Annotated in this window: 18 protein-coding genes and 2 pseudogenes (2 of these 20 running past the window's edge); 7 read left to right on the top strand and 13 right to left on the bottom strand. The window is 72.1% G+C overall.

Going from position 1 to position 57,671, the window contains the following annotated elements:
* The 3 genes in view from ACFYW8_RS35665 to ACFYW8_RS35675 are tightly spaced (at most 44 nt apart) and all read left to right on the top strand, a layout consistent with a single transcriptional unit that may run on beyond the window.
* Positions 1-5,844: the 3' portion of an amino acid adenylation domain-containing protein gene (locus ACFYW8_RS35665; protein ID WP_389088190.1), read on the top strand. It extends 1,374 nt beyond the left edge of the window; 5,844 of the gene's 7,218 nt are visible here — the last part of the coding sequence; the start codon falls outside the window, past its left edge; its stop codon occupies positions 5,842-5,844.
* 4 nt (positions 5,845-5,848) lie between these two features.
* On the top strand, positions 5,849-8,377 hold the full coding sequence (locus ACFYW8_RS35670) for an FAD-dependent monooxygenase (RefSeq protein ID WP_389088195.1): 2,529 nt from the start codon (positions 5,849-5,851) through the stop codon (positions 8,375-8,377).
* A gap of 44 nt (positions 8,378-8,421) precedes the next feature.
* Complete coding sequence (locus ACFYW8_RS35675; protein WP_389088200.1) at positions 8,422-9,255, top strand: methyltransferase; 834 nt, start codon at positions 8,422-8,424, stop codon at positions 9,253-9,255.
* A 76-nt stretch (positions 9,256-9,331) separates the two neighbouring features.
* On the opposite strand, the gene ACFYW8_RS35680 is transcribed toward ACFYW8_RS35675, so the two are convergent.
* The 3 genes from ACFYW8_RS35680 to ACFYW8_RS35690 all read right to left on the bottom strand — a co-directional run bounded on the left by ACFYW8_RS35680 (position 9,332) and on the right by ACFYW8_RS35690 (position 12,039).
* Complete coding sequence (locus tag ACFYW8_RS35680; protein WP_389088204.1) at positions 9,332-9,550, bottom strand: acyl carrier protein; 219 nt, start codon at positions 9,548-9,550, stop codon at positions 9,332-9,334.
* Complete coding sequence (locus tag ACFYW8_RS35685; protein ID WP_389088209.1) at positions 9,534-10,607, bottom strand: beta-ketoacyl-ACP synthase III; 1,074 nt, start codon at positions 10,605-10,607, stop codon at positions 9,534-9,536. Before ACFYW8_RS35685 ends, ACFYW8_RS35680 begins: the two co-directional genes overlap by 17 nt.
* 319 nt (positions 10,608-10,926) lie before the next feature.
* On the bottom strand, positions 10,927-12,039 hold the full coding sequence (locus ACFYW8_RS35690) for a catalase family protein (RefSeq protein WP_389088213.1): 1,113 nt from the start codon (positions 12,037-12,039) through the stop codon (positions 10,927-10,929).
* Positions 12,040-12,228: 189 nt separating this feature from the next.
* On the opposite strand from ACFYW8_RS35690, the pseudogene ACFYW8_RS35695 reads away from it, so the two are divergent.
* From ACFYW8_RS35695 to ACFYW8_RS35705, 3 genes and pseudogenes are all read left to right on the top strand, one after another.
* Positions 12,229-12,460, top strand: a pseudogene (locus tag ACFYW8_RS35695) (IS701 family transposase); the annotation flags it as partial.
* Between the two features lie 1,966 nt (positions 12,461-14,426).
* Positions 14,427-14,570, top strand: a complete 144-nt coding sequence (locus tag ACFYW8_RS35700) for a hypothetical protein (RefSeq protein WP_365881138.1) — start codon at positions 14,427-14,429, stop codon at positions 14,568-14,570.
* Between the two features lie 46 nt (positions 14,571-14,616).
* Entirely contained in the window at positions 14,617-14,748 is a 132-nt protein-coding gene (locus ACFYW8_RS35705) for a hypothetical protein (protein WP_365881140.1), read from the top strand.
* Positions 14,749-14,975: 227 nt separating this feature from the next.
* Here ACFYW8_RS35705 and ACFYW8_RS35710 read toward each other — a convergent pair whose 3' ends face one another.
* The 4 genes from ACFYW8_RS35710 to ACFYW8_RS35725 all read right to left on the bottom strand — a co-directional run bounded on the left by ACFYW8_RS35710 (position 14,976) and on the right by ACFYW8_RS35725 (position 21,691).
* Complete coding sequence (locus ACFYW8_RS35710; protein ID WP_389088224.1) at positions 14,976-16,586, bottom strand: peptidoglycan-binding protein; 1,611 nt, start codon at positions 16,584-16,586, stop codon at positions 14,976-14,978.
* A gap of 1,563 nt (positions 16,587-18,149) precedes the next feature.
* Positions 18,150-18,917, bottom strand: coding sequence for a thioesterase II family protein (locus tag ACFYW8_RS35715; protein WP_389088231.1), 768 nt, complete (start codon positions 18,915-18,917; stop codon positions 18,150-18,152).
* A 100-nt stretch (positions 18,918-19,017) separates the two neighbouring features.
* Positions 19,018-20,628, bottom strand: coding sequence for a GMC oxidoreductase (locus ACFYW8_RS35720; RefSeq protein WP_389088314.1), 1,611 nt, complete (start codon positions 20,626-20,628; stop codon positions 19,018-19,020).
* A gap of 505 nt (positions 20,629-21,133) precedes the next feature.
* On the bottom strand, positions 21,134-21,691 hold the full coding sequence (locus tag ACFYW8_RS35725; protein WP_389088236.1) for a LuxR C-terminal-related transcriptional regulator: 558 nt from the start codon (positions 21,689-21,691) through the stop codon (positions 21,134-21,136).
* 496 nt (positions 21,692-22,187) lie between these two features.
* Here ACFYW8_RS35725 and ACFYW8_RS35730 point away from each other — a divergent pair, with 496 nt between their 5' ends.
* Positions 22,188-25,712 (top strand): BTAD domain-containing putative transcriptional regulator, encoded by a 3,525-nt coding sequence (locus tag ACFYW8_RS35730; protein WP_389088241.1) that lies wholly within the window; start codon positions 22,188-22,190, stop codon positions 25,710-25,712.
* 155 nt (positions 25,713-25,867) lie between these two features.
* Here the strand turns inward: ACFYW8_RS35730 and ACFYW8_RS35735 are convergent, their stop codons facing one another.
* From ACFYW8_RS35735 to ACFYW8_RS35760, 6 genes and pseudogenes are all read right to left on the bottom strand, one after another.
* Complete coding sequence (locus tag ACFYW8_RS35735; protein ID WP_389088245.1) at positions 25,868-26,110, bottom strand: ferredoxin; 243 nt, start codon at positions 26,108-26,110, stop codon at positions 25,868-25,870.
* Positions 26,107-27,321, bottom strand: a complete 1,215-nt coding sequence (locus ACFYW8_RS35740; RefSeq protein WP_389088250.1) for a cytochrome P450 — start codon at positions 27,319-27,321, stop codon at positions 26,107-26,109. The genes ACFYW8_RS35735 and ACFYW8_RS35740 overlap by 4 nt, the downstream gene beginning before the upstream one ends.
* A 478-nt stretch (positions 27,322-27,799) precedes the next feature.
* Positions 27,800-28,999: a cytochrome P450 gene (locus ACFYW8_RS35745; RefSeq protein WP_389088255.1), complete on the bottom strand. Its 1,200-nt coding sequence runs from the start codon at positions 28,997-28,999 to the stop codon at positions 27,800-27,802.
* Between the two features lie 45 nt (positions 29,000-29,044).
* A complete protein-coding gene (ccrA, locus tag ACFYW8_RS35750; RefSeq protein ID WP_389088260.1) occupies positions 29,045-30,301 on the bottom strand; it encodes a crotonyl-CoA carboxylase/reductase in 1,257 nt (418 codons plus the stop codon).
* A 60-nt stretch (positions 30,302-30,361) separates the two neighbouring features.
* Positions 30,362-40,405, bottom strand: a pseudogene (locus ACFYW8_RS35755) (type I polyketide synthase); the annotation flags it as partial.
* A gap of 67 nt (positions 40,406-40,472) precedes the next feature.
* On the bottom strand, positions 40,473-57,671 hold the 3' portion of the coding sequence (locus ACFYW8_RS35760) for a type I polyketide synthase (RefSeq protein ID WP_389088265.1). It continues 1,287 nt past the right edge of the window; the window shows 17,199 of its 18,486 coding nt (coding positions 1,288-18,486); the start codon falls outside the window, past its right edge; it ends in the stop codon at positions 40,473-40,475.

Here is a 57,671-nt window from a genome sequence, read left to right on the forward strand (position 1 = left end):
CCCTTCGCGGACCGGGCCACCCTGCACGGGCTGTTCGAGGCGCAGGCCGCCCGCCGGCCCGAGGGGACGGCGGTGGTCGCGGCGTCCGGGGAGACACTGACCTACGCCGAACTCGACGAACAGGCCAACCGTGTCGCGCGCGCCCTGCGCGCGGACGGCATCGGCCCGGACGATCGTGTCGCGGTGATGATGGAGCGGGGGCCGCGGTTGCCGGTCGCGCTGCTCGGCATCTTGAAGTCCGGCGGCGCCTACGTGCCGGTGGACCCGGGATACCCGGCCGAGCGGGTGGACTTCCTGCTGCGCGACAGCCGGGCCAAGGTGGTGATCGTCGACGACGACGCTCCCGCCGGTCCGCACGCGGACGCGACGGCGCGACGCGTCGGTGACCTGCTGACCGGCAGCGGCGCCCCGGTCGAACCGCTCGTCGGCTCCCGCGACCTCGCCTACGTCATCTACACCTCCGGTTCGACCGGGCGGCCCAAGGGCGTCATGGTGGAGCACCGCAGCGTGGTCAACCGCCTCGCGTGGATGCAGCGCCGCTACCCGCTCGGCGAAGGGGACGTCCTCCTTCAGAAGACGCCGGTCTCCTTCGACGTCTCGGTGTGGGAGCTGTTCTGGTGGGCGGCCGAGGGGGCGGCCCTGGCCCTGCTGCCGCCCGGCGGCCAGCGGGACCCGCGCGAGGTCCTGCGGGCGATCCGCGAGCACCAGGTCACCGCGGTGCACTTCGTTCCCTCGATGCTCGGCCCGTTCCTCGACCTGCTGGAGGAGTCGGCGACGGCACGCGAGGTCCTCGGCACCCTGCGCCACGTCTTCTGCAGCGGTGAGGCCCTGCCGGCCCCGCGGGTCGAGCAGTTCAACCGCCTGGCCCGACGGTGTCGTCGGGAGAGCGGCGCCGAGCGGTCGGCACTGCTCGTGAACCTGTACGGCCCGACGGAGGCGACGGTGGACGTCTCCTTCCACGACTGTCCTGCCGATCCCGCCCACGGCATCACACGGGTGCCCATCGGCCGGCCGATCGACAACACCAGGCTGTACGTGCTGGGCGCCGACGACCTGCCGCAACCCGCCGGGGTCGCCGGCGAACTGTGCATCGGCGGAGTCGGCGTCGCCCGTGGGTATCTCGACCGTCCGGAGCTGACCGCCGAGAGGTTCGGCGGCGACCCGTTCGTGCCGGGCGGCCGCCTCTACCGCAGCGGAGACCTGGCCCGGTGGCTCGCGGACGGCACCCTGGAGTACCTGGGAAGGATCGACGACCAGGTCAAGATCCGGGGCAACCGCGTCGAGCCCGACGAGGTGGCCGCCGTGCTGCGCGCGGTACCCGGGGTGAGGGACGCCATCGTGGTGGGCCGTACCGCCCCCGACACGGGAACCGTCCTGGCCGGCTACTACGTCGCCGACGCCCGGATCGACACCGCGCTGCTGCGCGAGCGGCTCGGGCGGACACTGCCGGCGTTCATGGTCCCGGCCTCCTTCACCCGGATCGACGGCATTCCGCTGTCTCCCAACGGAAAGGCCGACCGCGACGCGCTGCCCGCACCGCACGACACTCTCGACGCAACCGGGGACGGGCAACCGCGCAGCCGTACCGAGACGGTCCTCGCCGAGGTCTGGGCCGACGTCCTCGGCCATGACGCCGTGGGGGTGCACGACGACTACTTCGCCCTCGGCGGAGACTCGATCACCATGCTCAGGGTGCGCGCCGGGGCGGAGGCCCGCGGCCTGCGGTTCTCGCTCACCGACCTTCTGCGGAACCCGACGGTGGCCGGCCTCGCCCGATGCGCCGAGGAGTGCGACACGGCCGGGACCGAGAGCGTCCCGGCGCCGTTCGCCCTCGTGGCCGACCTGGACCGGGCCCGGCTGCGGGACGCCGAGGACGCCTACCCGCTGACCCGGCTCCAGCTCGGTCTGCTCTACCACAGCCGCAGGCACGAGAGCTCGGCCAGGTACCGGGACGTCTTCCGCTACACCCTGGAAATGCCCTGGAACGAGGCGGAGTTCCGGCACGCCTTCGACCGGCTGACGGCACGGCACCCGGTGCTGCGGTCGGCCTTCGACCTGGCCGGCGCCGAACCACTGCAGGCCGTCCGTCCCCGGGTACGGGGCGGCCTGGAGATCGCCGACCTGCGTCCGCTCGACAGCGCGGCGGCCGAGGCCGAGGTGGGCGCGCACATCGAGGCCCGCCGCCGTCACCCCTACGTGTTCGACCGGCCGCCGTTGTACCTGTTGCGCGCCCATGTGCGGCCCGCCGCCGTCGACCTGGTCCTCAGTTTCCACCACGCGCTGCTCGACGGAGGCAGCGTCGCCACCCTGGTCCGGGAACTGATCCAGGACTACGCCCACGGCCTCGGCCTGGACATCGGCCCCGTCGAGGACACGGTGTCGCCCTCACCGGCGGCCCACGTACGGCTGGAACAGACCGCCCTGCGCTCGGAGGAGTCCCGGCGCTACTGGCGCGGGAAGCTGGCCGGCTGCGGACCCGTACCGATCGAGTCGTTCTCACCCCACCTGCCCGAGGCCGGCCACCAGCCGGCCTCCCGGCGGGTCGACCTGCCCGGCGACCTGGTGGAGCGGGTACGGCACTTCGCGGCCGAACACGCCCTGCCGGTGAAGTCCGTGCTCTTCGCGGCGCACACGCTGACCCTGGCCACGCTCGCCGGCACCCGTGACATCACCACCGGTCTGATCACCCACGGCCGGCCCGAACTGGCCGGGGCGGAGCGCACCGCCGGGCTCTTCCTGAACACCGTGCCCGTACGGCTGGACACCGCGCGGGACACCTGGCTGGAGGTGGCACGCGAAAGCCTCCGCCAGGAGCAGGAGGGCCATCCTCACCGCCGATACCCGTTGAGCGCCGTCCAGGAGGACCACGGCGGACCCGTCCTGGACACCGCCTTCAACTACGTGCACTTCCACCAGCTCTCCCCGGTCCTCGGCCTGCCCGGCCTGCGCCTCAGGGAGTTCCGCACCTGGGAGGAGAACGACTTCCGACTCCTGGTGAACGCGGTCACCGAACCGGACCGCACCGGCATGTGGCTGCGGGTCGACTGCGACGGCACGACGTTCTCCGCCGCCCAGGGCGACCTCTTCGCGACCGGCTACCTGCGCATCCTGCGCCGCCTGGTGGAACGACCGCACAGCAGGCCGGACCTCGCCTTCCTCGCCCCCCGGCCCGTCCTCGCCTCCCCCGACCGGCACCCGACGGTCGTGACACGCTTCGCCGAACAGGCCGCGCGCACTCCGGACGCGACCGCAGTGGTGATGGGCGAGGAGCGGTGGAGCTACGCCCGGCTGGCCGAGGCCGCCGAGAACGTGGCCGCGAGGCTCTACGCGCTCGGGGCCCCGGCGAACGCCCGGATCGGGATCGCCATGAACCGGTCCCCGCTGACCATGGCGGTGCTCCTGGGCGTCATGCGGGCGGGCTGCGCGGTCGTCCCGATGGACGTCGGCTACCCCGCCGCCCGGCTGGCCACGATGGTGGAGCAGGCCCGGCCCTTCCGCGTCGTGGCCGAGGCCCCGTACGCCCACCTCGCCGGTGATCCGACGCTGCTCCTGCCCGCCGAATCGGTGGCCGCGCCCACGCCCGCGCCGTCATGCCGGGCGCGGGGCGGCACGGACGCCGAGAGCACCGCGTACGTCCTGTTCACCTCGGGCTCCACCGGGACCCCCAAGGGCGTCGCCATGCCGCACCGCACCCTGGCCGCCCTGGTGGCCTGGCAGGCCGGGGCGCCCAGCGCGGCCGCGGGCGGTGTCACTCTGCAGTACGCGCCGCTGAGTTTCGACATCTCCTTCCAGGAGATCTTCTCCACGCTGAGCTTCGGCGGCACCCTGTGCCTGACCGGCGACGCGGAGCGGCGTGACATGCCGGCGCTGCTGCGCCTGCTCGACCGCGAGCGCGTCGAGCAGGTCTTCCTCCCCCCGGTGGCCCTGCAGCAACTGGCCGAAGCCGCCGGCACGCTGGGCATCACCCCGCGGACCCTGCGGGTGATGATCACCTGCGGCGAGCAGTTGCGCGTCACACCGGAGATCCGCAAGCTGTGCGCCGGGCTTCCGGGAGCCGTACTGGAGAACCAGTACGGTCCGACCGAGACCCACGTGGTCACCGCGTTCACCATGACCGGTGACCCCGCCGCCTTCCCCGCACTGCCGCCGATCGGCGTCGCCGTCGACGGGGCCGAGGTGCACGTCCTGGACAAACGGATGCGTCCGGTGCCGGCCGGGGTGCGGGGAGACGTCTACCTGGGCGGCGGCTGCCTGGCCGACGGCTACGAGGGCCGCCCGGACCTGACCGAGGAGCGCTTCCTGCCGCATCCCTTCGCGGGCGGGGACCACCGGCTCTACTACACCGGCGACGTCGGCATGGTGCTGCCCGGCGGAGACGTCGTCTTCCTCGGACGCGACGACGCGCAGGTCAAGGTGCGGGGCTTCCGTGTGGAGCCGGGCGAGGTGGAACTGGCCGTCACCGGCCTCGCGGCGCGGTACCCGGGACTGCGTGACGCCGCGGTGGTGGCCCGGCGGCGGACGGACGGCGAGACCTTCCTCGCCGCCTTCCTCCTCGGCGAAGGCACGGACGAGGAACTGGCCGACATCCGCGAGCGGCTGCGCGCCACGCTGCCCGACTACCTGGTCCCCGCGCACCTGCAATGGGTCTCCCGGTGGCCGCTCACCCCCAGCGGCAAGCGTGACGACGCCGCACTGCGCCGCGTCCCGCTGACCGTCCCCGGGCGCGCTCCCGCCACCGCGCCGCGCGACGCCTACGAACAAGCACTGACCGAGATGCTGGCGGACGTGCTGTGCCTGGACACGGTTGGAGTGCACGACAGTCTCTTCGACCTCGGAGGCACCTCCCTGGCCGCGATGCGGTTGGTGGTCCGCATCGAACAGCGCTACCGGGTGTACATCCCCCTCTCGGAGTTCATCGCCACACCCACCCCCGCCGGACTCGCGGCACGGCTGCGCGACGGCGGAGCGAGAGCCGTGTTCGACCCCTTGGTGCCGATCAGGCCGCAGGGCATCCGCCCACCGCTGTTCCTGGTCCACCCGATGGGCGGCAACGTGCTGTGCTACGTCGCCTTCGCCCGGCATCTCCCGGACGACCGGCCGCTGTACGCGCTCCAGGCCGCGGGAGCGGACCCCGGCACCACCCCCCTGCGCAGCGTGGAGGACCTGGCGGACAGCTACCTCGCCGCGTTGCGGACGGTCCAGCCGCACGGCCCCTACACCATCGGCGGATGGTCCTTCGGCGGCTTCGTGGCCTTCGAGATCGCCCGTCGGCTGCGGGCGGCGGGCGAGCGGGCCGCCCTGTTCGTACTGGACACCACCGCCCTGGAGCAGGGACCGCGAGCCGCGCACGACGACGACGGCCTGCTGGAGTGGTTCGCCCACGAACTGCTCTGGCCGCGGCTCGGCGGCACGTCACCGGCACGGATCATCCCTGACGGACTCGTTTCGCCGGAGGAGAGGTTCGCGTTCATCGCGCGCGTCGCGGGCGAGCGCGGCGTCCTGCCGGCCGGCAGCTCCGGGGCCGTCGTCCGCCGCATGTTCGGCGTCTACCGGGCCAACTGGCAGGCGACCCTGGACTACCGCCCCCCGCGCGAGCATCAGGACCTCACGCTGATCCGCGCCACGGAGCCGTTGCCCGCCGTCCTGTCCGGTCTGCACGACGCCGCCCGAACCCGGCACCAGGACCCCTGCAACGGCTGGAGCGCGATGACCGGCGGACGGATCCGGATCGTCGGCGTCCCCGGCGACCACCTGACGATCATGGAAGAGCCGCACGTGGCACACCTGGCCGCCACCGTCGCGGAGCTGATCGACGACCCGGCCCGAACCGGCCAGGAGAGCTGACGTCATGCCATCGGGACATCGCCCCAGAGCCCTTGTCATCGGCGCCGGTATCGGCGGTCTGACGTGTGCGGTCGCGCTGCGGCGCGTCGGCATCGACGTCGAGGTCTACGAACGTGCCACCGAACTGCGGGGCGCCGGCTCCGCTCTGTCGGTCATGAGCAACGCCGTCACCGCCCTGGCGGGCTTCGGCATCGATCTGGGCCTGGACAAGCGCGGTCAGGCCGTGGAGTCGTTCAGATACATGGACCGGCGCGGCCGACGGATCAGGGACCTGCCGTTCAAGGAGGCCTGCGACCGGGCGGGCGCGCCCAGCTTCTGCATCAGCCGCGCGGACCTCCAGGAGGCTCTGCTGGCGGAGGCCGGGGACTGCCCCATCCACCTGGGGGCGACCGCCACCGGCTTCGAGACCACCGGCGCGGCGGTCACCGTCCGCTTCACCGACGGCCGCTCGACGAGCGGGGACATCCTGATCGGCGCCGACGGCTTCAACTCGGCCGTACGGCGCCACCTCGTCGGCCCCGAGCAGGCACGGGACGCCGGCTACCTCTTCCGGCTCGGTGTCGTCCCCTTCCAGCACCCCTGCCTCACCACGGGCGCCGTCCGCCACTACTGGGGCAGCGGACAGCGTTTCGGCCTCATCGACATCGGCCACGGCCGCGCCTACTGGTGGGCCGCCATGAGCACGTCCGACGGCGCTCCCCGCCCGGACCGCGTCAAGGACACCGTCAGCCGGGCCTACGAGGGCTGGGCCGACGAGGTGCGGGCGGTCATCGAGGCCACTCCGCAGGCGGACATCCTCACCGCCCCGTCGCACGACCGGGCCTTCCTGGAACGATGGGGCGACGGCCCAGTCACCCTGCTCGGCGACGCCGCCCACCCCATGCTCACCACGCTCGCCCAGGGAGCCGGCACGGCCATGGAGGACGCCGTCGTACTGGCCCGGACGCTGGCCGGGGCGACGACCGGCGACGACCCGGTGCGGGCCCTGCGCGCCTACGAGGAGCGGCGCCGTGACCGCACCCGGGCGATGGTGGCCGGATCCCGCAGGATGAGCGAACTGACCCAGGGAGCCGACCTGCGCCACCGTCTGGTCCGCAACGCCTACTTCCGGTTCGTACCCCGTCACATCCTCGCCCGGCAGACCGCCGAGGCCCTCACCTATCCGGATGGCCCGGCGACTGAACCCACCGGTGTCCAGCGCGAGTTGAGCCCGCTGGAGCGCCTGTACTGGATCGCCGGCCGGACCTCACCGCTGAACGTCATCGCCCGCGTCCGCGTGCATGGACACCTGCCCCCGGCACTGCACCGCCGCGCCCTGGACACCCTCCAGCTCCGGCACCCCCTGCTGCGGGTGGCGATCACCGACGACGGCACCGGAGCACATCCCGCCTTCGTTCCGCTGGACGGGCAGCAGATCCCGCTGCGTTACGTCCATGTGGCACCGGACGACCCCACGGCCGACACCAGGTGGGAGCGCGAGGTCAACGAGCACGAGCTCGTGGCGGGCATGGACTGGCGAACCGGGCCTCTGCTGCGTGCGGTGGTGATCACCGGAAGCGACGAGGCGGGGAACGTCCACGACCTGCTGCTCACCGCCTCGCACATCATCGCCGACGGCAAGACGTGTCTGTCCCTCGTCCGGGAGTGGACCGAGCTCGCCGCGCAGTTGGACCGGGGCACATTGCCCCAGGCCGACACCAGACGGGTCCTGCCGGCGACGGACGACCTGCTGCCGCCCCGCCTCCGGGGCGCGGCCGGTGTCGCGGAGTTCAGGGCCATGATGCGACGGGAGCAGCGGGCGGCCCGGCGGCGCCCCGCACAGCGGGTCGTTCCCAGCCGTCGCGTCCCGTTCGGACAGCGGCGTACCCAGATGGTGCACCGATCCCTGCCGTCCACCCAGGTGGATCTCCTGGCGGAGACGGCCAGGCGACAGGGGACCACGGTCCACGGCGTACTGGCCGCCGCGCTGGTGACGGCGGTCGCCCGGGACGCGCAGGCCGCGGCGGGCGCTCATTTCTCGATCGGCTCTCCGGTCGACTTCCGTGGTGACCTCGCCCCGGCCGTCTCCCCCGACGAGGTCGGCACCTACGTGGCCACGGTCCCCTCCCGCGTCCGTTACACACCCGGTGGGCCGTTGTGGCCGATGGCCCGGGAGATCAGTCAGGACCTGGTGCGGCGCCGCAGGCGCCAGGAGCACCTCGCCACGGTCAGCCTGCCGCGCTGGGCGGGACCGAAGTCGCTGGCGGACGGCGAGTCGTTCATGCGGTTCATGGACGAGGAAGGACCGATCAACCTGTGCCTGTCCAACGTCGGCCGCTACGAGTTTCCCGACCGGGTGGGCTCGTGGCGGGTCGGCGACGCCCAGTTCCTCACGGGCGTCTCGGTGATGGGCGCCATCGTGGCGACGACGACCACCAGCCACGGCCAACTGGCCTGGAACTTCAGCTACATCGAGGACATGGTCCCGGCACTGCGCGCGGCACGCATCGCCGACGACGCCGTTCGCACCGTACTGTCCGCCCTCGCCGAGTGACCGGTCCGCCTGCCGTTCCCCTCCTGTCGAAAGGTTCCGTTCTGATGACCGATTCCCCGATCCGGACGCCGGCGCGGCGCCGTGTCCTGCCCGTCGGCGAGAACGGCTCGCTGTGGGAGACCCGGCCCTCGTGCGGGATCTTCGCGTTCCGCGGCACGCGTCTGCGGCTCGTCGTGGAGGACCCCGCCGAGATCCTGTTTCCCACCGACTGCGGGCTGAGCCTGATCAGCGCCCTCAACGGTGACAACGCCCCTGGACTGGAAGGCGTGAGGGCCCTGGACATCGGAGCCGGGTCCGGTCTCTACAGTGTCGCCCTGCTCGCGGCCGGAGCGGAGCTGGTGACCGCCCTGGACATCAACCCGGCGTCCGCCGGCCAGACCACGGCCAACGTCGTGGCCAACGGTCTCGACGGCACCCGGCTGACCTGTGTCACCTCACCGCTGGAGGAGTACACCCCCGATGAGCGGTTCGACCTGGTGATCACCAATCCGCCGCACCTGCCCTACGACCCGAGCTACGCGACGGGAAACGGGCTGGAGACCGCTCTCGTCGCCCGCAGGGGCGGCCGCGCGGTGTACGACTCCGTCGTGGAACGCATGGACACGCTCCTCGCGCCGGGCGGCACCCTGCTCATGGCGCACTCCTCGCTCGCCGACATTCCCCGCACCGTCACGGAACTCACCGCGCGCGGCTATGAGTCCGAGACGCTGGAGATCTTCGAGATGGACATCCCGCTCCTGGCGTACGCCGAGCACAAGGAGACCATGCTGACCCTGCTGAAGGAACGGCGGGCGGCGGGCCAAGCGGAGTTCGACGGGTCACGATTCACCGTGCACGCCCTGATGTTCCGGCGTCCCGCGGGCGCCACAGGCCGCTGACGTCGCTTCGGCACGCCCCGACGACACGTCGGAGCGAAGGGCCCGCCGCATGTCCCGGCGGGCCCGTCCGCGCTCCTCAGACCGACGCGTCCTGTTTGTTCTGCATCAACTGGGCGATCTCCGCCAAAGTGCCCGCACCAGCGAGTTCATCGAAGCTGATCTGCACGCCGGGGTCTCCTTCCAGCACGAAGGACAGTTCCACCACGAACAGTGAGTCCAGGCCCAGGGCCGTCGGCCTGGCCTCGGGGGAGACCAGTTCGGGCCGCACCTGGAACCTGTCAGTCAAGATCTTCACCAAAAGGTCGTACATACCGTCTCTCCGAGCTGAGTTGGTGAGGGCTTTGGTCCGGGCTCAGGAAGTCCGGCCACACGAGGGTGGTGGCTCCCCAGGTCAGGCCGCCGCCGAAGGCCGTGAGCAGGACGCGGTGTCCGGGCCTGAGGTCCCCCGCGCGGTCGGCGTGATCGAGCAGGATCGGAATCGAGGCGGCCGAGGTGTTGCCGACCTGCTCGACATTGGACAGCGCGCGCTCCGCGTCGACGCCCAACCGCTCGGCGAGCATGGCCAGGATCCGCGCGTTCGCCTGGTGGGCGACGATCCGGTCCACGTCCTGCGGCTTCCACCGCGCGGCGTCCAGCGCCTCGCGGGAGGCGGACGTCATGTGCTGCACGGCGCGCCAGAACACTTCCTGCCCCTCCAGGCGCAGATACCGGTCCGCCGGTGCGCCGCCGGGTCTTGAGCGTTCCTCGGAACCACCACCGCGTACGGTGATCAGGTCGCGGCCACCGCCGTCGCTGCCCAGCACGCAGGGCCCGAGGGCGCCGGGCTCCTCACGGTGGCCCGAACGCAGGACGACGGCGCCGGCTCCGTCGCCGAACAACATGCTCGTGGGGTCGTCCGGAGCGACGCTCAGCGACAGCGAATCAGTACCGACCACCAGGACACTGTCGGCCGTGCCCGCCGCGATCAGGCCCTGCGCGACCGCCAACCCGTAGACGAAGCCGGCGCACACGGCCTGGACGTCCAGCGCGATCGCTCCGGCCATCCCCAGTCGTGAGGCGACGCTCGGAGCGGTGCCGGGGCACGGCCTGTCCGGCGACGTGGTGGCGACGACCACGGCGGCGACCTGGCCGACCGCCGACCGGACCAGCGCCTCGCGGCCGGCCTCGACCGCCAGGTCCCCGCTGCTGGTACCCGGCTCCACGACGTGCCGGGACCGGATGCCGGAGCGCTGGTACATCCACTCGGGCGACCGGCCCAGGCGCTCGGCCAGTTCCTCGTTGGCCACGCGGCGCGGCGGCACCCAGGAACCGACCCCCACCAGGACGGACGCCGGGACCTCTTGGGCTCTCAATTCCCCCACCCTCCACCTCGGCGACGGACCGGGAGCCTCGTCGGGGCAACCGCACTCCATTCCCGAACGGACCCTCGGGCGAGACTCCACGTAGTCACACGCATACGCACTGCCTCATGAAGCACAGTCGTATCACGCCGAACACCCAGGCAGCCGAGCGACTCGCAGCCCCGGGTATCGAGGCATCACCCGGCCCCGGGTGAGGGCAGGAAGGCGACGCGGGAGCGGCCCACCGCAGAGAGAGCACGCGGCCCCCGAACCTCGAAGCGCGCTACGCCTACCACTTGACCTGCGCGACGGCGGGCGCGACCGAGGCAGCTCAGCCCAGCAGCTCAGCGCTGCCGGCCGGTTCGCGCCGCTCTTGCCCGTTGATGCGGTGCCGTTCGATGGACGAGCGCCGGTACACCTCCTGCCGCACCCGCTGAATCTCGCCGATGGGCCGGTGGTCCTCGCGTGAACGCCATGGCGTGATCGACGTGGCGTCGGCGGCCGCCAGGTTGTCGTACCCGCCGATAGCCTGGCGCGGGAGATCCACCCGGGCGACCGTCACCCAGGGGGACAGGTCCTCGGGCCACTTGACGGACGTGTTGTCCACCGGCATACGGGCCAGATCGGTGTTGAGCTGGACCTGGAGCTCGAAGGAGTGGTCTCGCTCCGCGGCCTCGGCCACCAAGGTGCGGCGGAATGCCTCATTGTCCGCGCGCACGTCCACGATCTGCTGCGTGATGGAGGCCAGGGACGCGGCGGTCGGCACGGTACGGATCTTGGCGATGTGTTCGCCGTACCGGAAGGCGCCCATGCTGTTGTAGCTGTACGACAGCAGGTTCCTGCGCGGGACACCGGTGAACGACAGCATGGCGAGCAGTTCGTCCCACAGCCAGCTGTCAGGATCGGTGAGCGTCAGCCGACGGGTCAGGAACTCCGCCATCCAGGTCTTGCGGCGGGCGGGGTCCACGAGGGCCTCGGGCAATTCGGCGAACAAATCCTCGATCACCATGTAGTCGTAGGCCGTGTTCGCGAAGAAGACATCGTTGTTGATCAGGTTGAGGTCGAAGGTACCGCTGTCTCGTTCGTCGTCCAGCAGCGAGGGGCCCGCAACTCCGAACAGCTTGATGCCCATTCCGCAAGCCGCGCCCAACTGGTGGTCGGGGCGGTCGTGGCCCAAGCCGTTCGAGTAGCGGACGACGGCGTCGTACGCGGTCGGCCGTGCGAAGATTCCCTGCCGGTAGAAGCCAGAATTGTCACCAACCGTGACCGTGGCCTTGAGGAGGCCGTAGGTCTTGCCGTGGGCCGTGCGGACAGCGCGGCCGACGGTCTCGCGCTCGACCGAGGCGCGAGTACGACGCGCCACCTGGGCGATGACTGCTTCCATCTCCTCCTGGTAGGAAGGGCGTTCGATGGGCCGGTAGTCCTCGTAGCGAACAGGATTCATTGTGCCGCCTCCCTCTCGTGGTGTACTGCGCACAGACGCTAGTACGCAATTTAATTGTGCACAACATAACTGTGGGCGATCGCACGTTCCCAGCACCGAATCGTCGGTGCCGGCTACTCGTCGGTGCCCAGTGCGTGGGATGCGGCGCAGAGGGACGACGGACAGAAAATGAACGGCTCCCGCAAGCAGTCCAGTAGCTACCTGGTCTGTCCAGCCAAGGTCCGCCGGCGCATCGAGCACGACCACCGCGAACTCAACACGGCCTGGGACCGGACCACTTCGAAAGCCGATCCTGGCCGGCCGGCACCACCACGTCACCCTCGTGACCGCCACCCACGTCTTCCTCACCGAACAGCGCCTCGCCCCAAAAGCACCCGGACCGGTCTCACCCCCTACCAAGTCCTCGACGCCCTCCGGTACGTTCCGAGGTGCTGAACCGGTGTCTGCACCACCTGCCACCAAGCCCTGCCACCAAGCCGCCCTGCCAACCTGGTGTGCCGCGCGCCGGGCGGCCGCCGCAACCCCATGACCACTGGAAGCGCGAGACCCACCTCTTCACGGCGCACTGGGGCAACCGATCACCGTTCAGAAATTGCCGATGTTCGCGTCCTCGTCGCCGGTGCCCGGGCCGGTGAGGGCTACGCCATCGCCAGCGTTGAACTCCTGGCCACAGTCAACGTGCCGCACCTCGTTGACGGCAGACGGGTGCGTGGTTGTGGCCTCTGTCGGCGCTGGCGAGCCCGCTGCCGATCAGGCGGATGCCGTGCGCGGACCAGGTGGAGGTTTCTGTGCTGGGGAGCCCTGCCAGTGTTTCAGCCACCGGCTTCCCCTTTGCTGCTCGGTGAGCCACTAACTGGTAGAAGAGGCGCTGATGCTGCCGGAAGGACTGACGGAAGGACTGGCGGAGGAACTGGCGGAGGGCCTCGCGGAAGGGGTTGCCGTCTGCGAGGGGGAGCTGGGGCGGCGGCCGCTGGAGGCTCGGGGGGTCGGCTTCGCCTTCACCGGTGGCGGCGCACTGGTGGTGGCGGGAGGCCGAGAGACCGGTGACGTGCTGCGAGTCGCCGTTGGCAGAGGACGCCGGATCCCGTCACCGTTTCGGTCCCGTACGCCCTTTCGGGCCGGGTGCGTGGTCACACGCTCCGGTGAAGCCTGTGAATCGGGAACGCGGACCCCGGGCTCTTCGGGGGACGGCTGTTCCGGGATCGAGGCTGCTCGTGGGGCCGTCGACGGGGGAAACACCGATGCGGTGGCCAGGCCTCCGAGGAGGGTGAAGGCGGCTGCGGCAAGAGACCGGACGGCATACTTCTTCAGCCGCGCCGGACGGTCGTACCGGTCAGCCGACAGGTCTTGCGAGGCAGTCGGTGACCCGGGAAGGGGCGACCCGGAGGAGCTCGGTCCCCGACTCGAGCGGACCTCCGGCATCGCGGCCTCGACGGCCGGAGCACCGCCTCTCCGATCGCTCGGCTGTGCCATGCCGGGGTCGTATGCCCCACACTCTGGGCAGGTAACGGCGCCGTTGAGCGTGCGGCTGCACGGGATGCAGTAGTCCATGAAGCGACCGTCCTCAGTCCTTGAGTTGACGGGAGCAAAGGTGCACCCAACCCGGGCAGCAGTCAGCGGCGGGGAGACGCCGCTTGGTTTGTTTCGGACCGATCTTTGACATGCACGAACCTCACTTACCGGTCTATAGGTGGGTCACCGGTTACTGGGTTCAACGGGGCGCATCGAATGAGTGCTCACCCGCAGGCTGAAAAGTGGGGTATGTAACTCTGCTGGAAAGGACGTTGATGACCGGGACGGCGCGGCAGCCTCGGCGTACGAGCCGAACGGTTGCGGCTCGATCCGGGCCGAGTGCTGCTCACTTCCCACGGCTCGACGTCCCCTGGGCGCAATTTCTTCGCTCCTGCGATGTCCTGGGGCAAGGCAGTCAGGCTGAGGAGAGTCCCACGGGCAGCAGCAACCGCACTGCGACCACAGCCGGTCGTCTCGGCGGCCGCCGCGAGTCTGCTCCCACCTTCGAGACCTGCCAGACCGTGGGAGGGCAACCAGAATTGAGCACTTACCGGCATGGAGGTGAGGCGCGCCGGACTGCCGGGGCCGACGCGGCGACAGCGGTCGCATCAGCGTCGACGCTGCGGAACACCACCCTGATCACGCAGAAGCGGCCAGGTTGTGAGCACCCGGGTCAGGGGGTCGGACCGCGCAGCCGCACGGCCCGGCACCTTCCGGCCATCCAGCGGTGCCGGTCGAGGGGCAATTATTCAGGGGCAGTTGACGGCCGGGTCCCCTGTGTCACGGTTGCAGGTGTCGAAGCCGAGGCCGCCGTCGAGGGTGTCGTTGCCGGGTCCCTTGGAGTGCAGTCGCCGGACGGTGCGACGGTGCCCCTGATGCTGTTGCCGGTCTGCCCAACGGTGATGCTGTTGCCCCGCCCCACCCCGGAAGTGACGGTGATGGTGGTGCCGGTCTTGTTCACCAGCGTGGCGAGAATCCCTGCCGCCGTGCTGCGGCAGCCGCGGTGGATGCGTCCGTGAGGTACAGAGTGAAACCGCACACCGTGGCCAGAAACGCGATGGTGCGATGGACCCTCCTTCTCAAGACCTGCCCCCTCACTGGGAAGCCGCGCTGAAGGTGGAGTCGACCATGCGCACCGGTTACGAGCACGGCTTCCGGGTGATCACTCTGACCGACTGCGTCGCCGTCACCTCGTAGGACAAGCAGGACAACGCCATCGCCTACAACTTCTCGATGTTCTCGCTGCCGATGGCCTCTGCCGACGTCATCGCCGCCCTGTAGCCCCGCCGTCGGCCGCCCTAGGCCGTGAGCCGTCCGGTCATGCCGGACGGCTCACGGGCCCGCGTCGTGTCGACGGGGCGACCGTCTGCCGGTGCCACGGGATCACGTGCCCGGAGGAAACGGCGCCTCGGTCCGGTACCCGGTCAGCGGACGCGGATGAAGACCACGTCGTAGAAGCTCGCTGTGGTGCGGTGCCTGATGTAGACGCCGTACGGCCCGTTGCCGTTGTCGTCCGTGGTGTTGCCCTCGACGGCGGTGAAGGAGGAACCGCCGCTCACCGTGCGGACGATGCCTATGTGCTCGTGCCCGCCGGTGAAGTCGCTGCCGCCGTTCCAGTCATAGGCCACGATGTCGCCGGGCTGCGGGTCGGTCGTCACCGAGAGGTGCCGCTGGCCGGCCCGCGCCTTGTTGACCCAGCCCGAGACGTAGGTGTCGTTGAAGGTGGTGGCCCCCGTCTGCTTGGCCACCCAGCTCACGAAGGTCGCACACCAGGCGTACTTGTTGGTCGACTTGGACATGCCCACGGCGGAGCCGTAGCTGTTCGCCCGGGCGCTGCCCTGGACCGTGCCGACCTCGGCCTCGGCCACCTCCAGCATCCTGGCGTACCCGCCGCCGGACGGGGTCGTGGCCGGCGGGGTGACCACGCCGTACAGGGCGGACTTGGTGCCGGGGCCGACCCTGCCGTCGGCCGTGAGGCCCGCCTCTGCCTGGAAGTCACGCACCGCGCTGTCGGTCAGCGCGCCGAAGTCGCCGTCGACGGCCAGGTCGGCGCCGTGGTGGTTGAGCAGGCTCTGCAGCTCGGTGACACAGCCGCTCTTCTGGCCCTTGATGATCTCGTTCGGGCAGGACGCCGAGGTCAGGTTGATCGGCGACGGGGCGCCGTTGCCGCCGCCAGCGCTGATGTTGGCGTACAGGGCGGCCTTGGTGGCCGGGCCGACGTCGCCGTCGGGCTCCAGGCCGTGCGCGGTCTGGAACGCCTGCACGGCCACGAAGGTCTCGGCGCCGAACTGGCCGTCGACGGCCACGTGTTGTCCCTGACCGTTGAGCAGGGCCTGCAGGGTCAGGACGCAACCGCCGCTCTGGTCCTCCGTGATGGTCGTCGGGCAGGCCGCCGAGCGCAGGTCCAGAGCCGTCGACCCGGACTCGTCGGTGTTGTAGAGCGCGGACTTGGTGCCCGGGCCGACCCGGCCGTCGGCGGTCAGGCCGTTCGCGGACTGGAAGGACTTCACCGCCGCCAGGGTGCCCGCCCCGAACTCGCCGTCCACGCCGACGTCGTAGCCGAAGTGACGGAGCAGCTGCTGCAGTTCGGTGACGCAGCCGCTCTTGTTGCCCTGGAGGATCTCGGTGGGACAGGCGGCGGACGTCAGGGTGATCGGGGAGGGTGCCGAGCCGCCGGTGGCGTAGAGCTTGACCTTGGTGCCGGGGCCCACCCGTCCGTCCACGGCGATGGCGACGGAGGCCTGGTACTCGCGGACCGCGTACAAGGTGGCGGCGCCGAAGCTGCCGTCCACCGTCAGCCCGGCGCCGTGGGCGTTGAGCAGGTTCTGCAGCTCGGTGACGCAGCCGCTCGACTGACCCTGCAGGATCTCGGTGGGACAGGAGGCGGAGGTCAGCTTGATCGCCGCCGGAGCCGCCATCGCCGGGGCGGCGGCGAGCAGGGAGGCCGCCGACAGGAGCACCGCGGCCACCGCCACCACGGCGGTCCGGGCCCGTCGGCCCGACTTCACGGAAGAATCCCTGGATATGGTCTTCATAAGGGGTAAATGTCTCCTTCGACGGATATGCGGATGACCGGTCGGTCGAACCGTGTCGCACACCGCCGGGTTTCGTCGTTCGCGGAGGATGCCGCAGGCCCGACGGCAGACGTCCGTCCTGGGCCCGGAACCGGCATGTCATGAGGGAACCGGCACTTCTGACCGTTCCGGCACGGGGGGAGCAAGGTTTGCCACCCTTGGAGCCGGAACCGTAAAGCCGGGGTTGCGGAATGTCATGATCCAATTTTCATTCCGCGCATGACGGTGACAGCTCGCGCCCCTTCGCGCAATGCCGGGCGGTACAACTGGCTTGATTTCATTGCCACTTCGGTGCGCGCAAGGGCGATCACCGGTCCGCGAGCGGGTGTTCCCGGGGGGCTGGGGCTGTTCTCACAACACCGGAGGGCAAGTGGTCCGGTTTGAGGGGCCATATTCCGCCACGAGGCCGGCGGGGACGTCATCGTCCCCGCCGGCCCTCCCGGTTTCCCACACCCTGAACCGGCGACGCCCTTCCCCACCCCGGACTCCGGCCGGCCGCTGAGCCAAGGGGGCGTGCGGGTGTCGAAAGAGGGCGCGCACAGGCCCTCCGAGGAACGAGGAGGGCCGAGCGCGGTCGGCCTCCCCCAGCCTTCGGCCGGGGGTGCCCCCGTACACCCGCCTGTAGCGCCCCAGCGGCGAAGCAGCGCTAGCTGGACAACCTCACGACGAACGTCACCGGCTCGCCTTCGCGGCAGCGGAGACGGCGATCTCGCCGATCCGACTCGGTCCTGGCCACCGCTCACGGGCATGGTGTCGCGTCGTCGCACCCCATGTGCCCGCGGACCTGTGCTCCTTGCACCGGCCGAGGGCCCACGGCGACTGAGCGCCAAGGCCGGGCTCGGCCTCTCAGCCCGATCACCTACCACGCAACGACTCTGAGCCGATCAGCGCCAGATACCCGACTTCAACGGAGCGTAGTCAGCACCAAGTCAGCACGGGACAGGTGAAGACGGGTGATGACATGGGCTTTCAGTCAGCACCGAACCAGCACGGGGGAGTCAGCACCGCACCGCCGAATCACCCCGAACCACGCGTCCCGGACAGCACTCGTTTCGACCACCTTCGAGTCCCCGAACCGCCCTTCCGTGAGCCGGCATGGTGGCCGCACGCATAGCCACCCCTCGAACTATGTTGCCCCGCCATATGTGCACCTGACCTGCATGTTTCTACGGTGTGCCGACACGTACCCGTCCCCACCGCACACGAGGAAGTGGCGCACATGGCCTCCGGAACCACCACTCCCCCACCAACCTCAAGCGCATCGTCGTCGCCAGTCTCATCGGCACCACCATCGAGTGGCATGACAACTCATCCGTTCAGAACCAGGGCCTGTGGTTTCGTCTCGTCTGCGGCCTCGAAACCGGCACCGAACCAGCATCTCGCGCCGCACGTGCGGGAAGCTGGTGACGGAGCGCTCCGTCGGGGGCTCTGCAGGACGACCTGCTGCCGCAGGCCATGGCAACGTGCTGCAGCAGGATCGCCGCGCTGTGAGGACGTCTCACGGCGCGACGGGCAGGCCGGTCCTCATGCCCGGTCGGACGTCTCCAGCTGGGTGGCCATGAGGCGGACGATCTCCGTCTGGTGCTGGGCCAGGAAGAAGTGGCCGCCGGGGAAGACCTTCAGCATGAAGGGGCCGTCGGTGTGCCCGGACCAGGCGGCGGCCTCCTCCACGGTGACCTTCGGGTCGTCGTCGCCGACGAGGCAGGTCACGGGGCAGCGCAGGGGCGGCCCGGGTTCCCAGACGTAGGTCTCGGCTGCGCGGTAGTCCGCCCGGATGGCCGGGAGGATCATGCGCAGGACTTCCTCGTCGCCCAGCAGCTGGGGGTTGGTGCCGCTGAGGCCGCGCATCTCGGCGACGAGGCCGTCGTCGTCGCGCAGGTGGAGGGTCTCGTCACGGTGCGTGGACGGGGCGCGGCGGCCGGAGGCGATGAGGGCGGCGGGCGTGACGCCCCGCTCCTGCTCCAGCCGTCGGGCGATCTCGTAGGCGAGGGAGGCGCCCATGCTGTGGCCGAACAGGGCGATGGGCCGGTCGGTCCAGGGCAGGAGGGCTTCGTAGACCTTGTCGGCGAGCGCCGGTACGGAGTCCAGGAGAGGTTCGGTGCGGCGGTCCTGGCGGCCGGGGTACTGCACGCACAGCACGTCGACGCTGTCGGGCATGGACCGGGACACGGGGAAGTAGAAGCTGGCGGAGCCGCCCGCGTGGGGCAGGCAGACCAGCCGGACGCGGCTGTCGGGGCGCGGGTGGAACCTGCGGATCCAGAGGCTGTTGTTCTCGGTGAGCGGGGAGTTCACGGAGTCGTTCCTTTTCGGTTTCGGTTCGACCGCCTGCCGTGGCGGGGCGTTCGCCGGGAGGAGAAGGGGTGGGGCGCGGTCGGGCCGCGCGTACCGCTGGTCAGGAATCCGTGACGTCCTGCTTGATGATGCGCTCGACGTTCCGCTCCGCCAGTGCCGTGATGGTCACGAACGGGTTGACGCCGATACTGCCGGGGACGAGTGAGCCGTCGGTCACGTAGAGGTTCTTGTATCCGGCGACGCGGCCGTAGTTGTCGGTGGCCTTGCCGAGGACGCAGCCGCCGAGCGGGTGGTAGCAGAAGTCGTCGGCGAAGGCTTTGATCTGCTTGCCGAAGAGGTCGTACCGGTAGACGGTGGCGTTGGCCTTGTTGATGCGGTCGAACAGCGATTTCGCGGCCGCGACCGCGGGTGCGTTCTGGTCCCGGGTCCAGCGCAGGTCCGCCCGGTCCTTGGCGGCGTCGTAGACGAAGGTGCCGCGCTCCGGGTTCTTGGTGATGGCCAGGTAGAGGCTGGCCCAGGTCTCGACTCCCGCCGGCAGGGGGGCGATCTCGGCGAAGACGGGGGTGTCCGGGTTGTCCCAGTCGTCGATGCCGAGGGCGGGGATCGACGACTGCTTGGTGCCCGTGGGGTTCCACATGTGGTTGGCGCGGGCGGTCATGATGTTGCCGTTGGGGCCCCAGCCTCCGCCGATCTCAGGGCTGAGGTTCGGGAGAGTGCCGGTCTCCCGGGCACGCAGCAGCAACTCGGTCGAGCCGAGGCTGCCTGCGCCGAGGAAGAGGTGGCGGCAGGAGACCTCCTTGGTCGCGAGCAGCTTGCCGTCGGCGTCCCTCTGCTCGACGGTCAGCGCATAGGTGCCGTCGTTCTGCTGACGGATCGTCCTGACCTCGTGCGAGGTCTCGATGGTGACTTTGCCGGTGCCCAGGGCGGCCGCCAGGTAGCTCTTGTCGAGTGAGACCTTGCCGTGGTTGTTGCCGTAGATCACCTCGGCGGCCAGCGCGGACTTGGGCACCGCACCGTCCGCCTCACGGCGCATGTAGTCCCAGTCGTAGACGTTGGGCACGAAGGTGGTGCTCAGGCCCGCGTTCGAGGCCTGCCGGCGCGAGACACGCGCGAACGAGTACCAGTCGGTCTGCTCGAACCAGCTCCTGTCGATGTTGTTGACCCGGAGGGTGGAGTTCGCGCGGGGGAAGTACTTGGTGTACATCTCCTCGGCGTCGACCTGGGGCAGCACCTCCTCGAAGTACGAGCGCCGGGGCGTGACCGCCATGCCGCCGTTGACGAGCGAACCGCCACCGACCCCGCGTCCCACGTACACGGACATCTGGTCGAAGTTGACCCGGTCCAGTACGCCCGCGTAGGGCTCGATGTCCCGGTTGGCGAGGTCGAGCCACAGGAAGGAGCCGAGCGGCGCCTCGGTGCGGGTCTTGAACCAGCTGGAGCGCTTGTCGGGCTTGAGCATTCCGGAGAACACGTTGCCGTCCGGACCGGGCTGGTTCCACAGTCGGCCCATCTCCAGCATCAGAGTGGGGACCCCTGCCTCGCCGAGGCGCAGGGCTGAGACGGCCGCGCCGTAACCGGTGCCGACCACGACGGCAGGGACGAACGTGCCGCCGGAACCACTGGTTGCGGTGGCGGCGGCCGCCCGGGGGGCGGCGGTGATCGTGGTCTGCCCCCCGAGTGCGGCGGCACCCAGGACCGCCAGGCCGAGCATGCGGCGGCGGGACAGAGGCTGGTGGGCAATCACGCTGTGGCTCCTGAACTTGGGGGGAAAGGTGAATCGGAACGCCGACCGGAGTGGCGGTCCGGGGCGGGACGGACCGTGTGAAGATCGCGCAAAGGCCGTCGGCGACGTCCGGATCGGACGCGGGCCGACCCGGTGAAGGCCAGGCACGGCTGTTCGGTTGCCCGGGGCGCGGAAGAGGGCGTCACGGTACGGCCCGCTCCCGGGCGCGGGCAGAGTTCACGCATGTCTTCAGGCGTCCGCCGGACCGGGCGGCAGAGGGCAGGACGCGGCCGGTTCGGGCCGTCCGGCGGTCCGGAGCCTGTGGTAGACGCCGGTGAGGTGCTCGTCCACCGCGCGTGCACGCACGCGAGCCGCTCCCCCATGTGCTTGCCGCATACCGGGTGAACGGCGAGTCCGGCGACCCTGTGTCCGGCCCGGGCGAACGCCGCCCGGGCGCCCGCGCGCGGGCGCCCGGCGCGGGCCCCGTGCCCGCTCACTTCACGAAGTCGTCCACGACCTGGGGCGGCCAGGTGCCGACCTTGAGTACGCCCAGTGAGTAGGCACGGGAGACCAGCGCGGCGCGGTTGGGCACCTTCAGCTTCCGCAGCAGGCAGGTCACGTGGTACTCGACGCCCTGCCGGCTGAGGTAGAGGCTTGCCGCCAAGGGGATGGTGGAGACGCCGGCGGCGATGCCTTCGAGGATGCGCGCGTCCATCGAGGAAAGGATCTTCTTGCGTCGGGGCATCACGGGTGTCTGCTCGGCGTCCCCGGCCGTGGGCATCATGACCAGGATCGCGGTCGTGTCGGGCAGGACGCCGCGTACCGCGACCGCGGTGAGGGGAACGGTGAAGGCGGACTCCGCGCCGGGCCCCACGGCGATGACGGGCGTGACGAATCGCTGGTGTTTCCCTTCGAGTAAATTCAATAATTGACGCATCAACGGTTGCTGCACGCTCGGGTGCACGACGTCACGGAAATTGCGACCGCATATGTCCTCGGACGATCCGTTGAACTGCCTGAAGAACTCCTGGTTCGCCTGCTGGATGGTCAAGGTTTTATCGAGGCTCGCCATGCACAGGCCCGGAGTTGCAGGTGCTGGACTCAACAAGAGAGACCTCCCAGTCAGGAAACGTGGGCGAAATGAACTCGGACGCCGGCGAACGGCCGTGAGGCTGTCGGCAGGGGCGTCATCGGCCCTGGGACCAGCGGTAACTCCAGATGCGAACATCGTGCGTCACGGCCCTTGCAGGGTTCTGGTCGAGCCGCTGGCGGCACCTTGCCGCCGCCCGCCGTTGTTTTCCGGCCCCCTTGTCGAAATCCTTGCCGGACACCTGACGCATTCTTGCCAATCGCCGGATCTCCGGCTTGGAGGGCGTCGTTCGCCATGTCAGGATCCACAGAAGAAGGTGTGAGACCAGCCAGCTCGAACCGTCCGTCAGCCATATCCGCAAGCACGATGAGGACCGTTCATGCCTTTCTCTCCGCCCGCAGACGTGTCACCCGGGACGACCGGCCAGGCTGAGCTCCTCCTGAGCGTTCTGGGGCCCATGTCGGCGCGACACGACGGGCATGACCTGCCGCTCGGCCCGCCACGTCGGCGAACCCTGCTCGCCCTGCTGCTCATACGTCTCGGCCGTGTGGTGCCCACCGAGCTGCTCGTCGAGGAACTGTGGGGTGACCAGGCGCCCCGACACGCCGTCGCCACCCTCCAGAGTCACGTCTCCCATCTGCGACGGTCCCTGCGCGCAAAGACGGGAACAGGCCAAACTTCGGTGCTGCGTCATCGGACACCGGGCTATGTCCTCGATCTCGACCCCGAACAGGTCGACGCCTGCCGCTTCGAGCGTCTGGTCACCGACGGACGGCGGCTGCTGGAGCAGCGCGATCCGCGCGCCGCGCATGCACGGCTCACCGAGGCCCTGGGGCTGTGGCGCGGCTCGCCGTACGCGGAGTTCGACGGCCATCCGCCGCTCAGCGACGAGTGCACCCGACTCGAACAGATCCGGCTCACCGCCGTCGAGTCCCGCGCCGAGGCACGGCTGGCTCTCGGCGCGGCCGAGGAGGTGGCCGCCGATCTGGACGGGGAGGCGCGCCGTCATCCCACGCGGGAGCGGCTGGTGGGCCACCTCATGACGGCACTGTCCCGGCTCGGGCGGCAGGCCGAGGCGCTCGAGGTGTACGAGCGGACGCGCAGTCATCTGGTCGAGGAGTTCGGCGTGGACACCGCGGCCGAACTGCGCCGGGTCAGAGGCGCGATCCTGCGCCAGGAGCCGGGAGCGAGCGCCCCCTCGAAGAAGCTGTCTCCCGCACCGCTCGAGTCCACCGGAGCGTCGTGTGTCCCGCCGGTGACGAACGAGATCGGTGACGTCGGAGTGCAAGACTCCGAGGGCTTGCAGAGCTTCGGGGCCTCCTGGAACGGCGGGACGGCCGTCACGGTCCGGGGGTACGGCCCTGCGGTGGCATCCGGCGGCGCCAACGGGACGGACGAGTCCGGCACGGCCGTCGAAGGCGAGGGGATCGCGGGGACCGACGCGCGCCCGAGGGTGCGAACCGATGTGCCGCCGGGCCCGCGGGCGGATGCCGCCGCCACGCGGACCGGGTCGTCCCGGTCGCGGCCCGTACCCGGACCGGAACACGAGCCGGCTGCCGCCCGGGAAGCCGGGGAATCCCCGGAGTTCGAGTCGGGGTGGGCGCCTGCCCCCTCGCCGTTCACCGGCCGTGGCCAGGAGCTGGACCGCCTGACGACCGCCGCCGCGAGCGCGGTCGTGGGCCAGGGCCATGTGGCCGGTGTCCTCGGCCCCCCGGGAGTCGGAAAGACCCGCCTGCTGCTCGAACTCGCGGCGCGTCTGGAGAGCATGGACGCGCACGAGAACGGCTCCAGGCTGGAGGTGCTCTGGAGCCACTGCTTCCCCGGCGAGGGGGTGCCCGCCTACTGGCTGTGGACGCAGATCCTGCGGCGGCTGTCCGCGACCCGGCCGGATGCCTTTCGCGAGGCGACGGAACCGTTCGGTGCCCTGCTCGCCCCACTGATGCCCGAACGGTCGGCGGCCCGGACCGGAGGCCCGGGATGGGCCTCCGACTGGTGCCAGGCCCGCTTCCTCGCCCATGACGCGGTCTGCGAGGTGCTGCTCGCCCTCGCCGGGCGACACCCGCTCGTCCTGCTCCTCGAAGATCTGCAGTGGGCGGACACCGCCTCCCTCGACCTGCTCAGGCTGCTGAGCACCCGCTGCCAGGGCCATCCGATCAGCATCGTGCTCACGGCGCGGGCGTTCGAGGCCGAGTCGGACGCGACGCTGCGCCGGATGGTCTCCGAGGTGCTACGCGGCCCCAGGACCGAGACGCTGCGGCTCGGCGGGCTTTCCCTGCAGGCCGTCGGTGCCCTCGTCGAGGCACACGCAGGACCTGGCGTGGACCCGAAGGTCGTCGAGGTGCTGCACCGGCGCAGCGAAGGCAACCCGTACTCGGTGATCCAGCTTCTCTCTCTCGTGGACGACGCGCGTAAGCTCCGTCGCCCGGATGCGGCCGACACCCTCCTGGCTCACATTCCCACCGGAGTACGCGAGGCACTGCACCAGCGGTTCGCCGCGCTGCCCGAGCCGGTCCTGCGGGTGCTTCACCTGTGCGCCGTCATCGGCGCCGAGGTGGACACCGACCTGTTGCACCGGACCGCCACGCACGACGAACCGGTCGTCGCGGGTCTTGAGTCGGCCATCCGTGCCGGCCTGCTCGGGGAGGACCCGCACCATCCGGGGCGGCTGCACTTCGCTCACGCCCTGGTCCAGGAGACGCTCGTCGACGAGCTCCCCCGTGAGGACCGCCACCGTCTGCACGCCAGGGTCGCCGACGCGCTGAGCACGCGCAGGCGCGGGCAGGTGGGGGACGAGGAGATCGAGCGGGTGGCGCATCACAGCTGGCACGCCAAGAGTGCGCTGCCCGCCGCCGAGGTGCTGCCTCGGCTGCTGCTCGCCGCGGAACACGCCGAGCAGTCCATGGCGTACGAGCAGGTGGAGATCTGGCTGCGCCGCGCCGTGCACCTGGTCGGCTTCCTGCCGCAGGACGATCCCGCCACAGGGAGGTTGGAACAGGACCTGCACATCCAACTCGGCCAGGTCCTCGCCACCACTCGCGGCTACGGCCACCCCGAGGCCGAGACGGCACTGACGCGCGGTCACGCCCTCAGCACGGCCGCTCACGCCCCCGAGGACCCGTCGGTGCTCTGGGCGCTGTGCACGGCGTACATGGTCACCGGCCGCTACGACGCCTCGCGGCAGTTCTCCGGCCTGCTGCGGAAGATCTCGCGGCAGACCTGGGAGCCCGTGGCGGCGCTCGGTGCGGCGTACGGCGAAGGCATCGTGCTGCATGTGCGCGGGATGCTCCCGCAGGCACTCGCCGAACTGGAGCGCGGCGTCGGCATAGCGGATCGTTTCGCCAACGAGAATCACGCGCTGGCGCGAACCTTCCAGCACGACCCACGCGTCTCCTGCCGCTCCTACGACACCTTCACCCACTGGCTCCTTGGACACCGGCGGACCGCCGGCGCGCGCCGACGTGAGCTGTTGAGCCTCACCGCGTACGAAAGCAGGCCGTCCGACCGCTCCTTCGCGCTGTACGTGGACGGGGTCGTGGCGGCTTGGGAGGGTGACACCCTCACCGCACTCGCCTCGAGCGACGAGGGCATCCGCGTCGCGGGCGAACACGGACTGCTCTACTGGAAGGCAATGCTGGGCGTCGTCAATGGGTGGGGCCTGGCGCACACAGGACATCACGACGACGGCCTCGCCCTCATCCACACCTCACTGGCTGAACTGGGCCAGTCCAGGACGTACTTACGCCACCCGCTCCACCTGGGCCTGTTGGGCCAGGCGCAACATCACGGCGGGCGGATCGAGGAGGCGAGGACCACCTTCCGGAAGCTGCTGGCCGCCGTCGAACAACGCCGCGAGCGCGTGTACCTCCACCCGGCACTGCCCGCGACCCCGCTGCTCCACGAACTGCTGAGCCACGGTGCCGACGACGCGCTCACGGGGCGGGGCCCGGGACGGGACGGGCCCGGCTCCGGTCGACGAGCGTGATGGATCCATGCTCTGCCTCGCCGGTCGACTCATCCAGTTCCATGTCCCCGTGACGCGCCGCTGCGGGATTCAGCAAGCGGTGGCCCTGACCGCCCGGCTCCCGGAGAGCCACCACTCGCACGGTTGCGGACCCCGGGCCTCACGGCCGATGCAGCTCAGTCCTCGTGGATCGCGATCGCCTGTACCGGACAGGCCATGGGGACGTCGCGCACGCGCGGGTCCGCCGCCGCGTCCTCATGTCCCGGGACCAGGGCGACCAGCGCGTCGTCGTCCTGGGTGAAGACACCGGGTGCGGTCATGACGCACTGGCCGGAGCCGATGCACCGGTCGCGGTCGACGGTGATGCGCGTGGTGCGGCCGGTCCCGCTTCCTTCCGTTCCTTCCGCCCGGCCCCTCACCAGGTGACCGGGAGCTCGATCGGGCCCTGGGCGTCGTGGCCGGCCTTGATGGGCACCTCGTCCAGGGGTACGGCCAGCCGCAGGCCCGGGATGCGGGCGAAGAGCGCGCCGAGGGCGATCTCGAGTTCGGCGCGGGCGAGGTTCTGCCCCAGGCACTGATGGATGCCGTGGCCGAAGCCGACGTGGTGGCGTGCGGTGCGCCGGGCGTCGAAGACGCCGGGGTTCTCGTACGCCTTCGCGTCGCGGTTCATCAGTGTGATGGAGACCAGCACCGCGTCCCCGGCCCTGACGGTCTCGCCGCCGACATCGATGTCTTCCTTGGCCATCCGGACCAAGTAGTCGGAGACGGAGGTGAACCGCAGCAGTTCCTCGACCACTCCCGGGAGCGCACCGGGGTCGCGCAGCAGCACGTCGGTCTGCTCGGGGTGCTGGATGAGCGTGAGGGCACCGAGGGCGATCGCGTTGACGGTGGTCTCGTGGCCGGCCACCAGCAGGACCAGCGCGATCATGACCACCTCGTCGTGGTCCAGCTCGCCCTCCTCCAACTGGCGTGCGATCAGCTCGTCCAGCAGACCGTCCTCGGGCTCGGCCTGCTTCTTCCCGACCAGGCCGTGCAGATACGTGTAGAGCTCACCGAAGGCCGCGTCGGCCTCCGCCGACGTCGCGGCGCCCACGAAGTCGCGGGAGCACTCCTCGAAGAAGTCATGGTCGCCGTACGGGACGCCGAGGAGCTCGCAGATCGCCATGGAGGGCACCGGCAGGGCGAAGGCCGACACCAGGTCCACGACCGGCCCCTTCGCCAGCATGTCGTCCAGAAGCCGGTCGACGAGGCTCTGAAGCCTGGGACGGATGGCGTTCATGCGCTTGACGCCGAAGCTGGGGATCAACATGCGCCGCTGACGGGCGTGCAGGGGGTCGTCGACGCCGATCAGCGGGAAGGCGAGCCCGCCGCGGCCCTCGGTGCGCCGGACGACGACGGGGAAGGCCGGGTGACCCCAGTCGGAGGACAGCCGGGGATCGACGAGCAGCGCCCGTCCCTCGGCATGCCCGGTGATCAGCCACGCCGGTCGGCCGTCGAACAGCGTGACCTGCGTCAGCGGGCTCTCGCCCCGCCATTCCGCGTAGGCCTTCGGCGGCTGGTACGGGCAGGTCCGGTCCTGAGGGAAGGACGGAGTCCGCGACCTGGTGAGGCGCATTTCGGTGTCGGTCATGTCGTGCCTTTCGAACAATCGGCAGTGCGGTCGTTCATCGGTGAGTGATGGGCTACGGGAAACAGGTTTCAGTCCGTCGGCAAGGCCGTACGCAGCCCTGTCCGCACCCGGCCGTCCGGCCCCGGACCCTTCGTCGGGCAAGTGACCGGCTCCGTGCTCGGTGACGGCCGCCTCGGTGAACGGGACTGCGCGCCGGGCCGCCCGGGACGCGACCGCCGCTGCGTCGCGCTGTGGCGTGCGGCAAGCGGCTTCGGGGACGGCCGGCGCGAGGACCGCGGCAGCGGCGGGAGAGTCCCGGCGGCACGAAGACCGGCATGCGGGCTCTCCAGGTCCGACGGTCACGCACCCGAAGCAGGGCAACCAGTGGTGCGCACGGCCGCCTTGGCCGCCCCCGGCGCGAGGCGGCGACGGAAGGCGTGATCAGCGCACGCGGTCCGCGGGCGCTGATCACCCCTGGGAGTGAGCCGTGGTGCGGAGGTCACCAGGTGACGGGCAGCTCGTGCACGCCGTAGAAGACCATGTCGGTGCGGAAGCGGAGTTCCTCGACGGGCTTGGCCAGGCGCAGGGTCGGGAAACGGCGGAGCAGGGTCTCGAAGACGATCTGCAGCTCGATCCGGGCGAGTTGCTGGCCGATGCACTGGTGTGCGCCGAAGCCGAAGGCCAGATGCGGGGCGGGGCGGCGGGTGATGTCGAACCGCTCCGGCTCCTCCACGAAGGCGGGGTCGAAGTCGGCGGCGAGGACGTGCGCGACGACCTGCTCGCCCTCGGCGATGCGCACGCCACCGAGTTCGACGTCCCGGGTGGCGACGCGTTCGCCGCCGAACTGGCCGATGGTGAGGTAGCGCAGCAGCTCCTCGACCGCGTTGGCGACCAGCGACGGGTCCTCGCGAAGCAGGGCCAGCTGGTCGGGGCGGTCGAGCAACAGCGCCGCGCCGAGGCCGATCATGCAGGCGGTGGTGTCATGGGCCGCTATCAGCAGGGTGCCGGCCGCGTTCATGAGGAACATGTCGTCGACGACGCCATCAGGGTCCTCTGTGGTGATCAGCGCCGAGATCAGGTCGTCCCCGGGGTCGGCCCGGCGCTCTTGGACGAGCTGGTAGAGCAGCCCGCCCAGGCGCATGCCGGCGGCCTCGGTGGCGGCGGCGTCCTGGTCGACCCGCATCATCGCCTCGGCGATGTCCTGGAACTCCGCCCGGCGCTCGACCGGGACACCGAACAGGTCGGAGATCACCATGGACGGCACCGGGTTGGCGAAGGTCTTCACCAGGTCGACCGGGCCGCCCTGCGCCTCGATGGCATCGAGGTGCTCGTCGACGATGCGCTGGATGTTCGGCCGGAGCGCCTGCATGCGCCGGACGGTGAACTCCTTGGCGAGCAGCTTGCGGTCCGAGGTGTGCTCCGGCTCGTCCTGCCACAGCAGGCTGCCGCGGCCGGGCTTCTGCGTGACGACGCCGTCCTGGGTGTGCAGTGCGTGGGGCACCTGGACGCTGAACGAGGGGGCGCGCAGCAGGGCGCGCACCTCCTCGTAACCGGTCACCAGCCACGCCTCGTGGCCGCTGGTGAAGGTGGCCCGGGTCACCGGGGCGGCCGCCCGGATGTCGGCGATGCCGTCCGGCGGCAGGAACGGACAGCTGCGGGCCTTGGGGACGGCGGGCACGTCGACGGTGGGCTCGGGCATGACTCTCCTTGCGCTTGTGGAAAGGGGGTTCGTACGGCGGGACGGTCAGGCGGCGGCGAGTTCGAGCGCGATCTCGCCGCGCCGGGGCGCGTTCACGAGGACGGCCATGTTCCCGGAGGGGTGCACGTTGTCGTGCATCATCTGGTGCATGCGCCCGATGTCCTGGAGGCCTTCGCAGACGGACAGACAGGGGTCGAGCATGCCGGCGCCGACGAGGCTGATGACCTCGCGGCACTGGCGGGTGTCGGCGTAGTGCGAGCCCTGGAGGCGCTTGGAGCGCATCCACAGGTGGCGCAGGTCGACGTCGCCGTTGTAGCCGGAGGTGCCACCGCAGATCACCACCATGCCGGCGTTGTCGCACAGGTACATCGAGGTCGGCAGGGTGTCCTGGCCGCTGTGCTCCAGCACGATCCGCGGGGACCTGCGCTCACCGAGGATCTCCCAGACCTTCTTGCCGACCCCGCGAGCGCCGCGCAGGAACCGCGCCGACGCCTCGGCGTCCCCGGCATCGGGCAGCCGGCCCCAATGATCGAAGTCACGGCGGTTGATGGTGCCCGCCGCCCCGAGGCGGCGGCAGTACTCGGAGCGGTCCTCGCTGGAGACCACGGCGATCGGGATGCCGCCGGCCAGCCTGACGAGCTGGATGGCCATCGAGCCGAGGCCGCCCGCACCGCCCCAGATCAGCACGGGGTCGCCGGGGCGGACCGTGTTGCCCTGCCAGCCGAACAGCTGCCGGTAGGCGGTGGGCCCGGTGAGCAGGAAGGCCGCCGACTCCTCCCACGACAGATGGGCGGGCTTGGGGTGGCACTGGTACTCGTCGACGCGGCAGAACTGCGCGAAGGAACCGTAGTTGGTCTCGTATCCCCAGGCCTTGATGCTCTCCGAGACCAGAGGGTCCGTGCCCAGCCGGATGTCCGCGGCGGCCTCGTCCCACTGGCCACTGGTGAGCAGCACGTGGTCACCCACCTTGACACTGCGGACGCCCTCGCCGACGGCCCACACCACGCCGGAGGCCTCCGAGCCCCCGATGTGGAAGTCCTCGGGCTGGCCCTGGCGCTGTCGCATGCCGATGACGTCGACCGGCTCGCCCAGCGAGGACCACACATTGTTGTAGTTGATGCCGGCGGCCATCACGTAGACCAGCACCTGGCCCCGGCCCACCCGGGGGGTGTCGACGACCTCGGTGCGGAACGCCTGCTTCGGCTCTCCGAAGCGGTTCTGGCGGATCACCGAGGCGTACATCTGCCGCGGGACCTCACCGAGGGGCGGGGTCTCGCCTATCTCGTAGAGAGTCTTCGTCATGGTTTCTCTCCCACATCTGCTCTGTCCGGGTCCGGGGTGCCCGCGGTGGTCGCGGGCCGGTCATGCGGTCGTTGCGTCCGGAGGTGCGGCAGGGCCGGACGGATCGGTGACGACGTCCGCCAGCCAGGAATCCACCGCCGCCGCGGTGCTGCCGGCGTGGTCCTCCAGCATCGAGTAGTGGTTTCCGGTCACTTCGACGATCGTGTCCACGTGCTCGGGCGGTGCCGCGCGCCCGTCGCCGTCCGCGGCGTCGGCCAGCATGGGCTCGCTCGCCCGTACGAGCAGGGTCGGCGCGGCGATCCGCGGCGCGGCCCAGCCGTCGAACAGGCACATGTAGCGGCCCATCGCGGTGAGCTGTTCGCCGCCGGACCTCATGAAGTCCAGGCGCTGCGACTGCGCCTGGGCCATCGCGTTGAGCACCTGGTGGTCGAAGGGGACCTCGCGGCTGAAGCTGTCGACCATGACCACGGCCGCCGGCCGCTCGCCCATGGCCTCCAGGTGTGCCGCCACGCCGTGGGCGATCCAGCCACCCGAGGAGTAGCCGAGCAGGACGACCGGCTTTCCGCCAGCGCACTCCCGTACGGTCTGCGCGTGCAGCCGGAGCACGACGTCCGGATCGGACGGGACCGGCTCGCCCTTCTCGTAGCCGGGGTGGACCAGCGCCCACACGTCCAGCCGGTCGCGGAAGGGTGCGGCGAACCGCGCGTACTGATGCGCCCCGGCCGGTACGACGTACGGCGACAAGCACATCAGCGCGAGGGGACGGTCGCCTCGCGACAGCCGTACCGGGGCGGGCCGCCGGTCCAGTTCCTCGGGCCGCTGGAACGAGGGCCGGAAACGGGCCGCCTCCATCAGCATCCCCATGGCCTCGGCGGCCGTCCCGTTCTCGCTCGCGTGCCGGTAGAGCTGCACCAGCATGTCGGCGGACCGCTCCTCCGCCGTGCCGTGGCCGGCGCCCCGGAGCCGCGTCAACAGGTGCCTGGCGAGCCTGGCGGGCGTGGGATGGTCGAAGGCCAGTCCGGCGGGCAGGCGGACACCGGTCGCCGCCGACAGGCGCCGGCGCAGGTCGATCGCGGTGAGCGAGTCGAAGCCGAGCTCCAGGAAGTGCGCGGTGGGCGGCACGTCCTCGGCCGACGCGTGGCCGAGGACCACGGCGCTCTGGGCGCGGATGTGCTCCAGCAGCCGCTCCTCCTGCTCGGCCGGGGCGAGTGCGGCGAGCTCGGTCGCCAGCGCCGCTTCGGCGCCGGTCTCCTCGCCGGCGGCCTGCTCGGCCTCCAGGAGCCGCTGTACGTCGGGCAGGTCGGCCAGCAGAGGGCTGGGCCGTCCGACGGTGAAGGCGGGCAGGAACTTCTCCCAGTCGATCGGGGCGACGGTGAGGGCCGCCTCGTCGTGCTCGACGGCCTGGCGCAGGGCGGTGATCGCGAGGTAGGGGGCCATGAGGCCCAGGCCCCGCCGCTCGCCGCGCTCCTGGACCGCGTCGTCGACCATGCCGCCGCCCGCCCAGCCGCCCCAGGCGACCGAGGTCGCGGTCAGGCCGCGGGCCCGCCGCCGCAGTGCCAGGGCGTCGAGGAAGGCGTTGGCGGCGGCGTAGGAGGCCTGCCCGCCGCTGCCCCAGACGCCGGCACCGGAGGCGAAGAGGACGAACGCGTCCAGCTCACGGCCGTCGAGCAACTCGTCGAGGTGGATGGCGCCGGTGACCTTGGCGGCCGCGGCTTCGGTGAACTCGTCGAGACCGGCGTCGGCCAGCGGGGACGACCGTGCCGTGCCGGCGGCGTGCAGCACCGCGGTGAGCGGGTGCCTGGACTCGATGCCGGCGAGCAGCCGGGCGACCGCGTCACGGTCGGCGATGTCGCAGGCGACGATGGTCACTTCGGCGCCCAGGGCGGTCAGCTCCGCGTGCAGCTCCCGCGCGCCGGGGGCGTCGGGCCCGCTCCTGCTGGTGAGCACCAGGTGCTGCGCGCCCGCGCCGGCCAGCCAACGGGCGAGGTGCCGGCCCACGCCACCGGTTCCGCCGGTGACCAGGACGGTGCCGCGCGGCTGCCACGGTGTCGCGGACTCCACGTCGGCGGGCCGCGCCCGGACCAGGCGCCGGCCGTACACGCCGTCGGCCCGTACGGCGAGCTGATCCTCGTCGTGCCGGGCCAGCGCCCCGGCCAGGCGGCGCAGCGCGTGCTCGTCCAGCTTCTCGGGCAGGTCGACGAGACCGCCCCAGCGCCGGGGCAGTTCCAGTGCGGCGACGACGCCCAGGCCCCAGAGCTGTGCCTGGCCGGCGTCGCGCAGCGGGTCGGTGGCTCCGGTGGACACGGCTCCGCGGGTCGCACACCACAGCGGTGCCTGGACGTCCGCGTCGCCCAGCGCCTGCACCAGGGTGACGGTCGCGGCGAGGCTCGCGGACAACGTGGGGTGGGCCGGGTGGCGGCCGGGGGCGAGGCCGAGCATCGACAGGACACCGGCGGGCTGTTCGCCGCCGAGTTCCTCGGTGAGCCGTTTCGCGGCCTGCGACCGGTCGCAGTCGACGGGGAGTTCGACGACCCGCACCTTGGCGCCGTGGGCGCCGAGCACGCCGACGACGCAGGGCGCCCACTGCTCGTCCGCCATTCCGGCGGGGAAAACGGCGAGCCACAGGCCGTCCAGGCCGGGGGCCGGGTGGTCGGTCAGCCGCCGGAAGGAAACTCGGTAGCGCCAGCCGTCCACGGTGGACTTCTCGCGACTGCGCCGGCGCCACGCGGACAGCACCGGCAGCGCCGGGCCGACGAGGTCGGCGTCATCCGCCCCGAGTTCATCGGCGAGCCCGGACAGGTCCGTGTTCTCCACCAGTTCCCAGAACCCGGCCTCGACCGGATCGGCGCCCGCGGGCACCGGGTCGGCACTCTCCAGCCAGTACCTCTGCCGTTGGAACGCGTACGTCGGCAGGTCCACGCGCCGTACCGGACGCCCGGCGAAGGGGACCGTCAAGTCGACGTGCACGCCGCTCACCTGCAGTTCGGACACGGAGCGCAGGAAGCGGTCCATGCCGCCCTGGCCCCTGCGCAGCGAGGCGCCGGTCACGGCGTCGGCACCGGCCTCCTCCGCGATCTCCTGCACCGAGCCGGCCAGCAGCGGGTGCGCGCTGCACTCGACGAACACCCCGTGCCCGTCCGTCAGCAGCGACCGTACGGTCCGCTCGAACTCCACCGTGTGCCGCGCGTTGCGGTACCAGTACTCGGCGTCCAGGGTGGTGGTGTCCAGCACGGTGCCGGTCACCGTGGAGTAGAAGGGGATGTCCGCCGCGCGCGGCACGACCGGGGCGAGCAGCTCGAGCAGTTCGGGGCGCAGGCTCTCGACCTGGGCGGAGTGCCCGGCGCCGGTGGCGCCGCGGACCCTGCGCACGCGCACGCCTTCGGCTTCGAGTTCCGCCAGGAGTTCGTCGACCGCGTCGGGCTCTCCGGAGACGGTCAGGGCGGCGGGCCCGTTCACGGCGGCGACCGACAGCCGGTCCCCGTACTTCTCCAGCCTCGCGCGCACCCGGTCGGCGGGCATGGCGACCGCGAGCATGGCGCCCTTGCCGATGAGCTTGGTCAGCGAGCGGCTGCGCAGGGCCACGATCCGGGCCGCGTCGTCCAGGGTCAGCGCGCCCGCGACGTACGCGGCGGCGACCTCGCCCTGCGAGTGGCCGACGACGGCGGCAGGCGTCACACCGTAGGAGCGCCACAGGGCGGCCAGCGACACCATGACGGTGAACAGCGCGGGCTGGGCGACCTCCACCTCGGCCACGTCCGGCGCGTCGGGCTCGGCGCGCAGGACGTCGAGCAGCGGCCAGTCGAGCCAGGGGGCGAACGCCTCGGCGCAGGCCTTCGCCCGCTCGGCGAAGACCGGTGCGGTGTCCAGCAGTTCGCGGGCCATCTCGGTCCACTGCGAGCCGTGGCCGGGGAAGACGAAGGCGACCTTGCCGGAGGCCGCGGCGGTGCCCTGGACCACGGTGTCCGCGGGTTGGCCGTCGGCGAGCGCCGCGAGCCCGGCCCGCAGCTCGTGCCGGTCGTGGCCGACGACCACGGCCCGCTGCTCCAGCGGCGTCCGCGTGGTGACGAGGGCGCGGCCGACGTCGGGCAGCGAGAGCCCTTCGGCACGGTCGAGGTGGTTCAGGAGCCGGCGGGCCTGCTCGCGCAGGGACCGGACGGTCTTCGCGGACAGCGCCCACGGGAGCACGTCCAGGGGCCGGGCGGCGGTCGCGTCCTGCGCTGCGGGGGTCTGTTCGCCCTCGGTGGCGGGCGCGGTCCGCGGGGCCTGCTCGATGATGGTGTGCACGTTGGTGCCGCTCATCCCGAACGAGGAGACGGCCGCACGCCGTGGCCTGTCCCGGTCGGGCCAGGCGGTCTGCTCGGTGAGCAGGCGCACGTTCCCCCTGGACCAGTCGACGTCCGGGGTCGGCTCGTCGACGTGCAGCGTCCGCGGCAGGACGCCGCTGCGGATGGCCATCACCATCTTGATGACGCCGCCGACGCCCGCGGCCGCCTGCGCGTGGCCGATGTTGGACTTCAGTGAACCGAGCCACAGCGGCCGGTCCTCGGAACGCTCCTCGCCGTACGTGGCCAGCAGCGCCTGTGCCTCGATCGGGTCGCCGAGCCGGGTCCCGGTGCCATGGGCCTCCACGGCGTCCACCTCGTCCGCGGCGAGCCGGGCATTGGCCAGCGCCTGCCGGATGACCTGCTGCTGGGCCTTGCCGCTGGGCGCGGTCAGGCCGTTGGAGGCGCCGTCCTGGTTGACCGCGCTGCCCCGCACGACGGCGAGGACCTCGTGCCCGTTGCGGCGGGCGTCGGACAGCCGCTCCACCAGGACCAGGCCCACGCCCTCGGCGAAGCCGGTGCCGTCGGCGGACGAGGAGAACGCCTTGCAGCGGCCGTCGGCGGACAGCGCGCGCTGCCGGCTGGACATCGTGAACGCGGACGGTCCGGCCATCACCATCACTCCGCCGGCCAGTGCCATGGAGCACTCGCCGCCCCGCAGCGCCTGCACGGCGAGGTGCAGGGCGGTCAGCGAGGACGAGCAGGCGGTGTCGACGGTGACCGACGGGCCCTGCAGGCCGAAGGTGTAGGAGAGCCGACCGGAGATCACGCTGGCCGCGTTGCCGCTGGGAATGTAGCCCTCGACGCCGTCGGGCACCTTGAGCGGGCGGCCGGTGTAGTCCTGGTAGCCGGAGCCGACGAAGACGCCCGTGGCGGTGGAGCGCATCGCGTGGGGGGCGATCCCGGCGCGCTCGAAGGCCTCCCAGGTGGTCTCCAGCAGCAGGCGCTGCTGCGGGTCCATGGCGACGGCCTCACGCGGGCTGATTCCGAAGACCGCGGGGTCGAACTCGTCCGCGTCGTGCAGGAATCCGCCCTGGGTGGTGTACGTGGTGCCGGGGTGATCGGGGTCCGGGTGGTAGAGCCGTTCGACGTCCCAGCCGCGGTTGCCGGGGAAGCGGGAGATCGCGTCGCGGCCGGAGGCGACCAGCTCCCACAGGTCCTCGGGCGAGCGCACGCCGCCGGGGTAGCGGCAGGCCATGCCGATGATGGCGATCGGCTCGTCCGGCACCGCGGCGGCCGTGGCGGCCGTGGCCTTCGCGTCCTGGCCGCCGGTGAGTTCGGTGAGCAGGTGGGCGGCGAGGTCCGCGGCCGTGGGGTGGTCGAAGACCAGCGTCGTGGGCAGGGCGAGGCCGGTGGCCTCGTTGACGCGGTTGCGGAGTTCCACCGCGGTCAGGGAGTCGAAGCCGAGGTCCCGGAAGGGCCGGTCGGTCTCGACGGCGCCCGCTCCGCGGTGGCCGAGGACGGCGGCGGCGTGCGTGCGCACGAGGTCCACGAGGGCCCGTGCGCGGTCCTCGTGCGACAGCCCGGCCAGGCTCTCGGCGAGCGCCCCGGAGCCGCGGCCCGCTTCGGGGGCGTCCTCCGTGAGGGTCGCGCGTACCTCGGGGAGGTCGCCGAGCAGCGGGCTGGGCCGGCCGAGGGTGAAGGGCACGATGAAGCGCGGCCAGTCCACGTCGGCCACGGTCACCAGGATCTCGTCGCGGTCGAGCGCGTGCTGCAGGGCGGTGATCGCCGATGCGGGGGTCATCGCGCGAAGGCCGCGGCGGCGCAGCCGCTCCTCGTCGTCGCCGTCCTCGACCATGCCGCCGTCGGCCCAGGGGCCCCAGGAGACGGCGGTCGCGGTGAGTCCGCGGTCGCGGCGCCGCCGGGCGAGACCGTCCAGGAAGGCGTTGCCTGCGGCGTAGGCGGCCTGGCCGCCGCTGCCCCAGACGCCGGAGACGGAGGAGAAGAGGACGAAGGCGTCGAGCTCCTGGTCGCCCAGCAGTTCGTCCAGGTGCGCCGCGCCGCCGGCCTTGGCGGCGAGCGCGGCGGCGAAGACGGCCGGGGAGGTGGCGTCCACCGTGCCGGCGTCGGCGACCCCCGCGGCGTGCACGACGGCGGTGAAGGCGTGCTCGGCGAGCAGGGCCGCCACGGCGTCGCGGTCGGCCACGTCGCAGGCGGCGAGCGTGACGCGGGCACCGAGGGCTTCCAGCTCGTCCCGCAGGGCGGCGGCGCCCGGGGCGTCCGCGCCCCGACGGCTGGTGAGGACGAGGTGTTCGGCGCCGCCGCGCGCCAGCCAGCGGGCGACGTGGCCGCCCAGCGCACCCGTACCACCGGTGATGAGGACGGTGCCGCGGGGCTGCCAGCGGCGGGTGGCCGCCCGTGCCGGTGCGTGGGCGAGCCGCCGGGCGAAGACGCCGGAGGAACGGACGGCGAGCTGGTCCTCCTCCCACCGGCCCGTCAGCGCCTGTCCCAGCACGTCGGCCAGGCGTGCGGCGGCCTGGTCGTCGACGGACTCCGGCAGGTCGATCAGGCCGCCCCAGCGCCGGGGCAGCTCCAGGGCGACGGTGCGGCCCAGGCCCCAGACCTGGGCGTGCCGGGCGTCGCGTACGGCGTCGGCGCCGCTCACGGCCACCGCGCCCGAGGTGAGGCACCACAGCGGGGCGTCGACGCCCGCGTCGCCCAGGGCCTGGACGAGCAGCAGGGTGGGCAGCACGGGGTCGCCGGTGACGAGCAGGGACAGCACGCCGTCGACCGGTCCGATCCCGGCCAGTTCCCCGGCCAGACCGGCGCGGTCACTCGCCGCGCCGACGGCCAGCGTCTTCAGAGTGGCGCCGCGGGCGGTGAACGCGGTGCGGACCGCGGCGGTCTGCTCGTTCTCCTCCTCCGGCACGGCGAACAGCCAGGTGCCGCCGATGCCGGCCGACGCGGGCTCGCCCAGGCGCTTCCACGACTCGCGGTAGCGCCGGCCGTCCACGGTGGACTGCTCCTTGCGCTGCCGCCGCCACGACGACAGCCTCGGCAGCACGTCGCTGAACGCGTCCCCTGCCCCGATGTCGAGCGTCTCGGCGAGGGACCGCAGGTCCTCGCGCTCGACGGTCTCCCAGAACTCCGCGTCCACCGGATCCACCGCCGGGGCGGCGGCAGCGGTTTCCGGGGCGTCGACCCAGTACCGCTCGTGCTGGAAGGCATAGGTCGGCAGGGGAACGCGCCGGGCGCCGGGGAAGAGGGCCTGCCAGTCCAAGGAGGCGCCGTGCACGTGCAGTTCGGCGAGCGCGGTCACGACGGCCTGCCGCTCGGGACGGTCGGCCCGGAGTACGGGAACGGTGACGATGTCGTCCGCACAGCCCTGCGCCATGCCGCTCAGCACACCGCCGGGACCGATCTCCACGAACGTGCTCACACCCAGCTCGTGCAGGGTCCGCACGCTGTCGGCGAAGCGGACGGTCTCGCGCACGTGCCGGACCCAGTACTCGGGGGTGTAAGCCTCGACAGGCTGACCCGTGAGGTTGGAGACGACGGGGAGCTGCGGCTGCTCGAAGGCCAGGCCACGGACGACCTCGGCGAACTCCTCCAGCATCGGGTCCATCAGCGGCGAGTGGAACGCGTGACTGACTTTCAGCCGGGACGTCTTACGGCCCTGCTCGGCGAAGCCCGCGGCAATCGCCAGGACCGCCGTCTCGACACCGGAAACCACAACCGACGAGGGGCCGTTGACCGCGGCGATGCTCACCCCGTCGGTGAGGTGGGGCAGGACTTCCTCTTCGGTGGCCTGCACGGCGACCATCGCACCACCAGCGGGCAGCGCCTGCATCAGTGCGGCACGCGCGGACACCAGTTTCGCCGCGTCGTCGAGGGACAACGCACCGGCCACGTGCGCGGCGGCGATCTCGCCCACGGAGTGGCCGGCGACGAAGTCGGGCCGGACGCCCAAGGATTCGAGGAGCCGGAACAAGGCCACCTCGACCGCGAAGAGGGCGGGCTGGGTGCACCCGGTCCGGTGAAGCGTTTCGGCATCGACGTCGACGGGGGCGTCCAGGTGCGCGCACACCTCGTCGTAGGCCGCGGCGAAGGCGGGGAACGCCGCGTACAGTTCGCGCCCCATACCGATGCGCTGCGATCCCTGCCCGGAGAAGAGGAAGCCGGTCCTGCCGCCGGCCGGGCGCCCCGGCAGCACACGGGCCGAAGGGGCCCCGGCGGCCAGGTCCGCCAGCCCGAGGAGCAGTTCCTCACGGTTCCTCCCCACGACCGCGGCCCGGTTACGCATGGCCGCGCGAGTCGTGGCCAGCGACAGTCCGACGTCCTGGGGCCGGACCTCGCCCCGTACCAAGGGCAGCAGCCGGGCCGCCTGGGCCCGCAGCGCCGCGTCGCTCCTGGCGGAGAGCACCCACGCCAGGGGGCCGTCGGCGGGAACCCCCGCGGGCTCCTCGTCCTGGGCCGGCGGGGCCTGCTCGATGATGGTGTGGGCGTTGGTGCCGCTGACGCCGAAGGACGACACGGCAGCACGGCGCGGGTGATCGGTCTCCGGCCACTGGACGGCCTCGGTGAGCAGCCGTACCGCGCCCGCCGACCAGTCCACGTGCGGCGTCGGCTCGTCCACGTGCAAGGTCTGCGGAAGCACGCCGTGGCGCATGGCCATGACCATTTTGATGATGCCGCCGACGCCCGCGGCCGCCTGCGCGTGGCCGATGTTGGACTTGAGCGAGCCCAGCCACAGCGGCCTGTCCTCCGGCCGCTCCCGGCCGTACGTGCCGAGCAGTGCCTGTGCCTCGATGGGATCGCCCAGCGTCGTGCCCGTGCCGTGCGCCTCGACCACGTCGATCTGGGCGGGAGACAGGCCGGACGATGCCAGCGCCTGGCGGATCACCCGCTGCTGCGCGGGGCCGTTCGGCGCGGTCAGACCGTTGGACGCACCGTCCTGGTTGACGGCGCTGCCACGGACGACGGCCAGCACCTGGTGCCCGTTGCGGCGGGCGTCGGACAGCCGCTCCACCAGGAGCAGGCCGACGCCCTCGGCCCAGCCGGTGCCGTCGGCCCCGGCGGCGAACGGCTTGCACCGTCCGTCGGGGGCCAGCCCGCGCTGGCGGCTGAACTCCACGAACGCGGTGGGCGTGGTCATCACCTGCACGCCGCCGGCCAGCGCCATGGAGCACTCGCCGCCCCGCAGCGCCTGGATCGCCCAGTGCAGCGCCACCAGCGACGACGAGCACGCCGTGTCGACGGTGACCGCCGGGCCCTCCAGGCCGAAGGTGTAGGCGATGCGACCGGACATCACACTGGCGGAGTTGCCGGTCCCGAGATGGCCGTCGGACTCGCCGCCCACCCCGACCAGGAGGTTGACGTAGTCCTGGTAGCCGGAGCCGACGAAGACTCCGGTACGGCTGCCACGCACCGACTCCGCGTCGATACCGGCGCGCTCGAACGCCTCCCACGTGGTCTCCAGCAACAGGCGCTGCTGCGGATCCATCGCCACGGCCTCACGCGGGCTGATCCCGAAGAACCCCGGGTCGAACTCCCCCGCGTCGTACAGGAATCCACCGTGCCGCGCGTACGTCTTCCCCGTCGCCTCCGGGTCCGGGTCGTAGATGTCCTCCACGTCCCAGCCACGGTCCGCCGGGAACCCGCCGACCGCGTCACCACCGGCGGCCACCAACTGCCACAGGTCCTCGGGCGAACGCACCCCGCCCGGATACCGGCACGCCATGCCGACGATCGCGATGGGTTCCTGGTCCTTCTCCTCGACCTCGCGAAGGCGCTCCCGGACCTGACGAAGGTCTCCGGTGACGCGCTTGAGATACTCGAGAAGCCTGTCTTCGTTGCTGCTCATCCGCCTCATCCGTCCTCGGCTGTCGTTAAAGGTAGAGCGCCAAGAACTAGGAAATTTCTAGATCTTGATCGATCAGATCGAAGATGTCGTCGATCGTCGCGTCCTGGAGCTGTCGCTGCGCGTCGGCGGATTCCGCGCCTTGCTCTCCGGCGGAGTTCACCAGGGACAGCAGTTCCTGCAGCCGCCTCCGCACCCCCGACCGGACCGTCTCCTCGGCCGAGGCGGCCGTCGAGATCACCGACTCCAGCCGGTCGAGCTCGCTGAAGACCGACACCTCCTCCGGGCCCGTCCCGCCGGTGAGTTCGCTCCGCAGGTGGCGGGCGACCGCCTCGGGCGTCGGGTGGTCGAAGACCAGCGTCGCGGGCAGGGTCAGGCCGGTGTCGGCAGTGAGCAGGTTGCGCAGCTCCACCGCGGTCAGGGAGTCGAAGCCGAGGTCCCGGAACGCCAGGTCCGGTTCCACCGCCGCGGATCCGCTGTGGCCCAGTACTGCCGCCGCGTGCGCGCACACCGTGTCCACGAGCAGGCGTTGCCGTTCGCCTTCGGACAGCGTGGACAGCTTCGCCTTGAGCGCGGACGGCTCCGCGGTCTGCTCGGCGGGCTCCTCCGCGAGGGCGTCCCTGACCTCGGGCAGGTCGCTCAGCAGCGCGCTCGGCCTGCCGACGGTGAACGGGACGACGAACCGCTCCCAGTCCACGTCGGCCACGGTGACCGTGCCGTCCCCGCCGCTCAGCGCACCGTGCAGCGCGGAGACAGCCCTGTCCGGCCGCAGCACGGTCAGGCCGCGCTGTCGCAGCCGCTCCTCGTCCCCGGCGTCGGCGACCATGCCTCCCTCGCCCCACGGGCCCCAGGCGATCGCGGTCGCGGTGAGGCCCCGGGCCCGCCGGTGCTGCGCCAGGCCGTCGAGGAAGGCGTTCGCGGCCGAATACGCGGCCTGCCCGCCGCCTCCCCACACACCGGAGATGGAGGAGAAGAGGACGAAGGCGTCCAGCTCCTGATCGCCGAGCAGTTCGTGGAGGTGCGCGGCCCCCACGGCCTTCGCGGCGACCGTCGCCGCGAAGTCGCCGAGGCTCGTCTCGGCGAGCATGGCCGCCTCGGCGGTGCCGGCCGTGTGGACGACGGCGTTCACCGGGTGCTCGGCGAGCAGCGCCGCCACCGCGTCGCGGTCGACGACATCGCACACGGCGAGGGTGACGCGCGCTCCCAGCTCCTCCAGTTCGTCCTTGAGGCGGGTGGCACCGGGCGCGTCGGCGCCGCGGCGGCCGGTGAGCACGAGGTGTTCGGCACCGGCACGGGCGAGCCAGCGGGCCACGTGTCCGCCCAGCGCACCCGTACCACCGGTGATCAGCACCGTGCCGCGCGGCGACCACGAACGGTCGCTCCGGGCTGCGGGCAGACGCGACAGGCGCCGTGCGAACACCCCGTGGTCGCGGATCGCGACCTGGTCCTCGGCCGACTGGCCGAGGACCGCGACGAGGCGGCCGGCGACCCGGTCGTCGACCGTGCCGGGAAGGTCGACGAGACCGCCCCAGCGCCGCGAGTGCTCCAGCGCCGCCACCCTGCCCAGACCCCAGACCAGGGACTGGTACGGGTCCGCCGCCTCGTCGGCGGAGTTCACGCCCACCGCGTTCCGGGTCGCGCACCACAGCGGGGCGCCGATGCCCGTGTCGCCCAGGGCCTGGACGAGCAGCACGGACAGCGTGACACCGACGGGCATCGCGGCGGCCTGCGGGGCGGCCTCGCCGTCGACGGCGAGCAGCGACAGGACGCCCGCCACGGTCTCGTCCCCGGCCGCTCGGGCGAGTTGCGCGGTCAGGTCCCCACGGCCGGTGGCCGGCTCGACCGGGACCGGCAGCGGGGCCAGGCCCCGCTCGGTCAGCGCGCGGAGGCAGGCGGCGACCCAGTCGTCGCCGAGCTGGGCGGCGCTGACCGGAACCAGCCATATGCCGTTCCGGGCAGGGTCCTCCGGGGAGGGGTCGGGTATCGCCTTCCAGGTGACGCCGTAGCGCCAGCCGTCCACGGTGGACTGCTCCTTGCGCTGCCGCCGCCACGACGACAGCCTCGGCAGCACGTCGCTGAACGCGTCCCCTGCCCCGATGTCGAGCGTCTCGGCGAGGGACCGCAGGTCCTCGCGCTCGACGGTCTCCCAGAACTCCGCGTCCACCGGATCCACCGCCGGGGCGGCGGCAGCGGTTTCCGGGGCGTCGACCCAGTACCGCTCGTGCTGGAAGGCGTAGGTCGGCAGGTCGGTCTTCCGCGCACCGGCGAAGAACGAGCTCCAGTCCACGGACACGCCGTGCACGTGCAGTTCGGCGAGCGCGGTCACGACGGCCTGCCGCTCTGGGCGGTCGGCCCGGAGTACGGGGACGGTGACGATGTCGTCCGCGCAGGCCTGTGCCAGGGCACTGAGGACGCCGCCGGGGCCGACCTCGACGAACGTGGTCACGCCCAGGCCGTGCAGGGTCCCGACGCCATCGGCGAAGCGGACCGCCTCACGGACGTGCCGCACCCAGTACTCAGGGGTGTAGGCCTCGACGAGCTGACCCGTGAGGTTGGAGACCACGGGAATCTTCGGCTGACTGAACGTCAGACTGCGGACGACCTCGGCGAACTCCTCCAGCATCGGGTCCATCAACGGCGAGTGGAACGCGTGACTGACCTTCAACCGCGAGGTCTTGCAGCCCTGTCGAGTGAAAGCCTCGGCGATCTCCAACACCGCGTCCTCGGCACCGGAGACCACCACCGACCGAGGCCCGTTGACCGCCGCGATCCCGACCTCGTCAGTCAGATGCGGCAGCACCTCGTCCTCGGCCGCCTGCACCGCCACCATCGCACCACCGGCGGGCAGCGCCTGCATCAACGCCGCACGCGCCGACACCAGCCTCACGGCGTCGTCCAACGACAACACCCCGGCCACATGCGCGGCCGCGATCTCACCCACCGAATGACCGGCCACATAATCCGGCCGCACACCCCACGACTCCAGCAACCGGAACAGCGCCACCTCAACAGCGAACAACGCCGGCTGCGTGCAACCCGTCTGATGCAGGCTCTCGGCATCGACGTCGACGGGGGCGTCCAGGTGCGCGCACACCTCGTCGTACGCATCGGCGAAGACGGGGAACGCCTCATACAACTCACGCCCCATACCGATCCGCTGCGAACCCTGACCCGAGAACAGAAAACCGACCTTGCCTCCCGGTCGGCCCTGGACGACTCCGGGCGACGGCATTCCGGCTGCCAGGCGTTCCAGTCCGCGGCGGAAGTCGTCACAGCTCTCGCCGATGACGGCCGCCCTGTGGCGCAGGGTGCTCCGGGTGGTGGCCAGCGAGAAGCCGACATCGGCCGGTGACGTGCCGTCCTCCACGAAGCCCAGCAGTCGTCGTGCCTGGTCGCGCAGAGCATCGCTGGTCCTGGCGGAGAGCACCCACGGCAGGAGCGCCGGGGCGGGAACGGCTGGGGCCTTTTCGGCCGGGGCCGGTGGGGCCTGTTCGATGATGGTGTGGGCGTTGGTGCCGCTGACACCGAAGGACGAGATCGCGGCACGGCGCGGACGGTCCGACTCGGGCCAGTCGACGGCCTCGGTCAGCAACCGGACATCACCGGCCGACCAGTCCACATGCGACGTCGGCTCATCCACGTGCAGGGTCCGCGGAAGCACTCCGTGGCGCATCGCCATCACCATCTTGATCACACCGGCGACACCCGCTGCAGCCTGCGCGTGACCGATGTTGGACTTCAACGAGCCCAGCCACAAAGGCCGGTCGCCGTCCCGTCCCTGCCCGTACGTGGCGAGGAGCGCCTGCGCCTCGATCGGGTCACCCAGCCTCGTGCCCGTACCGTGCGCCTCCACCGCGTCGACATCAGCGGTGGTGAGGCCCGCGGAGGTGAGTGCCTGCCGGATCACCCGCTGCTGCGCGGGACCGTTCGGCGCGGTCAGGCCATTGGATGCGCCGTCCTGGTTGACCGCGCTGCCGCGAACCACCGCCAGCACCTGGTGCCCGTTGCGGCGGGCGTCGGACAGCCGCTCCACCAGGAGCAGGCCGACGCCCTCGGCCCAGCCGGTGCCGTCGGCCCCGGCGGCGAACGGCTTGCACCGTCCGTCAGGGGCCAGCCCGCGCTGGCGGCTGAACTCCACGAACGCGCGCGGGGTGGACATGACCATCACGCCCCCGGCCAGCGCCATGGAGCACTCGCCGTTGCGCAGCGCCTGGACCGCCCAGTGCAGGGCCACGAGCGACGACGAGCACGCCGTGTCGACCGTGACGGCCGGTCCTTCCAGGCCGAGGGTGTAGGCGATACGGCCGGACATGATGCTCGCCGAGTTGCCCGTGCCGAAGAAGCCCTCGGAGTCGTCGATCGCGTGGAAGGCCTGGGCGGCGTAGTCCTGGTATCCGGAACCGACGAAGACTCCGGTACGGCTGCCGCGCACCGACTCCGCGTCGATGCCGGCGCGCTCGAACGTCTCCCACGTGGTCTCCAGCAACAGCCGTTGCTGCGGATCCATCGCCACGGCCTCACGCGGGCTGATCCCGAAGAACCCCGGGTCGAACTCCCCCGCGTCGTAGAGGAATCCACCGCGGCGCGTGTACGTCTTGCCGGACGCGTCCGGGTCCGGGTCGTAGATGTCCTCCACGTCCCAGCCGCGGTCCGCCGGGAACTCGCCGACCGCGTCGCCGCCGGAGACCACCAACTGCCACAGGTCCTCGGGGGAACGCACCCCGCCCGGGTAGCGGCACGCCATGCCGACGATCGCGATGGGGTCGTCGTCCTCGGCGGGCGCGGCGGCGGCTTCCGGTGAGGCCGCGACGGTGAGGCCGGTGAGCTCGGTGCGCAGCTGCCGGGCGAGTGCCTGGGCGTTGGGGTGGTCGAAGACCAGTGTGGGCGGCAGTGCGAGCCCGCTCTCGGCGTTGAGCTTGTTGCGCAGTTCGACGGCGGTCAGGGAGTCGAAGCCCAGGTCCTTGAAGGCCCGGTCGGCCTCGACCTCGCCGGCGCTGTTGTGACCGAGGACGGCCGCCGCGTGGGTGCGGACGAGGTCGACCAGCAGCGCGTGCTGCTCGGTCTCGGGCATCCCGGTGAGGCGGTCGGCCAAGGGGGAGGCGGCTGCCGTGCCTGGCCCGCCGGCGGTGCTGTCCGCGGTGAGGATCCGGTCGGCCTCCGGGAGGTCGCGGAGCAGGGCGCTCGGGCGGCCCAGGGTGAACGGGGGCAGGAACCGCTCCCAGTCGACGTCGGCCACCGTGGCGGTCGCCTCGCCGGATTCCAGCGCCTGCCGGAGGCCGGCCACAGCGAGCGTGGCGGGCATCGGGGTCAGGCCGCGGCGGCGCAGTCGTTCGTCCGCGCCGTCGGCTTCGGCCATGCCGCCGCCGGCCCACGGGCCCCAGGCCACGGCGGTCGCCGGCAGGCCTTGGGCCCGGCGGCGTTCGGCGAGTCCGTCGAGCAGGGCGTTGGCCGCCGCGTAGGCGGCCTGGTGGCCGCTGCCCCACACGCCGGCGATGGAGGAGAAGAGGACGAAGGCGTCGAGTTCCTGGCCGGCGAGGAGCGCGTCGAGGTGCAGGGCGCCGGCTGCCTTGGCGGACAGCACGTCGGCGAAGGAGCCCGGTGTCATGGCCTCCAGCGGCTCCAGGTGGTCCACGCCCGCCGTGTGGACGACGGCGTTCACCTGGTGCTCGGCGAGCAGCGCGGCGAGCGCCTCACGGTCGGCGACGTCGCACGCGGCGACGGTGACCCGGACACCGGTCGCCTCCAGCTCTGCGAGGAGACCGGCCGCGCCCGGCGCGTCGAGGCCGCGGCGGCTGGTGAGCACAAGGTGTTCGGCACCGGCACCGGCGAGCCAGCGGGCCACGTGCCCGCCCAGCGCACCCGTCCCCCCGGTGATCAGCACCGTGCCGCGCGGCGACCACCGCTGCCCGGCCCGGGTGTTCCCGCGGGCGGCGGTGTGGGACAGCCGGCGGCCGAACACGCCGCGGGCGCGGATCGCGATCTGGTCCTCGGCCGACTGTTCCTCGACCGACTGGCCGAGCACTGCGGCGAGGCGGTCGGCGACCCGGTCGTCGACCGTGTCCGGGAGGTCGATCAGACCGCCCCAGCGCGGCGCGTGCTCCAGCGCGGCGACCCGGCCGAGGCCCCAGACGGCGCTCTGAGTGGCGCTCGGCACCGTGTCCGCACGGCCGGTGGACATGGCGGACCGGGTCAGCGCCCACAGCGGGGCGTCGATGCCGGCGTCGCCCAGGGCCTGGACGAGCGTGAGGGACAGCGCGGTGCCGACGGAGAGAGCCGGGTGTCCGGTGTGGGGACGCTCGTCGGTGCCGAGCAGGGAGATCACCCCGTCGACCGTGGTCTCCCGGACGGCGTCGCCGAGCTGTCGCAGCAGTGCGCCGCGGTCGGCGGCCGGGTCGACCGCCACCCGGACCAGCCGGGCCCCGCGGGCGGCGAGCCCGTCGGCGACGGCGGCGGTCCACTCGACAGCCTCGGCGTCCGCGGTGTCCTCGGTGTCCTCGGTGACCAGGAACAGCCAGTCGCCCGGCAGTTCGTGCGCCCGGAGGCCGCCGAGCGGTTTCCAGCCCGTGCGGTAGGACCAGCCTTCCACGGCGGACTCCTGGCGCTGCTGTCGCCGCCACGCGGACAGCCGGGGCAGCACCGCGTCCAACCGCTCGGCGGGCAGGTCGAGGGTGGCGGCGAGGGACTGGGTGTCCTCGCGCTCCACCGTCGCCCAGAACCCGGCCTCCACGGCGTCGGTCCCCTCGACGGCGGCGGCCGTGGGCGTGGTGGTATCCAGCCAGTACCGCCGGTGCTGGAAGGCGTAGGTGGGCAGGTCGGCGCGCCGGGCGCCGCGGCCGGCGAAGAACGCCTGCCAGTCGACGGGAACACCGTGCACGTGGAGTTGCGCGAGGGCGCCGGTGATCGCCTCGGGTTCGGGGCTGCCTGACCGTGCGGAGGGAACGGTGACCGCGCCGTCCAGGCAGCCCAGGGTCATGGCGCTGAGCACCGCGCCGGGGCCGGTCTCCACGAACGTGGTCACGCCCAGCCCGGCCAGGGTCCGGATGCCGTCGGCGAAGCGCACGGCCTCGCGGGCGTGCCGGACCCAGTAGTCCGGTGTGTACGCGTCGATGAGCTCACCGGTGAGGTTCGAGACGACCGGTGTCCGGGGTGTCTCGAAGCGCAGACCGCCGACGACGCGGGCGAAGTCCGCCAGCACGGGGTCCATCAGCGGCGAGTGGAACGCGTGGCTCACGGTGAGCCGGGAGGTCTTGCGGCCCTCCCGGGCGAAGTGGTCCGCGACGGCGGCCACTGCGTCCTCGGCTCCGGAGACCACGACGGACCGCGGGCCGTTGACCGCCGCGATGTCGGCGTCGTCGGTGAGCTGCGGCAGCACCTCGTCCTCGGTGGCCTGGACGGCGATCATCGCCCCGCCGGCGGGCAGGGCCTGCATCAGCGCGGCACGAGCCGTCACCAGTGCGGCCGCGTCCTCCAGCGACAGGGCCCCGGCCACGTGGGCGGCCGCGATCTCGCCCACGGAGTGCCCGGCCAGGAAGTCCGGCCGCACGCCCCACGATCCGAGCAGGCGGTGCACGGCGACCTCGTGCGCGAACAGCGCCGGCTGGGTGAAGACGGTGCGGTTCAGCTGCTCGCCGTCCTCGTGACCGTTCTCGCAGAAGGCCACGTCCCGCAGTGGCCGGTCGAGGTGCCGGTCGAGGTGGGCGCACACCTCGTCGTACGCCTCCGCGAAGACCGGGAACGCCTCGTACAGTTCCCGCCCCATGCCGATGCGCTGCGAGCCCTGCCCGGAGAACAGGAACCCGACCCGGCCGGCGCCGGCGCGGCCGAGAGCGACGCCGGGAGCGGGCGCCCCCGAAGCCAGGGCCCGCAGGCCCTCGGCGATCCGGCCGTGGTCGGCACCGACCACGGCGGCGCGGTGCTCCAGGGCGGTCCGGGTAGTGGCCAGCGAGAAGCCGACGTCGGTGGGGGACGGTTCGGCGCCGTCGGCCGTGAGGGACAGCAGGCGCTCGGCCTGGGCGCGCAGCGCGGCCCCGGACTTGCCGGACAGGACCCACGGTACGGCCGGCGAGGCGACCTCGACCGGTGCGACGGCGGCCGGTTCGGCCGGCGGGGCCTGTTCGATGATGGTGTGGGCGTTGGTGCCGCTGACGCCGAAGGACGAGATCGCGGCACGGCGCGGACGGTCCGTCTCCGGCCAGCCGACGGCCTCGGTCAGCAGCCGGACCGCGCCCGCCGACCAGTCCACGTGCGGCGTCGGCTCATCGGCGTGCAGTGTCCGCGGAAGGACGCCGTGGCGCATCGCCATCACCATCTTGATCACACCGGCCACGCCGGACGCCGCCTGGGCGTGACCGATGTTGGACTTCAGCGAGCCGAGCCACAGCGGCCGGTCCTCCGGGCGTTCCTGGCCGTACGTGGCGAGCAGCGCCTGCGCCTCGATCGGGTCACCCAGAGCGGTGCCCGTGCCGTGTGCCTCCACCGCGTCGACGTCGGCCTCGGTGAGCCCGGCGGAGGCCAGGGCCTGGCGGATGACCCGCTGCTGCGCCGGGCCGTTCGGCGCGGTCAGCCCGTTGGACGCCCCGTCCTGGTTCACGGCGCTGCCCCGTACCACCGCCAACACCTGGTGCCCGTTGCGGCGGGCGTCGGAGAGGCGCTCCACGAGCACCACGCCCACGCCCTCCGCCCAGCCGGTGCCGTCGGCACCGGCACCGAACGCCCTGCACCGTCCGTCGGGCGACAGACCGCGCTGGCGGCTGAACTCCACGAACGCGGCCGGTACGGCCATGACGTTCACCCCGCCCGCGACGGCCATCGTGCTCTCGCCGCCCCGCAGCGACTGGATGGCCAGGTGCAGGGCGACCAGGGACGACGAGCACGCCGTGTCGACGGTGACGGCCGGGCCCTCCAGGCCGAACGAGTAGGCCACGCGCCCGGAGACGACGCTCGCGGCGCTGCCGGTGAGCAGGTGGCCCTCGACACCTTCCGGGACCTCCTGAAGGCCCGCGCCGTAGCCCTGGTAGGACATGCCGACGAACACGCCGGTGCGGCTGCCCTTCAGGGAGGCCGGGTCGATTCCGGCCCGCTCGAAGGCCTCCCACGATGCCTCCAGCAGCAGGCGCTGCTGCGGGTCCATCGCGAGCGCCTCGCGCGGCGAGATCCCGAACAGCGCGGCGTCGAAGTCGCCGGCGTCGTAGAGGAAGCCGCCGTCGCGCGCGTAGGTCTTGCCGGGGGTGCCCGGGTCGGGGTCGTAGAGGTCCTCGACGTCCCAGCCGCGGTCCTCGGGGAAGCCGGAGATCGCGTCGCCGCCGGACGTCACGAGCTGCCACAGGTCTTCGGGCGAGCCGACGCCACCGGGAAGGCGGCAGCTCATGGCCACGATCGCGATGGGTTCGTCGCCGACGGCGGCCGTGCGCTGCTCCTGCGGCACGGCGCCCTGCGAACCGAGCAGTTCGGCACGCAGGAACCGGGCCAGAGCCGTGGCGTTGGGGTGGTCGAAGACCAGCGTGGTGGGCAGCTTCAGGCCGGTGCCGGCCGTGAGCTTGTTGCGCAGTTCGACGGCGGTGAGCGAGTCGAAGCCGAGGTCGTTGAACGCCCGGCCGGGCTCCACCGCCGCGGCACCGTCGTGACCGAGCACGGCGGCCGCGTGCGTACGGACGAGGTCCACCAGCGTGCGGTCCTGCTCGCCCGCCGACAGCCCGGCCAGCTTCGCGGCGAGCGCGTTGCCGGCTTCGGCGCCGCCGGAGGCCGGCGCCTCCAGGGCTCGGCGCGCCTCGGGCACGTCGGAGAACAGAGCGCTGGGGCGGATGACCGTGAACGGGCCGATGAACCGCTCCCACTCGAAGTCCGCGACGGTGAGGGCGGTCTCGCCGTGGGCCAGCGCCTGTTGGAGCACGGAGACCGCGAGGGCGGGCCGCATGGGCGGCAGACCGCGGCGGCGCAGCATCTCCTCTCCGTCGCCGACGCCGGCCATGCCGCCCTCGGCCCAGCCGCCCCAGGAGACGGCGAGCGCGGTGCGCCCATGTGCCCGCCGGTACTCGGCGAGGGCGTCCAGGTAGGCGTTGGCCGCCGAGTAGGCGCCCTGGCCGGCGCCGCCCCAGATGCCGGCGCCCGAGGAGAACATGACGAACGCGTCGAGCTCCTGACCGGCCAGCAGTTCGTCCAGGTGCGTGGCACCTGCGGCCTTGGCCACCACCGTGTCGGCGAACCCGGCCGGATCGGAGTCCTCGATCATGACGTGGTCGCCGACGCCGGCGGCGTGGACGACGGCATTGACGGGGTGCTCGGCCAGCAGCGCCCGCAGGGCGTCACGGTCGGCCGCGTCACAGGCCACGACGGTCGCGGCCGCGCCGAGCTCCTCCAGCTCCGCGACGAGCTCCGCGACGCCGGGCGCCGCGGGGCCTCGGCGGCTGGTGAGCACGAGGTGTTCGGCACCGGCACCGGCGAGCCAGCGGGCCACGTGCCCGCCCAGCGCACCCGTCCCCCCGGTGATCAGCACCGTGCCGCGCGGCGACCACTCCTGGGCGGGGCCGGTGGCGCGGGCGGCCCGGACGAGCCGGCGCCCGAAGAGGCCCGAGGCCCGGACCGCCACCTGGTCCTCGGCCGTCTGGCCGAGAACGGCGGCCACGCGGGCCGCGGCGCGGGCGTCCAGCAGATCCGGAAGGTCGAGCAGTCCACCCCAGCGCTGCGGGTGTTCCAGCGCCGCCGCCCGGCCGAAGCCCCACACCTGCGACTGCAGCGGGCGGTCCACGCGGTCGGAGCGGCCGGTGGCCACCGCGCCGCGCGTGGCGCACCACAGCGGGACGTCGACGCCCGCGTCGCCGAGCGCCTGCACGAGGCAGAGGGTCGCCGCGAGGCCGTGCGACAGGCCGGGGTGGCCTGCCGAGGCGCTCTCGTCCTCGGCGAGCAGGGACAGCACGCCGGTCAGCGGGCCGACGCCGGCCAGCTCGCCGGCCAGCGTCCCGCGGTCGGTGCCGGGACCGGCGACGAGCGTCACCAGTTCCAGGCCGCGCTCGCCGAGCGCGGTGCGCACCGAGGCGGTCCACTCGCTCTCGCCGGCCACGACGAGCAGCCAGGTCCCGGACGCGCCGGGCCGAGGAAGCGGGCCGAGTGGCTTCCATGTGACGCGGTAACGCCAGCCGTCGACCACGGACTGTTCGCGGCGCTGACGGCGCCACGCGGACAGCCTGGGCAGGAGCGCGCTCAGCGAGGCGTCCGCGCCGACGCCCAGGGTCGCGGCGAGGGACTCCGCGTCCTCGCGTTCCACGCTGTCCCAGAAGCCGGAGTCCGCCGCGTCGGCCGGGGTGCCGGCGGCGGTCAGGTCCTCGTCCCCCTCCCCGTCCAGCCAGAAGCGCTCGCGCTGGAAGGCGTAGGTGGGCAGGGTGACGCGGTGGGCGCCGGGGAAGAGTGCCTGCCAGTCCAAGGAGGTGCCGTGCACGTGCAGTTCGGCGAGCGCGGTGAGGAGTGCCTGCTGCTCGGGGCGGTCGGCTCGGAGTACGGGGACGGTGACGATGTCGTCCGCGCAGGCCTGTGCCAGGGCACTGAGGACGCCGCCGGGGCCGACCTCGACGAGCGTGGTCACGCCCAGGCCGTGCAGGGTCCCGACGCCATCGGCGAAGCGGACCGCCTCACGGACGTGCCGGACCCAGTACTCAGGGGTGTAGGCCTCGACGAGCTGACCCGTGAGGTTGGAGACCACTGGAATCTTCGGCTCACTGAACGTCAGACTGCGGACGACCTGCGCGAACTCCTCCAGCATCGGGTCCATCAACGGCGAATGGAACGCGTGACTGACCTTCAACCGAGATGTTTTGCGGCCTTGCCGAGTGAAAGCCTCAGCGATCTCCAGCACGGCATCCTCGGCACCGGAGACCACAACGGACCGAGGCCCGTTGACCGCCGCGATACCGACCTCCTCGGTCAGATGCGGCAGCACCTCCTCCTCGGCCGCCTGCACCGCCACCATCGCACCACCGGCGGGCAGCGCCTGCATCAACGCCGCACGCGCCGACACCAGCCTCACGGCATCGTCCAACGACAACACCCCGGCCACATGCGCGGCCGCGATCTCACCCACCGAATGACCGGCCACGTAATCCGGCCGCACACCCCACGACTCCAGCAACCGGAACAGGGCAACCTCCACCGCGAAAAGCGCGGGCTGAGCACACCCCGTTCGGTGCAGGCTCTCGGCATCGACGTCGACCGGTGCCTCCAGACGCGCACACACCTCGTCGTACGCATCGGCGAAGACGGGGAACGCCTCATACAACTCACGCCCCATACCGATCCGCTGCGAACCCTGACCCGAGAACAGAAAACCGACCTTGCCCTCGGAGCGGGCTCGTCCCAGCGTCACGTTCGCCGCCGGTTGACCGGCGGCGAGGGCGGTGAGGGTTTGCCGGAGCTTGCCCGAGCCCTCCGCCAGGAGCACCGCGCGGTCCTCGAACGTCTCGCGGGAGGCCAGGGAGAGGCCGATGTCGGAAGCCGTCCAGCCGTCGTTCGCGTCGAGGTGGCCGGCCAGCCGGGCCGCCTGGGCACGCAGCGCCGGCTCGCCCTTGCCCGACAGCACCCACGGCACGAGCGCGCCGGAGTCGGGCGTGTGAGGCAACTCCTCCGTGGCGGGGGCCTGTTCGATGATGGTGTGGGCGTTGGTGCCGCTGACACCGAAGGACGAGATCGCGGCACGGCGCGGACGGTCCGTCTCCGGCCAGCCGACGGCCTCGGTCAGCAGCCGGACCGCGCCCGCCGACCAGTCCACATGCGGCGTCGGCTCATCGGCGTGCAGGGTTCGCGGGAGCACTCCGTGGCGCATCGCCATCACCATCTTGATCACACCGGCGACACCCGCGGCAGCCTGCGCGTGACCGATGTTGGACTTCAACGAGCCGAGCAGGAGCGGCCGTTCACGCTCCTGGCCATAGGTCGCAAGGAGCGCCTGCGCCTCGATCGGGTCGCCCAGCCTCGTGCCCGTACCGTGCGCCTCGACCACATCCACATCGCCCGGAGCGAGCCCGGCGGAGGCCAGGGCCTGGCGGATGACCCGCTGCTGCGCCGGGCCGTTCGGCGCGGTCAGCCCGTTGGACGCCCCGTCCTGGTTCACGGCGCTGCCCCGTACCACCGCCAACACCTGGTGCCCGTTGCGGCGGGCGTCGGAGAGGCGCTCCACGAGCACCACGCCCACGCCCTCCGCCCAGCCGGTGCCGTCGGCACCGGCACCGAACGCCCTGCACCGCCCGTCGGGCGACAGACCGCGCTGGCGGCTGAACTCCACGAAAACGCTCGGACTGGCCATGACGGTGACGCCGCCGGCCAGCGCCATCGTGCTCTCGCCGTTGCGCAGCGACTGGATGGCCAGGTGCAGGGCGACCAGGGACGACGAGCACGCCGTGTCGATCGTGACTGCGGGCCCTTCGAGTCCGAAGGTGTAGGCCACCCGGCCGGAGACGACGCTGGACGCGCCGCCGACGAGCCGGTGTCCTTCGACGCCTTCCGGCACGCGACGCACATCGGCTCCGTAGCCCTGGTAGGCCATGCCGACGAAGACGCCGGTCCGGCTGCCGCGCAGCTGCGCGGGAGCGATCCCGGCCCGCTCGAAGGCCTCCCACGAGGCCTCCAGCAGCAGGCGCTGCTGCGGGTCCATCGCCAGGGCCTCATGCGGGGAGATCCCGAAGAAGCCGGCGTCGAAGTCGGTGGCGCCATAAAGGAAGCCGCCGTCGCGCGCGTAGGTCTTGCCGGGGCGGTCGGGGTCGGGGTCGTAGAGGGCCTCGACGTCCCAGCCGCGGTTCGACGGGAACGCGGAGACGGCGTCGCCTCCGGACGTCACCAGGTCCCACAGCGCCTCGGGCGAGTCGACGCCGCCGGGCAGGTGGCAGCTCATCGCCACGATGGCGATGGGCTCGTCGTCGGCGGCCGCGTGCCGCTCCTGCTCCACGGCGGCCTTCGATCCGAGCAGCTCGCTCTGCAGGAAGCGGGCGAGCGCCGTGGCGTTGGGGTGGTCGAAGACCAGCGTGGGCGGCAGCGCGAGACCGGTCGCCGTGTTCACCTTGTTGCGGAGTTCGACGGCGGTCAGGGAGTCGAAGCCGAGGTCCTTGAACGCCCGGTCGGGCTCGACCTCCGCCGCCGAGGAGTGGCCCAGGACGGCCGCGACGTGCGCGCGGACCAGGTCGATCAGTCTCTCCGTGCGCTCGGCCTCCGGCAGTCCGGCGAGCCGGGCCGCCAGGGGCGCGGCGCCGGTGGCGGCGCCGGCCGGTGCGGCGGTGCCTGCGCGGCGCACCTCGGGCAACTCGGACAGCAGGGCGCTCGGGCGGCCGAGGGTGAACGGTCCGATGAACCGTTCCCAGTCGATGTCGGCCACGACGACCGCGGTGTCGTCGCAGTCCAGGGCGCGCTGGACCGCGGTCACGGCGAGTGCGGCGGGCAGGGTGACGACGCCGCGGCGGCGCAGGTGTTCCTCGTCGGCGTCGGTGACCATGCCGCCGTCGGCCCACGGGCCCCAGGCGATCGCGGTGGCGGCCAGGCCCCGGGCCCTCCGCCGGGCGGCGAGCCCGTCGAGGAAGGCGTTGCCGGCGGCGTAGGCGGTCTGCAGTCCGCTGCCCCACACGCCGGCAATCGAGGAGAAGAGGACGAAGGCGTCCAGCTCGCGGTCGCCGAGCAGTTCGTCCAGGTGCGCGGCGCCGCGGGCCTTCGCCGCCACCGTGCGGGCGAAGTCGGCCGGTGTCAGCTCGTCGAAGGGGGCTGACTGTTCCACGCCCGCGGCGTGGAAGACGGAGGTGAACGTGTGCTCGGCGAGCAGCGCCGCCACCGCTTCGCGGTCGGCGACATCGCACACGGCGAGGGTGACGCGCGCTCCCAGCTCCTCCAGTTCGTCCTTGAGGCGGGTGGCACCGGGCGCGTCGGCGCCGCGGCGGCCGGTGAGCACGAGGTGTTCGGCACCGGCACGGGCGAGCCAGCGGGCCACGTGCCCGCCCAGCGCACCCGTACCACCGGTGATCAGCACCGTGCCGCGCGGCGACCACGAACGGCCGGCGCCGCTTCGGGCGTGGGCGAGCCGGGCGGTGAACACGCCGGAGGCGCGGACGGCGACCTGGTCCTCCTGGCCATCGGCGGCGCCGGCTCCCTGGCTCAGTACGGCGGCGATACGGCCGGCGGCGCGCTCGTCGACGGCCGCCGGCAGGTCGATCAGGCCGCCCCAGCGCCGGGCGTGCTCCAGGGCCAGGGCACGGCCGAGGCCCCACACCTGGTTCTGCACCGCGCTGAGCGGTGCGTCGTCGGAGCGGCCGGTGGCGGCCGCTCCCCGGGTGGCGCACCACAGCGGCGCGTCGATGCCCGCGTCACCAAGTGCCTGGGCCAGGGCCACGGTCTGCGCCAAGCCCTGGGAGAGCGCGGGGTGTTCGGGCGAGGCGGTCTCGTCGGTCGCGAGCAGGGACAGGACGCCGTCGAGCGATCCGGCTTCGCCCGCGACCCGGGTCAGCTCGTCGGTCAGGGACGCGCGGTCGGCGTCGGCGCCGACCGTCAGCGGGATCAGGTACGCGCCGCGTCCGGCCAGGGCCGCGCGGACCGTGCCGGCCCACTCGTCGCCCTCGGGCGCGGCGAACAGCCATGTGCTGCCGGACAGGTCGCCTGCGGACAGGCCGTTCAGCGGTTGCCAGGCCAGTTGGTAACGCCAGCCGTCCACGACGGACTGCTCGCGCCGCCGACCCCGCCAGGCCGACAACTTCGGTACTACGACGTTTAGTTCCTCGGGGCTCAGCCCCAGCGTGGCGGCGAGGGACTGGGCGTCCTCGCGCTCGACGCTCGCCCAGAACTCGGCGTCGACCGCGTCCACGGCGGCCGTCTCGGCCTCGGGGGCGTCGAGCCAGTAGCGCTGCTGCTGGAAGGCGTAGGTGGGCAGGTCGACGCGCCGGGCGCCCGGGAAGAAGGCGTGCCAGTCCACTTCGGCACCGCTGACGTGCAGTTCGGCGAGCGCGGTCACGACGGCCTGCCGCTCGGGACGGTCGGCCCGGAGCACGGGAACGGTGACGATGTCGTCCGCACAGCCCTGCGCCATGCCGCTCAGCACACCGCCCGGACCGATCTCCACGAACGTGCTCACACCCAGACCGCCCAGAGTCTCGATGCCGTCGGCGAAGCGCACCGCCTCACGCACGTGCCGCACCCAGTACTCCGGGGTGTACGCCTCGGCCAGCCGACCGGTGAGGTTCGAAACGACGGGAATCCGCGGCTCGTCGAAGGCCAGACCGCTGACGACCTCGGCGAACTCCTCCAGCATCGGATCCATCAACGGCGAGTGGAACGCGTGACTGACCTTCAACCGAGATGTTTTGCGGCCCTGTCGAGTGAAGGCTTCGGCGATCTCCAGCACGGCATCCTCGGCACCGGAGACCACGACGGACCGAGGCCCGTTGACCGCCGCGATACCGACGCCGTCCGTCAGGTGCGCCAGCACCTCGTCCTCGGCCGCCTGCACCGCCACCATCGCACCACCGGCGGGCAGCGCCTGCATCAACGCCGCCCGCGCCGACACCAACCTCGCCGCATCGTCCAACGACAACACCCCAGCCACATGCGCAGCCGCGATCTCACCCACCGAATGACCAGCCACATAATCCGGCCGCACACCCCACGACTCCAGCAACCGAAACAGCGCCACCTCCACGGCGAACAACGCCGGTTGGGTGCAACCGGTCTGGTTGAGCTGCTCCGCATCCGCGTCGAGTGTGATGTCCAGGTGGGCGCGGATCTCGTCGTAGGCGGCGGCGAACGCCGGGAAGGCGTCGTAGAGTCCGCGGCCCATACCGACCCGCTGCGAACCCTGACCCGAGAACAGGAACCCGGTCTTGCCGCCGCGGCGGGCCGCGTTGTGGACCACGGCCGCGGACGGGGTGCCGGACGCCAACGCCCGTACACCCTCCGTGAGTTCCTCCAGGCTCTCGCCGACGACGGCCGCCCTGCGGTCCCAGGCGGTGCGCGTCGTGGCGAGGGAGAAGCCGATGTCGGCCGGGGCGCTCCCGGGGCCGCTCCGGCCGTCCTCCAGGAAGGAGAGCAGGCGCTCCGCCTGGGCACGCAGTGCCGCGTCGCTCTTCGCCGAGAGCACCCACGGCAGCGCCGAGCCGGCCGGGGCCCCGGCCGACTCGGCGGCGGGCTCCTCGTCGAGGGCCGGGGCCTGCTCGATGATCGTGTGCGCGTTGGTGCCGCTGACGCCGAAGGAAGAGACGGCGGCGCGGCGGGGATGGTCCGACTCGGGCCACCGGAC

The sequence above is a fragment of the Streptomyces sp. NPDC002742 genome, assembly GCF_042888885.1.
Lineage (GTDB): Bacteria > Actinomycetota > Actinomycetes > Streptomycetales > Streptomycetaceae > Streptomyces.

Bases quoted from the DNA above. Each gene is read 5' to 3' on its own strand.
- ACFYW8_RS35670 (WP_389088195.1), top strand. From the start codon at position 5,849: ATGCCATCGGGACATCGCCCCAGAGCCCTTGTCATCGGCGCCGGTATC.
- ACFYW8_RS35675 (WP_389088200.1), top strand. From the start codon at position 8,422: ATGACCGATTCCCCGATCCGGACGCCGGCGCGGCGCCGTGTCCTGCCC.
- ACFYW8_RS35690 (WP_389088213.1), bottom strand. From the start codon at position 12,039: ATGAATCCTGTTCGCTACGAGGACTACCGGCCCATCGAACGCCCTTCC.
- ACFYW8_RS35700 (WP_365881138.1), top strand. From the start codon at position 14,427: ATGCTGTTGCCGGTCTGCCCAACGGTGATGCTGTTGCCCCGCCCCACC.
- ACFYW8_RS35705 (WP_365881140.1), top strand. From the start codon at position 14,617: ATGGACCCTCCTTCTCAAGACCTGCCCCCTCACTGGGAAGCCGCGCTG.
- ACFYW8_RS35710 (WP_389088224.1), bottom strand. From the start codon at position 16,586: ATGAAGACCATATCCAGGGATTCTTCCGTGAAGTCGGGCCGACGGGCC.
- ACFYW8_RS35720 (WP_389088314.1), bottom strand. From the start codon at position 20,628: ATGCTCGGCCTGGCGGTCCTGGGTGCCGCCGCACTCGGGGGGCAGACC.
- ACFYW8_RS35730 (WP_389088241.1), top strand. From the start codon at position 22,188: ATGTCGGCGCGACACGACGGGCATGACCTGCCGCTCGGCCCGCCACGT.
- ACFYW8_RS35740 (WP_389088250.1), bottom strand. From the start codon at position 27,321: ATGACCGACACCGAAATGCGCCTCACCAGGTCGCGGACTCCGTCCTTC.
- ACFYW8_RS35745 (WP_389088255.1), bottom strand. From the start codon at position 28,999: ATGCCCGAGCCCACCGTCGACGTGCCCGCCGTCCCCAAGGCCCGCAGC.
- ccrA (WP_389088260.1), bottom strand. From the start codon at position 30,301: ATGACGAAGACTCTCTACGAGATAGGCGAGACCCCGCCCCTCGGTGAG.